46 protein-coding genes and 1 pseudogene (1 of these 47 running past the window's edge) are annotated in these 57,671 nt (G+C 57.0%); 19 read left to right on the top strand and 28 right to left on the bottom strand.

The window, feature by feature from the left end; all coding sequences use genetic code 11:
* From VK725_RS16555 to VK725_RS16540, 4 genes are all read right to left on the bottom strand, one after another.
* Window positions 1-518, bottom strand: partial view of a glycoside hydrolase family 27 protein gene (locus VK725_RS16555; RefSeq protein ID WP_325319160.1) — the beginning only. Its footprint begins 688 nt before the window's first position; 518 of the gene's 1,206 nt are visible here — the first part of the coding sequence; the start codon lies at window positions 516-518; its stop codon lies off the left edge, out of view.
* Window positions 519-623: 105 nt separating this feature from the next.
* Window positions 624-2,468, bottom strand: a complete 1,845-nt coding sequence (locus tag VK725_RS16550; protein WP_325319159.1) for a glycoside hydrolase family 35 protein — start codon at window positions 2,466-2,468, stop codon at window positions 624-626.
* A gap of 140 nt (window positions 2,469-2,608) precedes the next feature.
* Window positions 2,609-5,491, bottom strand: coding sequence for a TonB-dependent receptor (locus VK725_RS16545; RefSeq protein WP_325319158.1), 2,883 nt, complete (start codon window positions 5,489-5,491; stop codon window positions 2,609-2,611).
* 774 nt (window positions 5,492-6,265) lie between these two features.
* A complete protein-coding gene (locus VK725_RS16540; RefSeq protein WP_325319157.1) occupies window positions 6,266-6,775 on the bottom strand; it encodes a hypothetical protein in 510 nt (169 codons plus the stop codon).
* Between the two features lie 1,251 nt (window positions 6,776-8,026).
* Here VK725_RS16540 and VK725_RS16535 point away from each other — a divergent pair.
* Both VK725_RS16535 and VK725_RS16530 read left to right on the top strand, forming a co-directional pair.
* Entirely contained in the window at window positions 8,027-9,463 is a 1,437-nt protein-coding gene (locus VK725_RS16535; protein ID WP_325319156.1) for an aldehyde dehydrogenase family protein, read from the top strand.
* 1,352 nt (window positions 9,464-10,815) lie between these two features.
* Window positions 10,816-11,091, top strand: a complete 276-nt coding sequence (locus tag VK725_RS16530) for a hypothetical protein (protein ID WP_325319155.1) — start codon at window positions 10,816-10,818, stop codon at window positions 11,089-11,091.
* A 365-nt stretch (window positions 11,092-11,456) separates the two neighbouring features.
* On the opposite strand, the pseudogene VK725_RS16525 reads toward VK725_RS16530, so the two are convergent.
* From VK725_RS16525 to VK725_RS16500, 6 genes and pseudogenes are all read right to left on the bottom strand, one after another.
* A pseudogene (locus VK725_RS16525) lies at window positions 11,457-11,834 on the bottom strand (IS30 family transposase); the annotation flags it as partial.
* Window positions 11,835-12,436: 602 nt separating this feature from the next.
* On the bottom strand, window positions 12,437-13,231 hold the full coding sequence (locus VK725_RS16520) for a hypothetical protein (RefSeq protein ID WP_325319154.1): 795 nt from the start codon (window positions 13,229-13,231) through the stop codon (window positions 12,437-12,439).
* Between the two features lie 274 nt (window positions 13,232-13,505).
* A complete protein-coding gene (locus VK725_RS16515; RefSeq protein ID WP_325319153.1) occupies window positions 13,506-14,783 on the bottom strand; it encodes a divalent metal cation transporter in 1,278 nt (425 codons plus the stop codon).
* A gap of 149 nt (window positions 14,784-14,932) precedes the next feature.
* Window positions 14,933-15,145, bottom strand: coding sequence for a hypothetical protein (locus VK725_RS16510; RefSeq protein ID WP_325319152.1), 213 nt, complete (start codon window positions 15,143-15,145; stop codon window positions 14,933-14,935).
* A 42-nt stretch (window positions 15,146-15,187) separates the two neighbouring features.
* Window positions 15,188-15,427 (bottom strand): hypothetical protein, encoded by a 240-nt coding sequence (locus VK725_RS16505; protein WP_325319151.1) that lies wholly within the window; start codon window positions 15,425-15,427, stop codon window positions 15,188-15,190.
* 179 nt (window positions 15,428-15,606) lie between these two features.
* A complete protein-coding gene (locus VK725_RS16500) occupies window positions 15,607-15,879 on the bottom strand; it encodes an XAC0095 family protein (RefSeq protein ID WP_325319150.1) in 273 nt (90 codons plus the stop codon).
* Between the two features lie 716 nt (window positions 15,880-16,595).
* Between VK725_RS16500 and VK725_RS16495 the strand changes: the two genes are divergently transcribed.
* The 3 genes from VK725_RS16495 (at window position 16,596) to VK725_RS16485 (ending at window position 22,371) form a co-directional block, all read left to right on the top strand.
* Window positions 16,596-19,862 (top strand): protease pro-enzyme activation domain-containing protein, encoded by a 3,267-nt coding sequence (locus tag VK725_RS16495; protein WP_325319149.1) that lies wholly within the window; start codon window positions 16,596-16,598, stop codon window positions 19,860-19,862.
* Window positions 19,863-20,066: 204 nt separating this feature from the next.
* Window positions 20,067-21,470, top strand: a complete 1,404-nt coding sequence (locus tag VK725_RS16490) for a sensor histidine kinase (RefSeq protein WP_325319148.1) — start codon at window positions 20,067-20,069, stop codon at window positions 21,468-21,470.
* A 235-nt stretch (window positions 21,471-21,705) separates the two neighbouring features.
* Window positions 21,706-22,371 carry a response regulator transcription factor gene (locus tag VK725_RS16485; RefSeq protein ID WP_325319147.1) on the top strand — a complete coding sequence of 222 codons (666 nt, stop codon included), beginning with the start codon at window positions 21,706-21,708 and terminating at the stop codon, window positions 22,369-22,371.
* 74 nt (window positions 22,372-22,445) lie between these two features.
* Here the strand turns inward: VK725_RS16485 and VK725_RS16480 are convergent, their stop codons facing one another.
* Both VK725_RS16480 and VK725_RS16475 read right to left on the bottom strand, forming a co-directional pair.
* Window positions 22,446-23,255 (bottom strand): methyltransferase, encoded by an 810-nt coding sequence (locus VK725_RS16480; protein ID WP_325319146.1) that lies wholly within the window; start codon window positions 23,253-23,255, stop codon window positions 22,446-22,448.
* 59 nt (window positions 23,256-23,314) lie between these two features.
* Window positions 23,315-23,920, bottom strand: coding sequence for a lipocalin-like domain-containing protein (locus VK725_RS16475; protein WP_325319145.1), 606 nt, complete (start codon window positions 23,918-23,920; stop codon window positions 23,315-23,317).
* 205 nt (window positions 23,921-24,125) lie between these two features.
* Here VK725_RS16475 and VK725_RS16470 point away from each other — a divergent pair, with 205 nt between their 5' ends.
* Both VK725_RS16470 and VK725_RS16465 read left to right on the top strand, forming a co-directional pair.
* Complete coding sequence (locus VK725_RS16470; protein WP_325319144.1) at window positions 24,126-25,223, top strand: sensor histidine kinase; 1,098 nt, start codon at window positions 24,126-24,128, stop codon at window positions 25,221-25,223.
* Complete coding sequence (locus VK725_RS16465) at window positions 25,224-25,979, top strand: LytR/AlgR family response regulator transcription factor (RefSeq protein WP_325319143.1); 756 nt, start codon at window positions 25,224-25,226, stop codon at window positions 25,977-25,979.
* Window positions 25,980-26,080: 101 nt separating this feature from the next.
* On the opposite strand, the gene VK725_RS16460 is transcribed toward VK725_RS16465, so the two are convergent.
* A complete protein-coding gene (locus VK725_RS16460; RefSeq protein ID WP_325319142.1) occupies window positions 26,081-26,377 on the bottom strand; it encodes a pentapeptide MXKDX repeat protein in 297 nt (98 codons plus the stop codon).
* An 82-nt stretch (window positions 26,378-26,459) separates the two neighbouring features.
* Complete coding sequence (locus VK725_RS16455) at window positions 26,460-28,424, bottom strand: TonB-dependent receptor domain-containing protein (protein ID WP_325319141.1); 1,965 nt, start codon at window positions 28,422-28,424, stop codon at window positions 26,460-26,462.
* Window positions 28,425-29,021: 597 nt separating this feature from the next.
* Between VK725_RS16455 and VK725_RS16450 the strand changes: the two genes are divergently transcribed.
* The 6 genes from VK725_RS16450 to VK725_RS16425 all read left to right on the top strand — a co-directional run bounded on the left by VK725_RS16450 (window position 29,022) and on the right by VK725_RS16425 (window position 33,923).
* Window positions 29,022-29,567, top strand: a complete 546-nt coding sequence (locus VK725_RS16450; protein WP_325319140.1) for a hypothetical protein — start codon at window positions 29,022-29,024, stop codon at window positions 29,565-29,567.
* A 402-nt stretch (window positions 29,568-29,969) separates the two neighbouring features.
* Window positions 29,970-31,394 carry a serine hydrolase domain-containing protein gene (locus VK725_RS16445; RefSeq protein ID WP_325319139.1) on the top strand — a complete coding sequence of 475 codons (1,425 nt, stop codon included), beginning with the start codon at window positions 29,970-29,972 and terminating at the stop codon, window positions 31,392-31,394.
* Window positions 31,395-31,473: 79 nt separating this feature from the next.
* Entirely contained in the window at window positions 31,474-31,842 is a 369-nt protein-coding gene (locus VK725_RS16440) for a DUF6249 domain-containing protein (RefSeq protein ID WP_325319138.1), read from the top strand.
* Window positions 31,835-32,404 (top strand): RNA polymerase sigma factor, encoded by a 570-nt coding sequence (locus VK725_RS16435; RefSeq protein WP_325319137.1) that lies wholly within the window; start codon window positions 31,835-31,837, stop codon window positions 32,402-32,404. Before VK725_RS16440 ends, VK725_RS16435 begins: the two co-directional genes overlap by 8 nt.
* Window positions 32,401-32,724 carry a hypothetical protein gene (locus VK725_RS16430; protein ID WP_325319136.1) on the top strand — a complete coding sequence of 108 codons (324 nt, stop codon included), beginning with the start codon at window positions 32,401-32,403 and terminating at the stop codon, window positions 32,722-32,724. Before VK725_RS16435 ends, VK725_RS16430 begins: the two co-directional genes overlap by 4 nt.
* A 302-nt stretch (window positions 32,725-33,026) precedes the next feature.
* The gene (locus VK725_RS16425; RefSeq protein WP_325319135.1) at window positions 33,027-33,923 is read left to right on the top strand and encodes an alpha/beta hydrolase family protein; all 897 of its coding nucleotides are present in this window, start codon (window positions 33,027-33,029) and stop codon (window positions 33,921-33,923) included.
* 709 nt (window positions 33,924-34,632) lie between these two features.
* Here the strand turns inward: VK725_RS16425 and VK725_RS16420 are convergent.
* A complete protein-coding gene (locus VK725_RS16420) occupies window positions 34,633-36,366 on the bottom strand; it encodes a S53 family peptidase (protein ID WP_325319134.1) in 1,734 nt (577 codons plus the stop codon).
* 578 nt (window positions 36,367-36,944) lie between these two features.
* Here VK725_RS16420 and VK725_RS16415 point away from each other — a divergent pair.
* From VK725_RS16415 to VK725_RS16400, 4 genes are all read left to right on the top strand, one after another.
* Window positions 36,945-38,165, top strand: coding sequence for a DUF418 domain-containing protein (locus VK725_RS16415; RefSeq protein WP_325319133.1), 1,221 nt, complete (start codon window positions 36,945-36,947; stop codon window positions 38,163-38,165).
* Between the two features lie 149 nt (window positions 38,166-38,314).
* On the top strand, window positions 38,315-39,262 hold the full coding sequence (locus VK725_RS16410) for a M14 family metallocarboxypeptidase (RefSeq protein WP_325319132.1): 948 nt from the start codon (window positions 38,315-38,317) through the stop codon (window positions 39,260-39,262).
* Between the two features lie 178 nt (window positions 39,263-39,440).
* Window positions 39,441-41,024: a Na+/H+ antiporter gene (locus tag VK725_RS16405; protein ID WP_325319131.1), complete on the top strand. Its 1,584-nt coding sequence runs from the start codon at window positions 39,441-39,443 to the stop codon at window positions 41,022-41,024.
* Window positions 41,025-41,303: 279 nt separating this feature from the next.
* A complete protein-coding gene (locus VK725_RS16400) occupies window positions 41,304-42,035 on the top strand; it encodes a DUF4124 domain-containing protein (RefSeq protein WP_325319130.1) in 732 nt (243 codons plus the stop codon).
* Between the two features lie 273 nt (window positions 42,036-42,308).
* Here VK725_RS16400 and VK725_RS16395 read toward each other — a convergent pair whose 3' ends face one another.
* The 6 genes from VK725_RS16395 to VK725_RS16370 form a co-directional block, all read right to left on the bottom strand.
* Window positions 42,309-43,331 carry an amidohydrolase family protein gene (locus tag VK725_RS16395; RefSeq protein ID WP_325319129.1) on the bottom strand — a complete coding sequence of 341 codons (1,023 nt, stop codon included), beginning with the start codon at window positions 43,329-43,331 and terminating at the stop codon, window positions 42,309-42,311.
* 81 nt (window positions 43,332-43,412) lie between these two features.
* Window positions 43,413-44,084 carry a 4-carboxy-4-hydroxy-2-oxoadipate aldolase/oxaloacetate decarboxylase gene (locus VK725_RS16390; RefSeq protein WP_325319128.1) on the bottom strand — a complete coding sequence of 224 codons (672 nt, stop codon included), beginning with the start codon at window positions 44,082-44,084 and terminating at the stop codon, window positions 43,413-43,415.
* A 20-nt stretch (window positions 44,085-44,104) separates the two neighbouring features.
* Complete coding sequence (locus VK725_RS16385) at window positions 44,105-45,586, bottom strand: carbohydrate porin (protein WP_325319127.1); 1,482 nt, start codon at window positions 45,584-45,586, stop codon at window positions 44,105-44,107.
* Window positions 45,587-45,679: 93 nt separating this feature from the next.
* Entirely contained in the window at window positions 45,680-46,948 is a 1,269-nt protein-coding gene (gene dctA / locus VK725_RS16380) for a C4-dicarboxylate transporter DctA (protein ID WP_325319126.1), read from the bottom strand.
* A gap of 84 nt (window positions 46,949-47,032) precedes the next feature.
* On the bottom strand, window positions 47,033-47,932 hold the full coding sequence (locus tag VK725_RS16375; protein WP_325319125.1) for a hypothetical protein: 900 nt from the start codon (window positions 47,930-47,932) through the stop codon (window positions 47,033-47,035).
* The gene (locus VK725_RS16370) at window positions 47,929-48,786 is read right to left on the bottom strand and encodes an amidohydrolase family protein (protein ID WP_325319124.1); all 858 of its coding nucleotides are present in this window, start codon (window positions 48,784-48,786) and stop codon (window positions 47,929-47,931) included. Before VK725_RS16370 ends, VK725_RS16375 begins: the two co-directional genes overlap by 4 nt.
* 256 nt (window positions 48,787-49,042) lie before the next feature.
* On the opposite strand from VK725_RS16370, the gene VK725_RS16365 reads away from it, so the two are divergent.
* Window positions 49,043-50,266: a LysR family transcriptional regulator gene (locus VK725_RS16365; RefSeq protein WP_325319123.1), complete on the top strand. Its 1,224-nt coding sequence runs from the start codon at window positions 49,043-49,045 to the stop codon at window positions 50,264-50,266.
* Window positions 50,267-50,441: 175 nt separating this feature from the next.
* Here the strand turns inward: VK725_RS16365 and VK725_RS16360 are convergent, their stop codons facing one another.
* The 5 genes from VK725_RS16360 to VK725_RS16340 form a co-directional block, all read right to left on the bottom strand.
* A complete protein-coding gene (locus tag VK725_RS16360) occupies window positions 50,442-51,035 on the bottom strand; it encodes a PqiC family protein (protein WP_325319122.1) in 594 nt (197 codons plus the stop codon).
* On the bottom strand, window positions 51,032-52,690 hold the full coding sequence (locus tag VK725_RS16355; RefSeq protein ID WP_325319121.1) for an intermembrane transport protein PqiB: 1,659 nt from the start codon (window positions 52,688-52,690) through the stop codon (window positions 51,032-51,034). Before VK725_RS16355 ends, VK725_RS16360 begins: the two co-directional genes overlap by 4 nt.
* A complete protein-coding gene (locus VK725_RS16350; protein WP_325319120.1) occupies window positions 52,683-53,315 on the bottom strand; it encodes a paraquat-inducible protein A in 633 nt (210 codons plus the stop codon). The genes VK725_RS16355 and VK725_RS16350 overlap by 8 nt, the downstream gene beginning before the upstream one ends.
* Window positions 53,312-53,929, bottom strand: a complete 618-nt coding sequence (locus VK725_RS16345; protein ID WP_325319119.1) for a paraquat-inducible protein A — start codon at window positions 53,927-53,929, stop codon at window positions 53,312-53,314. The genes VK725_RS16350 and VK725_RS16345 overlap by 4 nt, the downstream gene beginning before the upstream one ends.
* Window positions 53,930-54,148: 219 nt before the next feature.
* The gene (locus tag VK725_RS16340; protein WP_325319118.1) at window positions 54,149-54,598 is read right to left on the bottom strand and encodes a hypothetical protein; all 450 of its coding nucleotides are present in this window, start codon (window positions 54,596-54,598) and stop codon (window positions 54,149-54,151) included.
* Window positions 54,599-55,061: 463 nt separating this feature from the next.
* On the opposite strand from VK725_RS16340, the gene VK725_RS16335 reads away from it, so the two are divergent.
* Window positions 55,062-55,553 (top strand): YfbM family protein, encoded by a 492-nt coding sequence (locus VK725_RS16335; protein ID WP_325319117.1) that lies wholly within the window; start codon window positions 55,062-55,064, stop codon window positions 55,551-55,553.
* A 192-nt stretch (window positions 55,554-55,745) separates the two neighbouring features.
* Here the strand turns inward: VK725_RS16335 and folE2 are convergent, their stop codons facing one another.
* Both folE2 and VK725_RS16325 read right to left on the bottom strand, forming a co-directional pair.
* A complete protein-coding gene (gene folE2, locus VK725_RS16330) occupies window positions 55,746-56,678 on the bottom strand; it encodes a GTP cyclohydrolase FolE2 (RefSeq protein ID WP_325319116.1) in 933 nt (310 codons plus the stop codon).
* Window positions 56,679-56,785: 107 nt separating this feature from the next.
* Window positions 56,786-57,667 (bottom strand): squalene/phytoene synthase family protein, encoded by an 882-nt coding sequence (locus tag VK725_RS16325; protein WP_325319170.1) that lies wholly within the window; start codon window positions 57,665-57,667, stop codon window positions 56,786-56,788.
* Window positions 57,668-57,671 lie beyond the last annotated feature (4 nt).

Here is a 57,671-nt window from a genome sequence, read left to right as displayed (position 1 = left end):
ACCTTCTGGTTATTGCAGTTGTCGTACTTCAGATAGTCCACGCCCCACGATGCAAACGTTGCCGCATCCTGTTTCTCGTGGCCGAGGCCGCCGGGAAAGCCGCGGTTTTCCTGCAACGGCTCGCAGGTGGATGTTCCCGCACTGGAGTACAGGCCGAACTTGAGACCATGTTGGTGGATGTAGTCGGCCAGCGCCTTCATGCCACTTGGAAAGCGCTTGGGATTGGCTTGCAGCTGGCCATTCTTATCGCGCTGCCAGTTGGCCCAGCAGTCATCGACGTTGACGTAGCGATAGCCCGCGTCGCGCAAGCCCAGGCTGATGAACTTGTCGGCAATGCCGCGGATCATCGCTTCGTTGAATTCCTCGCGGCAGTGCGTGGAATTCCAGTTGTTGAAGCCCATCTGCGGCAATGTCGGCGTTGTCTGATCCGCGCGAGCTGCGGAGGAACTGGCCGCGATGGCAAGAACGAGTGCGAATGGCGCCGCGGTGCGCAGCACATGTGCAAGAGAACGGTTCATCGATTTTTCTCCACTAGCGTGAAACGAGATCGGGTGGGTATCGGAGCTGGTTGCACCGTTCGTCAACGATGCGTCATGCGTTAAAGCGATCGCTGCGGCCATGCTTCAAGGTGCCGGCACGGTGGTCGTGCCCAGTACGGGATGCTTCAACGTATTCAGCACGGGCTGGCCTTCCACCAGCAAGTCCAGGACAACCAGCTGATTGCCGCGCGGCTTCAACCACGCTCCTGGCACGTACAAGGTTCGCTGCGGACCGATGCTCCAGGTGCGACCCAGCGGATGCCCGTTGAGCCAGACAAAACCTTTGCCCAGGCCAGCCGTGTCAAGGAATGTGTCTGCTGCTGCATTGCCCGAGACCGGTGCGTCGAACGTACCGCGAAAGAAACAAGGTGCATGCTGGCACGTCACCCGTGTGTAATGCAGCGAATCGCTGTTGTTGAACGGCAACGAATAAATTTGCCAATCGAGCAACGGGTGACCCTGCAGGGTGACACTGTCCAGGATGCCCTTGCGCTCAGTGACCATCTGCTGGCCGAAGTTAATACGGCCGTCGTTTTGTACCAGCAGATCCAGCGTGTCGCCCTTGGCCAGTTTCAGCGTCAACCGATCCTGCTTCAGGCGACGATCGAGCGTACCGACGCGCTTGCCGTCGATGTAAACCTGGGCATAGTCGTGCAGTCCGTCGATACGCAACTCGCCCGCGAAATCAGCGGTGATGCGTTTGCGATAGAGGATGTCGCCGTACGCCTGTCCCAGCGCCTCCATGGTCTGGAGTTCATGCGATGCCGTTGGTGTCGGCAACACGTCCCATAGCGACACCGACTCATCCAGCTTGATACCACGGATGGCCTGTGTTGCTGGCGTCGCCGGCACCGGCGGTGGGGTGACTCCCGTCGCCTGCATGATCACTTTGCGTAATGCGTCGTACTTCGGCGTGGGCCTTCCGCTTTCGTCGAGCGGGCTGTCGTAGTCGTAGCTGTTCACGTCCGGCTGATAACTGTCGTCGTCCCAATTGGCACCGTTCATCCAGCCAAACGACGTGCCGCCATGGAACATGTAGAAATTGACCGAATAGCCTTGCTGAAGTATCCACGTCAGCTCAGTGGCGACTTGTTTGGCGCCGATCACGTGATGGGGTGCGCCCCAGTGGTCGAACCAGCCGACCCAATATTCGCCGGCCATATAGGGACCGCCCGGCTGCCACGTGTGCAGCTGCGCGAATTTTTCGTGCGCGTGGCCGACGCCGAAGTTGATCACCTTGAGCAGATCCGGCAGAGAGCCCGGTTGCTCGGCACTATCGGAGGTGTAAAACAGCGATGCGTTGAAACCGCTGTCGATCAGGTCCTGACGGATCTGTTCCAGATAGAGGTTGTCATGACCAAAACTGCCGTACTCGTTTTCCACCTGCACAGCGACGATGTTGCCGCCGCGGCTGTACTGCAACGGTGCGAGTTCTTCACCCAGGCGATGCAACCAACGTTGGGCCGGCTGCATGAACTTCGGATCGGTGCTGCGCACCTGCGTGTCCTTATCTTTCAGCAGCCATGCCGGCAAGCCGCCGAATTCCCATTCCGAGCATACGTAGGGGCCGGGGCGAAGGATCACGTACAGACCTTCTTGCTGCGCCTCGCGGATGAACTCGGCGACGTCATTCTGCCCACTGAAATCGTAGTGACCTGGCTGCGCCTCGTGCGCGTTCCAGAACACATAGGTGGTGATGGTGTTCAAGCCCATCGCCTTCGCCATTTTCAGGCGCGCGCGCCAATACTCGCGTGGAATGCGCGGATAGTGCATTTCGCCAGCGATGATGCGAAAAGGCTTGCCGTCGAGCATGAAATGGCCCTGCTCGACTGTAAGACTGCGCGTCGTGGCGTTCGTCGCCGCAGAGACGTTGCCGGCTAACAAAACGCCGAGTCCGACGCCCATCGAAATACTTTTCAATACATTCATCGAAACCTCTCGCCTCGAACTGCCGACGTGCCCGCTTTTGGCCAACACATCGCTCAACATGCCAAAAACCTACCGAAGTCGTGGCATGGACGTCCGTTCCAAAGTCATGCGTGGAACCGATCGCCATGCCACGACATGTTTCAGAAGGTGCCGCGAACACCCACGGTATACACGGTGCCATCTGCCTCGGCATAGAGGAACCGATTGGGATAGACCGAGTAGTCGTAAAGATGCGACTGGGTCAAATTGGTGCCGGTAACGAACAGCGAAAGATGGTTGTTGAGCTTGTAGCTTGCGCTCAAGTCCAGCTCGCCGTACGACGTGCGGTTCTCAGGCTGAGCCCCCGATCCGTAGGCAATGCTCTCCAGATATTTTCCACGCCAGTTGTAGGCGAGACGTACCTGCCAGCGTCCTTTTTCATAGTAGCCGCTGAGGTTGGCCGAATCGCCAATGCCCGGCACGGCAAATTTGCCGGAGGTGCTGATCGTGCCTGGACTGAGCGTCGCGCTGCTGTTGACGTGTGTGTAATTGAAAGCCATGCCCAGGCCGTCAAAAGGCGCAGGCAGGAGATGCGCAAACTGATAGTTGAACGTCAGTTCTTCTCCGTAAATATTCGCCGAGTTCAAATTAATCGGCTCGCTCAACGACCAGGTCTGACCGAGGAACTCCACGGGCGTGCTGACGATCGTGCTGAAGTTGCTGACCTTCTTGTAAAAGCCTTCAAGGGCAAGATAGCTGACGTCGTTCATGTACCACTCCAGGCCCATGTCATAGTTTCTCGACGTGTAGGGCTGAAGTTCGGGGTTGCCTTGGCTGATCGTCAGCGATTCGGGTCGCGTGCCGAAACTTTGGTTGTAGTACAGATTGTTTAGCTCAGGCGGCGTCAGCGTTTTGGAAAGCGCAAAACGATAAATCAAGTTGTCGGTCAGATTGAGCTTGAAATTAAGCGCCGGCAGCCATTTGTGGTATCCACCCATCGCTTCCTGCGGCTGCAGCGGTCCGTATGTAACCTGACCTGCACTGCTATCGGTTGGGCTTATGTAGTAACTGGTGGGTTCTTGGAAAATAGCCTGAGACTCCGAATCTACGTGCAGATAGCGCACACCGACGTCGAGAGTCCACGACTTATCCCACAGCGTGCCATCGAAAAGCGCCTTGGCGAAGGCCGCTTTGTTGTTTTCCTCCACCTCGTTGAAGCTGCCGGGATCGGGTTGCGGCCCAAAGCTGTGGTACTGAGCCAGCGCCGCGAGCAAGGCTGTGCGTTTGGCGGGCGTCAATTGATTGTAGGCCGCCGGCGTGGTCAACCAATTGATATACGCAAGCGCGTTGTATTGAATCCATTGCCTCGGCAGCCCGGGTTGCGAAACACCGTTGATCGGAGCAGGCGGCGTGTAGATGTAGGCACCGACAACGCTGGCCGGCACCGACACGGCATAGCCGCAGTACGCGTTGCAGAGGATGCCATCGGGCGTCGTCAGGTCCACCGATTTGTTGTATTCGCGATTTTCCTGGATGCCGAATTCGAGATTGGACAAGACACCGCTATCGAAACTCTTGTTTAGATTCAGCTGATACTCGGTGATACCTTCGGTGACGTTGTTCGACTGGCCGCCCGCATTGCAGCAGTGCGCATACAGGTCGTTGAGGTTGGTGGTGGAGATGATATTGGTATAACTCGGCGGTTCGTTGTCGCCATTGTTGGTCCAGGTCGGATTGACGCCAACATTGCGCGCACCGATCACGGTGAAAAAGCCGTCCGCACTTTCCTTGTTCCACGCTTTGGAGTTGGATACGTCCAAAGTGAGCACGGTCGACGGATCGAAGTCGAAAGCCACGTTCAACCCGTTTTGGTTCATGATTTCGTTGCTTGGATTGTAGGCAACGACATAGTCGTTCGACATGACGCCGGTGTTTTTTCGCACATAGCTCAGTACGGTGTTATTGGCATCGGTGGTGAGCGATTGGAAGTCGCCGCTGTTTCCGTATTCGCCAAATTCGTGCTCCAGCGGGTCGACCCGGTAGCCCGCATACAAGGTGTCGAACTTGAAGGTCAGGCGGTCGATCGGGCGCCAATCAATCGCACCGGTGAAACTCTTGCGCGTGCGCTCTTCGACTACGACGTTGTTGGCCAACGTTTCAGGTATGGCGACGTTCGTGTACTTGGGATTGCTCAAGCCGGAAAGCTGGGAAATATTCTGGTTGACGTACCAGGAGTTTGCCTGCGTATTGATCTGGGTATCGTCGCGCTTGTAGTACTGCACGGAGGCCAGCCAACCGAAGGTGTGGTCCGAATTTGTCCAGCCAGTCAGGCCGGAGACCTTGGGCGTGGTCTTGCCGGACCAACTGCCGCTCAGGTTGCTATTGACTCCAGCTGCGGTACCCGTCGCGTGGAACCCATTAAAATCCAGTGGACGCGCGGTTTGAATATCGACGACGCCACCGATATCCACTTCGGGAATATCCGCCGATGAGGTTTTGTTGACTTGGGCGACGCTGATGATGTCTGAGGGCAGCACGTCGAAATCGAAAGCGCGCGTGCCGGACGCGGTGGCCATCTGGCGGCCATTGATCGTTACGGCAACGAAATCGGGACCAAAGCCGCGTATGGCAATCTGATCGGATTCGCCGCCACTTCGATCCACCGACACGCCAGGCACACGCTGCAAGGCATCGGCGACATTGGGATCGGGGAATTTACCCGCCTCTTCCGCAGAAATCGAATCGACCGTGTTGACCGAATTCTGTTTGATCGACTGAGCACGGCGGATCGCATCCAGCTGACCGCTGACAGTCACCACACTCAAGTCGGTCACTTTCTTGTCGCTGGCTTTTTTCTTGTCATCCGCTGTGCCGGTGCCTCCAGCAGAACTGTCCTGGGCCGTTGGCGCAGATGCAGGTGTGCTGGTCGCCGGCGCCGGAGTGCTTGTTTGTGCGTGCGCTTGCGTGCCATAACCAACCACACAAGCGCCAGTCATTATCGCCAGCGCCTGACACACCGAGAACGTCAATTTGGTTCGTTGCATGGATTGCCCCTTAAATTACGTAAACATGTACGCAACGGAGGGCATGACTTCATGCCCCCGTTAAGCCGGTCTGCTCTGATTGATGCCGCACTACCCCGTCGGCCACGTCACCCAAGCGCCGCCCCCGCTCGTTGGCGATTCGTGAACCATGTCGTAAAGCAACCTGAGGGATCAGCCGGATAGCCGGGCCAATCGCTTCGGATTTTTGTCGCCGCCGCCTGCGCGTCTCCAATAGTATTATTTTAGGATAATAATATTCCCGTAACGAGCGACAAGCTGCAGCGCAGCATTCCCGAAAGGCGACATCACCTATCGGGCCGCGCAGAAAGAATGCTGGCGTTGGACTGGCACGCAGATGGAAAGCGGGATTGGTTCAAGCAGAGAACGCTGGAGCTTTATGGCGGCATCCCAATGGGGCACTGCATCGTTGCTCGCTGTCCTACGTTGCTTATCGTAATGGGCTATCTAGCAGACATCGCTGCTTCGAACGGATTGACGTAAGAGAGCTGCGTATCGATTTGACGTTTGAACATATCGCTCGCGGAAAAGTGGAACGCCCTTTCCATCTAGCGAAGGAGAGACACTTTTCGAGCGCCAATGAAGCGCACAGCGTTTCGAAGGCCAATTCCCCTGTTCGACCCCGAGCAGACATAACCGGTCAATGACGGCCCGCTGGCGTCGACGCAATGCAGCGGGCCGTTGTGATTCTGTTTCGGAAATGATGAAGAGATCGGATCGTACTTTATCGCCTGAGCTGATCGATGATGGCTTAAGTTAGTGAGGGTTGGAGCAACTCAGAACGAAGGACGAAGCAGCCGCGTCATAGGGCGGCGCGGTGGATTGAACATCGACTGTAGCGCCCGTTGTCGAAACGCTAGACACTTCGGATTGAAAGTCGGTTGAATTTGCGCCGACGAGCACCGCTTGGCAGGTGGGGACAGATGCGAATGCCGACGTAAAGGTGATGGTGTAAACCCCGTCGATGGAGTCGAAGTTCGCATTGCCGCTTAAGGCGGAGGAGCCCGCCAACGTTCCATCTGCATTGAAGGCCGCGGTAAATACCGTCTGACTTGGTTGACCTACCTGGGTCGTTCCAAGCAGCGGAGGAACGCAAGGCAACGAGGTAACCCACCTTACGGACTGAATGCCTGCAACGTTGTCTACGCATGCATAAACCGGTGGATTGGCTGGTCCTTCTGTTGTTTGGGCATGCGCGGGATTGATACACGCCACTCCAACAAGCATCCCGGCAAAAACGGCTAATTGCGCGAAGATACGTTTCATGTAAGTGCTCCTGAAGGTAGACGAGCCAGCAACTGGCTGGCGACAGATGGGCACAGGCAAGCGCCGAATCCACTGCGCAAGGCTATGGTCGGTATAGAAACCTTTTGTTTAGGGCGCACCGTCTAGACGCAAACGGAAATGGAACCGTTCCGGACGGTACGGACGAAAAGAAACTGCTCACGCTATCCCCACGCGCAATCTAGACAGTTTTTCCTTAATGAGACGTCTATTTGCGTGCTGATGGGTGTTAACTGCATGCGCGCCGTCACAGAAGCCGATCAAAGCACTGCGCGAAAAGAAAAGGTATAAAGCGAGATCAGGGTGAGTTTTTATTAGTGAACCTGACTACTCATGCTTTGCTAGGGTTCTTGCGACAAAGGCCCGTTTTCGACGCAAATCGGACATTAAAATCGCGAACCCAGTTGTTTGGCATTCCCCGAATGCGCAAGTGCTGAGCCGGCTGAACGAGCGCTGGGTGCCTGCAAATGATTTACAAATAACGGGGACAGGTACGTTCATAACTGCGCTGTCCAAGCACCGATCTATTTTCAATACAGCGCAGAACTTCAAAATGTCGAGCCTGGATAACCAGCACACAAAACCCAGCAGCTAGTGCAATAAGAAAGACGCTTACAAGCAAGAGGAGTCCATGCTCATGGGAATGCGTACCGCTAACGTCATTCGCCGGCTTTGATTTGGATTTCGTTTGTTAGCGAGATTGGGGTTTGTCCTGATACCGACATCATGCGCAACGTATCGGTACATTCCACCCACAACCGAAGCCGGCCTTCGGTGTGTGACAACTTGTGAGGTTGGGCATCAGTCCTGCGTTGCCAACGTTCAACAAGACGCGAACGCACGAGCAGATCGATGTGACATCGATCGATCCATCAAACTAAAGGAATGTCTCGCTCGTGCAACTTCAGACTCCGATGCACAAACCTGTAACAACACCGCCAACGCTAATTACTGCGGTGCCTCGGCGTACACACTTACATGCGACTCTCACTATCGACAATGCTACAGCGCCTGTGGTGGAACGGTTATAAGCGAGCACTAGCAGGTGCACTACTTCTGTCGTCAAGGCCCGCTTTCCACGCAAAGCGGAGATGGCTTTTCCGCCGGCCGAGCGAGAACTTCGACGACTAAGACTCAAAAGATCGATGCGTGAATCATATAGACGACAGATTTGTGGCCTGCAAAGGGGCGTTACACTGTTAGCCTGGACCTCAGGCCGGGCGGATCGTCGTCATGAAACAACTTCACTTCAAAAGCATGGTTTGCGAGGCGAGCGACAAGGACCCGACGCTCGAGGTCAAATCGCCTTTCGATGGTGCGGTGGTGGGCACAGTCAGCGTCTCCGCTGCAGAGGACATCGAGCGCGCGCTCGCGACCGCCCATCGCTTATTCAAGAACCGTCGTGGCTGGCTCGCCGCGGCGGATCGCGAAGCCATTTTGAGGCGCGCCGCGCAAAACATGATCGACGTAGCCGAAGATCTGGCCATGCTGATCGCGCAAGAGGGAGGCAAGCCTCTGGTCGACGCGCGTGCGGAAACCGTTCGCGCCATCGATGGCATCCTGTCATGCGCGGAAGCCATCCGTGGCAACGGCGGGCATGTCATTCCGATGAACATCAATGCGAGTTCGGCTCATCGGATGGCCTTTACACAACGGGAACCCATCGGGGTGGTGGTGGCGGTCAGTGCCTTCAACCACCCCCTCAACTTGATCGTTCATCAGGTGGGTCCCGCGGTAGCCGCCGGATGCCCCTTCATCGTCAAACCCGCGACCGATACGCCCCTTAGCTGCCTGACGCTGATCGATATCCTGCGCAAGGCAGGGCTTCCGGAAGCTTGGGGACAAGCCATCGTGTTGGAAAGCAATGAGCTTGCGTCGCGCCTCGTCATGGACGCGCGAGTTGGATTCTTCAGCTTCATTGGAAGCGCCGCCGTTGGCTGGAAGCTGCGTTCGCAGCTCGCCCCGGGCGTTCGCTGTGCGCTCGAACACGGCGGCGCGGCGCCGGTGATCGTAGCTGCCGATGCGGACCTCGACAAAGCCATACCCAAACTGATCAAGGGCGGCTTTTATCACGCGGGTCAGGTTTGCGTGTCCGTGCAGCGTGTTTACGCACATCAGTCCATCGCCCGAAACACGGCTGACCGCCTGGCACGCGCCGCAGAGTCTCTCGTCGTCGGCGACCCCACCAAGGCAGACACCCATGTGGGCCCGCTGATTCGCCCAAAAGAGTTGGACCGCGTGGACAGCTGGGTGCAGAACGCCGTGGCGGCTGGTGCGGAACTTCTTACCGGTGGCAAGCGAGTGGGAAAGACGTGTTATGCACCGACGGTGCTATTTGCGCCCCCGGCCGATTGCGAGATCAGTCAGAAGGAGGTTTTTGGACCGGTCGTCTGCGTCTATCCGTATGACGATATCGAGCAAGCGTTCCATGCGGCGAATTCGCTGCAGGTCGCCTTCCAGGCGGCTGTATTCACGCGGGACTTCGACACGGCGATACGCGCCTACCATGAGCTGGATGCATCGGCGGTGATGGTCAACGAGCACACAGCCTTCCGTGTCGACTGGATGCCGTTTGCGGGCTTACGTGAATCGGGCCTAGGAGTCGGCGGCATTCCCTACACCTTCCATGACATGCAGATCGAAAAGATGTTTGTTGGCGTGAGCCCGTAAGCGGCATTGTTTGGGCGTTACCCAAGACCGATGCAACCGCTTGTGCAATTCAAAACCGATTCGAACCCGCATGGGTTTTCGATGTCTTTCGACTAGCGGTACACAAAGGTCTTTGCATCTAGCGGTTCGATCCCAACGCGTGAATCAACTGCCCGCTTTCGACTGTGAGCTCAATGGGTCAATGCAACACCCGATACTGAGTTATAAACAAGCACGCCACTACGCCATCCGCCGCCCTGATGAGTTACGTGAATCGTCAATCTCCCAGACACCTTAAATGTAGGGATAAATGCGCGAGGGGTGCGGCGCGATAGCTTAAAGCGGTCTTCAAGGAACGGGGGCTCTCAACACCCCCAAGCCGTTTGGCCAATGTGTTGCATTCACCGGTTGAAACGGCAACTCAAAGCGGACATGTTCAAAGTCTGGTTTGCTCCGGATTGTTAGCCGGACGTGGGGCGGGTAAAGTTTCCAAAAGTCAGTGCATTAAGGGATGCGTTCAGCGAGTGAGCGCAGATGTATAACCGGACGTGCACATCCGTCCATTAGGTAGTTAGGCGACACAGCAACCAGCGCACACTCCGATGAGCCAAGAACAGCATCCACCATCGCTACATGGTTCCTGTCATTGCGGCTTAGTGCGACTCACGCTGCCGGCAGCACCCGACACGGCAACTAGTTGCAACTGTTCGCTATGTCGGCGCACCGGAGGAATATGGGCCTACTACGAAATTGGCGCGGTCTCTATCCAAGGCCATCCCGAGAATACGGAAAGCTACGTGTGGGGCGATCGAACCTTGAGGAATGTTCGGTGCAAGAACTGCGGTATCGTCACCCATTGGGAGCCAATTGAACCCGCATCCTCCGCTCGCCACGGAGTCAACCTGCGGAATTTTGAACCCGCGCTCTTGGAGTCGGTCGTCATTAAGCGCTTCGATGGGGCAGACACTTGGAAATTCTTAGATTGAGCGCTTGCCGCCTTTCGCCTCAGGCGCTCAGAATTTCACAGGTGCCCCCTACAATTCATTCAAGGTCGACGGCTTCGCCGCCGCTTAACTCAAGCGCTAGATTGCTTGGAAATATAGTGCGTACTTGGATACTACTAACGGCCTTATTTTTTCCACTCGCCTGTTCTGCGCAGAATTTTTGTGCCTACCAGAACGCGAATCAGTGAGTGAGGGATAAGGGCTTTCAGCAGCATGTAAAACAGTTCTTCGGCCTTGCAAGGGAAGGCCTCTATTGGAAAAATGGCTTGCTTTCAGATCAAGCCATCAAAGGGCTTGGCGCCCCCCGATAACATTAGGCAGTTGGGCCCGAAGCTAATTATGGCTTCTGCATGCCGTGCTCATAGCTGTATGGAGAAGGCTGTTGCGATTGTTGCCTGTCCATCTACGATTCTGGCCGTTGGGATTCTGCATTTTAGTTGTTCTCGCAGTTGTAGCAACGACGCCACGGTTACTCTCTTCTTCAACGACAAAAACAAGGCTCTTCAAGGTCAGCCAGAGTTAGAAGCGTGGGGCAAAGAAGCTGCTGAATCTGAAAACAAAGGCTTTACGTACCAATTCCGTACGCAATCGAACAAACCGCTCCAGCCGACCGGCCAGCAGCCACCGCGGCCGGTCGGTGGCTGAGCTTTAGCGTTGGGCTTATATGGCAAAGATTGCAGCGATAGCAAAAAAAACCTGGAACCTAAGTATCCACCAGAGGCTATTTGTACTGTTGTGCTTTTGTGCTTACCTCATAGCGTATTGCCCGTGGAGTGAACCAAACACGTCAATAGCTGTAGACGTATATGCTGGCTCTGCCGCGATGATCGTGGTGGCAGTTCTACCCAATAAAACACGACTTATCTACGCATTTGTCATTGCACTTTGCGTGGCTTTTTTAGTTTTAGCAATTGGGCAAGCAGCGCATCGCCTGCGCACCTAACATTTCGATCAAGCGGATGCGCGCACCGCTTAACCCAGATGTTGAGTGTCCGCTTTCGATGGCGGCCTCAACCGGTCAATGCAACAGCTTGTTGAAAACGTTCGGCCGGTGTTTCGAAGCCTAATGTTTCTCGCGGTCGTTCGTTCAACTCTCTTGCGATGGCATTGAGCTTAGCTTGTGTGATGCCCGATACATCCATGCCCTTGGGTAAGTACTGTCTAAGCAGTCCATGGGTGTTCTCATTGGAGCCGCGTTGCCAGGGATGGTACGAGTAACCCTGGATGTCGGTAGCCAAAGTAAAGCGACGATGATCCGCCATCTCCGATCCGCGATCCCACGTGAGTGATTTATAAAGCTCCCAAAGTAGCTTATGCGCGTGCTTGATCAGTGCATGGATGACCGTCTGGGTATCGCGTCGATCAACCTTGCCCAGCATTACGTCCCGAAACTCTTACGCATGAGGGTCAAAATTCCCCCGTCGTACCAATTCATGATCAACGTATCGTGATTGACTGATTTAATCGTTGTGTCGAAACCTGACGAATCATTGCTGCACTTGATTGCATAGAAGCCGGGTGTGTCCGAAGAAATAGAATAGTGTGGGTTTTTGCAAGTATCGTACGTCCCTTTACCGTTTGTTTTGGAGCTATCCCACGTAATGGCGTCACCTGTAAAAGTAACCATGGCGCCAAAGTAGGCGGGGTCGTTATCCAGCAAGGCGGCTACTTTTGCACTCGGGTCAGTGCTGACCTTTGTGACGGTCCAGACTCCCCTAACTCGGGCAGCTACGGCGGGTGTGCTTTGAGCGCTGTTCGCAGCGAGAAGAATAGGTGCTCCGCTTAACGCTGTGAAGCTGATTGGAAGTAGGACGAGTAAAGACGCAACGGATCGTTTCATAGCAGCGATTCCAATTTTCAAAGTTACGCGCATGAAAACATGGGTCGGAGCGAATTTTCACCGCATGACATCAGAGGAAATGGTGAGTAAATGATTAAAGTTGGATTTGAAAATCCAACCCGCCCCAGTTCGGGTGCACGCGTCCTTCAATCAGGATGACGGAAACGAGCAAGTTAAGGTGAAGTCCTCCGCCGCTGGAATAGCTGCGCCTCCTGACACGTTTGCTTGGGGAGCATATCGGACCATGACAGAGGTTCCGTCGCTTCCATCGAACAACCCAGGCGTAAACGTATAGCCATTTATTGTTGCTACGGCTGGACTAACTTGGCAGTTGGCTGCACCGGGCGATTTTCCGGCGAACTCTACGACGTAAGCATTGGGTGGATAACCGGTGGAACCTACATAGGTGACGCTTCTGATCCAACCATTGTTGTTGCTGATTGCCGCTGTGCTGCTGATGGATGCTGTTTGAACGCCTTGTGGCATCGGCGTCGTGGTCGACGTTGTCTGGGTTGTCGTTGTGGTTGTTGTGGTGATCGGGGTCGTGCCAGGGGCTGATGATGCGACAGGGCACGTCAGAGTGAAGTCCGTGGCGCCGCCGATGGTGCCCGCATTCGGTGCCGTTGGAGTAAATGAAACCACCAGCACGTTAGGCATGTTTACGGGATTGGTCATGCGCGAGTCCAGGCCCGACATCGCTGGTGCTACGTTGCATGACAGCGCGCCTGGAGCCGCTCCGGTAAAGTTCACGACGTACGTAGTGCCACCGCTAGTTGAACTGGCGTTGTTGTTTACGGTGACGGAACTTATCCAACCGTTGTTGTTGGTAACCGCACCTGTAGCGCTAATATTTACCGTCTGTGCATTTGACTGCGCATATACCCCAGAGAAAACCACACCACCGATCACAAATAGCGCTGACGTTGTCATCGTTTTAGCTTTCATGGGTGCCTCCACTAATGGATGAGCAACTGGTTTGATAAGCAACTGGCCGTTTCACAGACGAACACGCAGCCGAATCTGCTACCGAAGGCGTGATCCAGACGTGAGCCTTAAGTGAGCTAACACTGTGTGAACGAAGCGACAAATTCGCGCCGACGCTGGATGGTCAGAGTCAGTAGCGCTCAACAAGACAATGCCCAAGAACACGCGGCCTCGCTTCTTTTATCGGTCCGTAACGCAATCAGATGCTGTATGCCGTCATGTGCGACAAATGCCGTCATTTTCCCCACGTTACGAACATGACTATGGCGGCGAGCGCCATGACTGCCGTAGCGATCCAACCCACTATCCAGAGCCAAGGCTCGACAGTAAATTCGCCCATCACTTCCCGCCTTCTACTCATAAGCATCACCATCACCATCATGGGTGCAGCCGTGACACCATTGATCACAGCGCTCCAATACAGCGCCTTGATCGGGTTGATGGGAGTGAGGTTGAGCGCAATGCCGGCGATGCTCGCGAAAATCAGAACGCCATAGAAAAGCTTTGCCTGATGCGGCTTGTTCTCTAAACCATATTTTTCGCCCAGTACGCCCGCAGCGGCGTATGCGGTGGAGCCCGCCAAAACAGGAACGGCTAGCAGCCCCGTCCCGACGATACCGGCAGCAAATAGCCAAAACACAAATCGACCCGCGATGGGCTTCAGCGCTTGAGCGGCGTCGGAAGCCGACTGAATATCCGTTTTTCCGTGTGCGTGTAACGTAACGGCTGCGGTGAGGATGATGAAACCCGCGACGATGTTCGAAAAAAACATACCGACTGCCGTATCGATGCCGATACGCTCGAGCGCATCGGGACCTTGCGAAGGTGCTCGTTTCAACGATCGCCTGGGTCCGGGAGCACGAATTTCTTCGACCTCTTGAGCGGCTTGCCACACGAAAAGGTATGGGCTGATAGTCGTGCCCAAAACGGCCACGATGGCAACAGCGTATTTTGCGTCGAACTTCGCCTTGGGAAGAATGATGCCTTTTACGACATCCACCCAGGGAACATGCACGACAAAAACGGTGCCGACGTATGCAAATAACGTCAGCGTCAATATCTTCAAATAGGGCGAGTACCGTGAAAACGGTACATACATCTGCAGCCCCAGCGAGATAAGTGCAAACAGTGCCGCGTATAAAGTCGGCGGGCCGCCTACTAGCAGTTCGGTTGCTGCACCCATCGCGCCAATATCGGCAGCCAGATTGATGATATTGGCAACCAAAATGGACGACACGAGAACGTACACCAGCCAGCGGGGATAATGCCTACGCATGTTTTCCCCGAGACCTTTGCCGGAAGCACAGCCGATGCGTGCACTGATCGCCTGGATGGCAATCATCAAAGGCATCGCCAGTATCAAGCTCCACGCAGTGGCGTACCCATACGCAGCGCCCACTTGCGAGTAGGTGGCGATACCACTGGGGTCATCGTCGGCGGCTCCGGTGACTAAGCCTGCACTGAGCTTTTGCCACAAGGACCATGCAGGGTTGGCGATCTTTTTCGTGGCCACTCGATACCCTTCACAGCCGATCCATCACCAGCAGAGGGACGTCCGGAGCTACGTGGACGGGCCATTGCCGCACCCGTTTCAGTGGCCAGTTGGGTCGATGTTGTGCTTAAGGGTGGAAAATTTGTGTTCGCGCATGCTTTGCTGGTCATTCAATCGATCACGCGGAATGGAAATCCTTTGCTTGAGAGAAAAGCAGGAAGTCCTTCCGGCACCACCATATCGAGATTTTCAGGGGAGCCGGGTTCCCGGGTCTTGTGAATGTGCGAAAGCCGCACCTCGCCGAACTCTGCCTCGTATAACCCGGCAAGCTCGGAAAATTCGTGGCGTAAGTTGGCAGTAAAGCTAATGCATATTCCGGCCATAGCGTTGTCCTGCGCGGTTACTTTTCTGGAGGCGAGCGTGTGTTAACGAGCGGCTTTGATGCTCGGAATGCTCAAGGGATTCGTTGAAACATCGGCTTCCCCTGGCGGCGGCTCCTCGGGCGACACGCGCCCCAGCGTGATGTTTTTGGAGGCGCGGACTTCACGGTTGGAGAATGTCCAGATTTCTCCGGATTTCGTAATGATCACCGTCCAATACAGATCGGATTCCGGACCATAATCGATCAAGACGTGCGCGAAGCCCTCGCCTTTCGGTGTATTCATGGGCAAAGGCGGATTTAGCTGGAGCATGATTAGTCCCTCAATGTGAGACTAGGGATACATGTGCGCGAGTGATGCACTTGTGCATGGAAAGTGAGGCCGCCGCGTTAGGAGCGGCGTTTATTCATGCTCGCCCAAACAGAAGCATTTCTGTACAAGCCGGCCCTAGGAACTTCTGCTGATCATTGCCACATACGGCTTTGACTGCCGATACCGTTTTCTTTGCTTAGCCGATCCAGTGTATTCCCAATCTGTGCCCTGAGTTCCTCAATGGAGTAATGAAGGTCGAAACGAGGAATCACCAGCATGGCATTGCCGTTCGTGTTGTCGTCATTGCTATAAGCGATTTTCGCCATCAGTGACAGCATGGCCTGGATATTTCGAAGGTCTTCGTAGCCTTCTTCGGACAATAGGTATAGTTGCGGTCCCTGCGGGCCGCTGTGCATATCTTCCATGAGTTCTCCACTTGTTTAGATCACGCCGCGTATTGCGCACGGCGTGAAGGGCTACAGGAAAAATCCAGCTCGTTTTGACGGAATCAGCTGCTTCCGTTTTGACGAATGCCCACTGTGGCTCGACGTCGCGCCGTCGGCTCGGCGGTGAAGTAAGGGAAATGCACCCGTGGTGAGGGCACGTAGACATGCGGGTGCCGTATGATCGAACGTAACCATGATCAACTCTCTCGTTAGTTGGTGGTGGCCAGTGGATCGTTTGGGTCGCCACCCATTGGATCCGCGCTGCTTCACATCATGTCGGGCGTGTCGAACTCATCACTGTCGGATGGACACGCCCGACAACAGCACCATCGCATAAGTGCAACGCGATCATCAGTCAGGGGACGCGGATTGGTGCTGACGGTAAGCTGATGTTTTCGCGATGCCTTTCCGAGCTCGCCAATCGACGCTGCAACGGCGTCGATGTGAACTGGTTCTCCATTCTTTACGACGACGCATCGGCGGTGAGAATTCGGAGAGAAATGCACCACTAATGGGTGCGTGACCGGTGCGGCCTTTAGGGCTAGCCTCGAAAGAATCACGAGGGAAAGCCAGCTTCGAAAGTACGCAAGTACTGGGGCGACTATGCTTTTCGTTGTGATTGTCCGTGGGGAATGGGCCTATCAGGGGAAGGCACAGAACTTCAACTTGATCACGCACCAAGTGCGGGGGTGAGTATGTCATGCAACATATCAGGTAGGCCTTGGCTTGTAGGTCTGGCGTTACTGCTTGCGTGGGGGCCGGCGCAGCAAGCATGCGCCAGCAGTGACGCAAACAGCACGCCACTTATTAACGCATCGAAGATCGACAACAGTCAGTTATCCACGCTTAGCGGCACGGTGCCTTTGCCAGTCAGCAAAAGCAAAGATGCGGGCGCGATGGCACAAACCGAGGTCATTTCATCGATGACGCTGGTGCTGAAGCGCAGCACGCAGCAGCAGAGTCTGTTCAACGCATACGTCATGTCGCTCAGCGATCCGGCGTCGCCAAATTTCCATAAGTGGCTTACCGCGACGCAGATTGGTGAGCAGTTCGGTCCCAATGCCGACGACGTAACGACTGTAAAGAAGTGGCTCGCTTCACGGGGACTCGGTGTGAAGAGTGTGTCGCCCGATCGCATGCGGATCCGTTTTTCCGGTTCGGTTGCGGCAGTGGAGCGTGCGTTCGGCACCTCCATGCATCGCTACACCTCGGAGGGTCGCACGCATTTTGCCAACGCTTCGGAACAACATCTGCCAAGCGCACTGACATCTGTGGTCGCCGGTGTTGCCTCGCTGAACGACTTCTTCCCGAAGCCGCTGGTCGAGAACGTGCAGACCGTGAAGCGCGATACCAAGGGGCATTGGGTTTCTGCCGGTGGCAAGTCCGACTTCAATTTCGTGTTCAACAACGACGTGTTCTATGACGTCGTACCGGCGGACTTCAACACGATTTACAACGTGACGCCGCTTTGGAGCCAGAACACGCCGATTCGCGGTGCAGGACAAACCGTCGCGGTACTGGAACACACGGACGTGCTCGATGCGGATGTGTCGACGTTCCGGCAGACGTTCATGCCGACCGATGCAGCCGGTGTGTTCGCGCAAGTGCATCCGCTGGCTTTTACCGGCGACACCAGCTGTGCCGACCCCGGTACCACTGGCGATGAAGGCGAAGCTGCGCTGGATGCCGAATGGGCAGGCGCTGCCGCTCCGGATGCGAACGTCACACTCGCTTCCTGCGCCGATACCGGCGCGGATTTTGGCGCCTTTATCGCAGCGGACAATCTGCTTCAACAAAGCAGCCCGCCCGCGGTCATGAGCCTTAGCTACGGCGAATGCGAACTCATGAGTGCGGCCGTTGGCGATCTCGACGAAGCCGCATCGCTCTGGGCGCAGGCTGCTGCCGAAGGCGTTACAGTCTTCGTTTCTTCGGGCGATGCAGGTTCGGCAGCGTGCGATCAGGACGAAAGCGCGGCGAGCTTCGGCATTGCGATTAATGGTCTTGGCAGCTCGTGGTTCGACGTCTCGGTGGGTGGTACGGATTTCAACGACATCACCGATGCGAGTAAGTACTGGCTGCCGGGCAATGGTTATCTGGGCCAGAGTGCCATCGGCTACATCCCCGAGCAGACGTGGAATAGCTCGTGTGCGAGCAAGGTACTTTCCAAGCTGATCGGATATTCGAGCCCGCTGGCCGCGTGCAATAGCGATGGCGAGGGTTCTGAATTCCTGAATACGGCTGCCGGAGGCGGTGGTCCGAGTTATTACTGGCAGCAGCCATTGTGGCAAACGGGTATCGCAGGCATGCCACAGACGAATACGCGCGCCATCCCTGACGTTGCGCTGTTCGCTGCCAACGGCGTGTATGGCCATGCATTGATCTATTGCATGTCCGACGCTTCCGAAGGTGGTACGCCTTGCAATTATCTCAATCCGACGGATGCGGTCTACAACAGTGCCGGCGGTACGTCGTTCGCGGCTCCAGCGATGGCTGGCGTGCAGGCGCTAATCAACCAGGCCACGGGCGCTAATCACGGCAACATCGGTCCGACGCTCTATGGTCTTGCGCGCGTGCAGTACGGCACAGTGGCATCGCCCAATTCGGGCTGCAGCGCAACCGCTACCAGCGCCCAGTGCATTTTCCATGACGTTGCAACGGGCGACATCGACGTACCGTGTTTCGCTGGAACAGGCGACTGCTACACCAAGAAAGACGATAGCTTCGGTATCGTGAGCAACGGTGGTCAGGCGTCGATGGTGACGGCATGGAAGGCAGGCACAGGTTACGACTATGCAACGGGTCTTGGCTCTGTCAACGTCAACAATCTCGTCAACGCAATCACGACACAGGAAGCACGCAAGAACATTCCGCGCACGTGGGATGTCTTCGGTACCGGCGAGCTAAGCAACGGCGGCAATCCCGGCTACGGTTTGAACGCGCAATTGGACGGCCATAGCACGTTGCTGTTGATCGGTAACACCACCGGCGACACCATCATGATTCATATGAATGGCGGCACCACGCTGGAGACCATGTCCACCGTTCCGATCACGACACCGGAAGGCGTGCTCGATGGCTTTCAGCCGGGTGATCAGGTTCATTCTGTGCCGTTCGATCTCTTCACGGGCCAGGTGAGCGGTCAGGAAGTGATGGAGAGCGACAATCCGACCACCAACACGACCAACCTCGGGGTCTATAGCTACGGCTGGATCAACTTCCGCTTTCCGTATCCGGCCGGCTGGACGCTGCTGGGTGCCGGCATCGTGGATCAAACAGGTCTATCGAAAGAGATCTGGTTCAACACATCGACGGGCCAACTCAGTTACTGGAGCATGAGTTGCACCGGCTCAATCCTGTTCGGTCAATTCAACCAGATGGATTGCGAACGAGCGATCGGCAACAGCTTCGACGGAATGGCCGGTTATACGCCGCGTCTGGCCGATCTCAATGGCGATGGTTACATCGACATCGTGTGGACGGGTCCGAAGAATGAGATCGACTACTGGATCAACGATGGCCAGGGCAATTTCACCAAGACCGATGGCGGCAAGTTCACCGCGGGCTGGACGCTGGAAGGCGCCGGCGAAATCGCAGGCAGCGGCGAGACCGATCTGATCTGGTCCAACGCTTCGACCGGCCAGATGCAGTGGTGGGTGATGAATGGCACCACGGTCGTCAGTAAAAAGTCGCACAGCGTACCGTCGGGTTACAGCTTGGCGAGCATCGAGGACTTCAACGGCGATGGCTTGGCCGATCTGCTATGGACCAATGCGAAGGGCGATGCCTATGTCTGGCAAGGCACCGGTGGCGATTTCGTCACACAGCGCGTGGCCGACGGCAATGGCACCGCATACGTCATACCGGCTGGTTACACCGTGCAGAAAAATCGTCTACAAGGCGTGACGCAGCTTCCTACAGCACCCAGTACAAGTGCGCAGGTGGCGTTGGGAACTACGCACTGATGCGAAGGACCGCTTAGCATTGGGCGGACAGGAAACTGTCCGCCCTTTTTTCACATTGCGCATCACGACGTCGTATGGCGTTCTTTTTGGCGGCATACTTGAGCGATGGCCACTTCAACCCGGATGAAGCGTTTGTGCCGCGCCTGAGGTAAGGATGTTCGTGCGCGCGGCAGTCCACGGACAAGCGAGCAGATGAGGGTGAGCATGTGGGGACGAATCAAGTCGTGGGTTGAACGCATCCCGATAGAGGACCCTGTCGACCGTCGCAGCGCCATCTTCATGCAATGGCTGCTGCTGTTCGAGGGTTTTCGCATACCGCTCAACAAGATCTACTTGGTGTCGTTTCACTGGGCTTATCTGGAAGAGCACTTTTACGCAAAAGCGCGTTCCGGCGCACCGGCCGCGATCGCCATCGATTTCGGCACCGACGTAGCCATGACGTTGTCGGCGTGGTTCGGGATTTACCTGATACGCATCGGTAAATTCAAACTTGCCGTATCGATCTACCTCGCCTCGGTTTTGTGCTCGGGCGCCATTGCGTACACCGCATTCGGTTATCAGGCGACCGATGGAAATTTGACCTTCATCATGATCCTGGCGCTTGCCGGGATGATGCTCGGTAGAAAGGCCTTATGGCTCGTGTACGCGGGCGAGGCCATTACCCTGATTCTTAGCGTAGCGCCGATAAAGGTTTCCAATTCGTTCAATTTGCCGCCAGTGGTGATGGACGCCTACAACCTGCTGCCGATGCGTGCATTGATAAGCTTTCTGATCATCACCGTCATCTTCGATCGAAGCATCAATGCTTTGAGACAAAGCTTCGACGAAGTCAATGAGCAGCGGCAGCAACTAAGCCAGGAGATCGCCGCGCGCGAGCGCGCGCAAGAGCAGCTTCTGCATTCGCAAAAGATGGACGCCATGGGAAAAATTGCCAGCGGCATCGCGCACGACATGAACAACATCTTCGGCATCATCATTGGCTTCTCTACCGAACGAGATAGACTGGTCGTCGATGACGATGCCGTCGACACCGATGTGGCGGCGGTCGCCGAGGCGATGGAAGGTATTGAGACCGCTGCGCGCCGCGGTACATCGGTGTGTCGCAAGCTGCTGACATTCAGCCGCCAGGATGCGACAGAGCCGGAGATCTTCGACATGGTTGCCGCCCTGCTCGGCATCGTGCCGCTTATTCGGAAAGTTCTCCCGTCGACGGTGGAACTGCAGTGGCATGTGCCCGACGCTGAAATTTACGTTCTCTTCGATCGCAGTCAATTCGAGCTTGCGACCATCAACCTGGTTTCCAACGCGCGCGATGCGATGCCAAATGGCGGTATCTGCAAGGTATCCATCGAGCGACGCCACGGGTATGCCGTGTTATCGGTCGAAGACACGGGCGTGGGGATGTCGGAAGTCGTCAAAAAGAGAATTTTCGAGCCGTTCTTTACGACGAAGGCCGCGGGTAATGGCACGGGTCTGGGACTTAGCGTCGTCGATGGCCTTGTCCGTCACTTGGGTGGAGGCACCGAGGTTGAAAGCGAACTGGGCAAAGGCTCCGCCATTCGCATTAAGCTTCCCGTTACGCAATACGGCAGTTTGCTTGCCCGATGAAGCGCTAAGGGTTTCGACGAGGCTAGCGTCGACCGTGTCCCAGTTCCGGCGAAAAGGACCGCATCCGTCGGCATACTTCTGCGTATGCCGGCGCGAAAGGTTACGTTAGGCATCGCTCGCGTGGTGTTTCGGCGACGCTCCTATTACTTTTATATCGGCGCATGATTTGTGGAAACGTGTCGTGACATCTCCGCCCTGCCCGCCCGATTCAACCGATAACTCGAGGCCGCTGTGCGTGCTCCTTCTGGAGGACGACGCACTGCTCCGCGACAGAATACTCGTCCCCAAACTTCGGCAATTCGGCTTCGACGTCATAGCAGCCGGACGCGAAGCGGAAATGCAGGAGGCACTGGGACAACGATCGCCAGATATCGTGCTGCTTGACGTTGGGCTTCCCGACAGCAATGGCTTTGAGGTGGCTAGGAAGCTACGACTGGAGCGCCCCGGCATCGGCATTGTGATGCTGACGGGGCGCTCGGCGAGTGCGGACCTGGTGCGTGGACTTACCGAAGGCGCAGATGCCTATCTCTCCAAGCCCGTAGAGATAGACGTGCTGGTGGCGACGCTCTACAGCGTAGCGCGACGATTGAAACCCTCCTCGCACGATGATGGCGGAAAATGGCGTTTGAGCCCGGATGCATGGTTTCTGTTGTCGCCGGCCAATGGCAGAGTTCAATTGAGCAAGGCCGAACGGCGTCTCCTTGAAACATTGATGCGACAACCGAATGAAGTTTTCCTGCGCGAAGACCTGATTGCCGCATTGACGGACGATGTGAACGCTTTTGATCCACATCGACTCGATTCACTCATTCATCGTCTCCGACGAAAAGTACTCACGACGCTAGGCGAACCGCTTCCGCTGGATGCAGTACATGGCACGGGATATGTACTTGCGATCTGAGTCACCGCACCTAGCTGGGGAGTAAACACTAAGGCGCACAGTTATCGGTCGACGCGGTACACACCCTGGCTCGATCACGGCTCGGTTTTCGATCCAACTGTGGGCTTGCGGAACTTCAATACGAACTTGTCCGTGTGACCTTTGATTTCCGGAGCGAACACCAATTTGTCGTGTCCATCCTGCGGGTTGCTCAGCACGTCGCTGGTTCCCTCCAGTTCGAAACCTGCTGCCTTCGCTTGAGCGATGACCGTCGCCGGATCGATGCGATGCAGCGTGGATGCATCCCTGCCGCCGGAGCCGGGTGCAGCCGCATGATCGACCACGATAAAAACACCACCTGGCTTTAACGCTTTGAACGCGGCAGCATCGAGTTTGGCTGCCTGCTCGGGGCCAGTGCTTCCGCTAACGCTGAAAACAGGCACGGCGCCATAGACGTCGTGGTAATTCTGGGATGTCCAAACGACATCCAACGGCGCGCCGACATCGAGTCGGTCATAGGGCCGAATCTCAATACTGGTGTTACCGCTGTAGGCGGGATCGGCAACCAGCGCATGGATCGGCTTGAACTTTTCCGGCGGCGCCTTGGTGGCCAGGCTCTCCGGGATGACGGCGTAGACATGACCTTTTGCACCGACCACCTTGCTGAAGATGCGAGTGAAGTAGCCGCCACCCGGCATCACGTCAGCGACGTTGTCGCCCGGTTTGATGCCGGCGAATGTGACCAGCGCAGCCGGCTTGCGATTGTTGTCGACTTGCCTATCGGCGGCCGGACGCGCGGCATCGGCGACTGCATCGGTTACATAGGCCGGCGGAGATAGTGTTTGGGCATGCAACAGGGTTGCACTGCCGAGGAATAGGAGGACGATCGCTGAATTCGTTTTCATACAGTGTGATGACTCCAGGAAATGGGCCGCATTTATGCATGTAACTTCGATGCATGTTGTTAGGAGTGAACGCGCCGCCATACGACTTCGCCATGGGCGCCTTCGGCCGCACCGCTCGACGGCTTAGCCACGCGGTAGGTCAACTCGTCGCCGTTGATCGTGTAACCGGAGTCTCCGTTCTTGCCATCCCAATTCGGAAACGATGCATGCACGATCTGAGTGTGTATGGCACTCGCATTGGCACCGATGTAACCATAGTGAGCATTGCTATCCATGGAGGCGGCGCGGTACTCGTCTGGCGTTCCCTTGGATTTGTCGTTCACCGCAAATGGCATCCGCTTCGCCCGCACAATCTGCATCATGTAATCGCCCTGGGCATCGATAAGCCACATGCCCTCCGGATTAGGACCGTATAGCTCCACACGGTGACCATCGGGGTAAACGTTGTCGCAGCGGACAAGCGTCCAAGCGCCAATCAGTTCCTTCGGCACCATGGCATGACCGCTGGCGCTTTGGCTGTGTTTCCTCGCCATATCCTGAGCAGTGGCTGGACGCGCAGTATCGGCAACTGCATTGGTCATATAAGCCGGGGGAGATAATGTCTGGGCATGCAACAGCGTTGCAGTGCCAAGGAATAAGAGGGCGACCGCTGAATTCGTTTTCATACAGTGTGATGACTCCTGGAAATGCGAATGCATGAGTGCTCGTGTCAACCGTGTCATTTGCAGATATGGCTACGATGAATGTCGCTACATTCGTCGCCTAGTCTGGCCAAAGCGCTATCCATCTCGCCAGACCACTCGCTGCACCGAACAGGCCGTTTGCTGCAGCCCGGGATTTTCGCGATGACTTTGGTGTAGCGTGATGGTCATGACCGACGCTCGCCCGAATACACGCTCGACCCGCTGGACTTGGATCGCCGCCATCTGGTGTGCGGGCGCGCTGTTCGATGCGAGTCAGACCATCTTCACCATGCGCGCCATGGGCGCGCGAGGATCGTGGCTTTCTCCATTCGTTATCGTGTTCGTGTCCTGGCTGCCTTGGATGTTGGCGACACCACTCATCGTCGAACTGGCACGAAGGCGGCCGATCGTTCGCGGGGCGGTTCTGAAGGCGGGAATCGCGCATCTGATGGCCTTCGCCATCGTCAGCATGGTCGCTGAGGCGTGGTCGGCCATGCTTCGGGTCATCTCCAATCCGTGGCACCACAACCCGCCACCCGACTTCGTCGACACGTGGTACTCGTTGCTCACTGACCAGATCGTGACATTCGTGATCGCTTATGCGCTGATCCTGACTGTCACCTATGTCGTGGAATCGCGCGAAAAGGTGCAGTGGCAGATGAGCGAGACCGCACGGCTCAACGGCGAGCTGTCTCGCGCCCAACTTGCCGCACTGCGAAGCCAGATGGATCCACACTTCATGTTCAACACGCTCAATTCAATCGTTGGCCTTGTACGAGACCAACGCAACGATGCAGCGATCGGAATGATCGTGGGCTTGAGCGAGTTTCTGCGTCGCGCGTCGGAAGACTCCCACCGGGCACAGGTGACTCTGACGGAGGAAGTTGAATACCTGCAGCGCTATATCGATATCCAGAAGGTCCGGTTCGGGGACCGCCTTCGCGTGAGTCTGGACATCCCCGTCGAACTCGGAGATGCACAGGTCCCGAATCTCCTGCTGCAGCCGCTGGTCGAGAACGCTATCAAACACGGCGTCTCCAAGCGCGTCGCCGGCGGTGAGATCCGTGTCGCAGGTGCGCGCTACGATGACACGCTTCGTCTGACGGTCTACAACGACGGCCCTTGGGTCCGGGAGGATCTGGAAACGACGTCCGATGGCGTAGGCTTGGGCAATCTGCGCACCCGTTTGCAAATTCTGCACGGCGACCGATCCGAGCTGCTGTTGAGGCCAGTCGACACGGGCGGCGTGGAGGTTGTTGTGACCTTGCCGTTCCTGGAGACGTAAATGGCATCGTCTGAGGAAAATTCCCAGTCGATCCACGTCCTGGTTGTCGATGACGAGGCCTTGGCGCGGCGCAATCTCACACTCCTGTTGCGTAACGATCCTGATATCGCATCGGTGATCGAATGCGGGTCAGGACTGGAGGCGATCAACGAGGTCAGACGGTCCAGGCCAGACCTCGTGTTCCTGGATGTCCAAATGCCCGAATGCGATGGCTTCGATGTGCTCGAGTTGCTTGGTGCGGACATGCCCGAGACTGTCATCTTCGTGACGGCCTACGACGTGTATGCGCTGCGCGCCTTCGAGGCGGGCGCGTTGGACTACCTCTTGAAGCCCTTCGACGATGCTCGCTTCCATCGCGCCCTCGCGCGCGCGAAGGAAAAGCTCGCGCGTTATGCGCCAACGCAACACCGTTCGATCAGCAGGATCGCGGTCAAGAGCCGAGGCCAGACCTTGTTCATTAACGTCGCAGACATCGATTGGATCGAAGCGGCGAGTTACTACGCCTGCATCCATGTGGGCGCGGCCACACATATCCTGCGCCGCACGTTGCAAGAGCTGGAACAAGATCTGGACGCACGAATGTTCGCGCGTATCCATCGCTCGATCATCGTCAACCTCAACCGGGTTAGGGGGCTGGAACTGCAGGAGGGTGGCGAATACGAGGTCGTGCTGAATTCCACGGATCGCCTCCGTTTGAGCCGCCGCTATCGTAAGCACATTCAGGACCGTCTGGCAGAGCTGTCAAACAGCCGCTGATACCGCAGCTGTACCGTCGCCAAGCGACTTCGACTTTCGGCAAAAGCAAAAAAGCTGCCCATGCCAGCTGGGATGACATGGGCAGAGGACACCAACGACTTTTAATGCTGCGAGCTGTTATTTCCCGTGGTGTCGTGACTCATGTTGTCCTTCATCGCATCGCTGCTCTGGGAGTTCTTGGACATGGCATCTTTCGCCATACTGCCCTTGGACATCGTGTCTTTCTTCATCGCGTCGTGTCCCATAGCGTCCTTCTTCATGCCATCGTGATCCTTGCTGGTTTGGGTCATGTCGTCATGGCTCATCGAATCCTTCGCCATCCCACTGTCTTGGGCAAAAGCGCTGCCGGCACCGAGCGCCAGACACATGGCAAACACTACGGAATTTACGTTTTTCATGGGTAACTCCTAGCTATGAGTGGGGGAGAAAATGCACAGGGTTGGTCCTGTGCAGGGTGGGCACTAAACAGACAGACCGACGTCACAGAAGATCGGTGGTGATGTAGGCAAAGACAGTCCGCGGTGGCGGCCATTGAAAAAAACCGGGCGTGTATTGGGTCGTCCATTTCTTGGTCGCCAAAAGGTTCTGGATTTGTAGGCGAAGGCTGCTTTTCTTGCCGAAGGCAGTGAACTGATACCGCCCCCCGAGATTTACCAGCGTGACCGCAGGCGAATAAACACCGTTGTCGATGCTTGCTGGCGCAGTACCAAAATGTGTGGCTGATACATCCATCGATGCGGCTGGCAACCACGGAAGGTCATAGTTGATGTTGGCCACATACGTCAGCAGCGGTTGGCCGACGGCGACGAAGCCGACCTTCTCGGCGGCCAGGTTCGACCCAACAATGCTGACCTTGCCATCGAGCACACCGATATTGACGTGCAGGTACTTGGCCAGCTCACCCGCAATAGAGAGCTCGACACCTTTGGCTCGCTGCACGCCGAGCTCCCGATCGATGTTGTCCGTATCCAGATTGAAGTAGGGCTTCTGTAGCTCGAAGACGCCCGCAATAATCTTGAACTTGGGCGTCACGACATAACGTATGCCCGAATCGATTTGCCAAGTTTTGGATGCCGGAAGAACAGCGCCGCTGTTCTTGGCGGAATTGGGCGCGGCTCCGGAATTTTCGAGCCCCTGGGTGTAGCCGGCATAAAGCGTCCATTGAGGAGCGAGCGCAAAGGCTGCGTTGCTATAAGCGCGAGGAAGGTGCGCCGACATACCGGAGTCGGGTATCCCCGGAGCGACGACGGTCTCGCGATAATTTTCGTCCTGAATACCTATTTCGAATTCGGCGCGTTTTCGCCAATCAAGGTGATACGCCGAGCCCACGCTCCACAGTTGGGTGTGATCATTCGTGGGCGCCGAATAGATGAAGTCCGGCTCCGGTAACTCAACGAGCGTACCGATGACGGCCGGCCCCTCGTCGACAACATCCTCGCCGCCGTAACGTGCGTTGGTGTCCCGGCCGCGAGCCATGAAGATGAGTTGCTGGCCCCAGTCACCTCCTAGGAAGGCGCCCGTCAGGCGTACCTCACCGGAGTTGGAAGACGTGTCCTGATCCGGATATCCCACGACCAGATGCTCGGACTGGCCGTTCGGTTGGATGTTCGTGTACTGATCTGCAAAGCTGACGGGATAGTCGTTTGTCGAGCGAAAAACACCGGCCTTTAGCAACCATATCTTGGTCAACTGCGCAGACACGATGCCGCCTAGATTCATCGTCACATTGCGGCCTTCCGCCCAGTTCTGGCCAAGATAGCCTTTAGAAATGGACGGCGGCAGGAAATCGCCAGCCGTGAAGTACAGCGGAAATGTTTTTGCGTTACTGGTTTGCTGCCAGTCGACAATCGCGCGCACAGTGATCTTGTCGTTCGGCGACCATCGGGGCGTCGCGCCTATGCTCGTGACGTTCGACGTGTATCCGGGATAGGGACCGTAAGACGGCGTCTGCGTGCTGACTTGCGTACTTACTCCGATCGGCAGAACGAGTTCGCTACCGATCACGGGTAAGCTGCCGTCGATACTGACGCCGCGGCTTTCATCGGGACCGACATTTGCAATGATCGTTGCACTAGGCACGTCGCCGCCGGCGTGGCGGAGGTCGTAATCCACGATGCCGGTAGGTGCCGGAAAGGCATAACCGATTTCGCTCACACCTACCTTGATGGTCGAGTCCTCGATGACACGATTGGACAACGCACCTTGTTGATCGAAGTAAAGACCGTCGATCCGCACATTGCCGGCTGCTTGCGGATTGAATCCGCGCACCAGCCCCGGGCTATACAGGCCCACCGACTCCAATCCGAGCGTCAATCCATAGGCGTCATCGGCGGCGGAGATGGGATTGTCGGCGGCGTGTTGCGCGTTGACCGCGGTCGCCTGAAAGATGACAGCAGCGGCGATTACGACAGAGAACGTCCGACTCTTCGTAGATGTGACGCGCATAATGTCCCGCTTCAGATTCAGGCATCGAACTTGCGTGATGTCGCGAAGACAAGTGTAGGTGTGCGGTGCGGACCGACACACACCGCTCGCTGCAGCAAAACGACCGCCCACTGCAAGAACGTGCAGGCAAGCCTGCCTATGGAACGGTTCGACGGTTCCTAAAACAAACGGCTTACGGGCAACTCACGAGTGCTTCGCGCCTTGAACGGATAGACGAAGCATTTTCACGGTGTGTTTGAGCACTTCCGAATGACCATCGACTGTAAGACGAAGACTGGCCGGCCGCGATGTGTATTCACCTGCTCGGTTGCTAGCAGCCATCCCTCTCCGGAAGAATGAGCGCGAACGAGATAAGGTTCGCCATCTTGCAGAAGCATCGAGTTATGTCCGCTTTCGACAGTGATTTCGGCCGATTCAGATAGTGACTTGGCATCAGGCAGCATCGGCCTTTTACTTGGTGCTGCCCTTTTGACGACAACTTCCGTGCCCGCTTTCGACCCCAGGCGGACATGTACAAGCGGAACTTGCGATCGCTCAGTCGGTCACTGAATCTGATTCGGCCTCGGCTTGGGGCTGAGTAACGATAAAGGGGATCGCATGAAGCTCGTCGCACTCTTCACTCTCGTGTTAGCCGCAACAAGTGTGCAAGCGCAGCAAACCAGTCAGCCCGATGTGCATCAGCCTGCCGAATCAGCGAAAGGGGTTAATGCCCAAACACACGATGTGGGACCTCCAGATGCCATCGCACAGCTGAGGAAATTGGCAGCTTCTTATAATTTAGCCATGGCGAAAAAAGACACGTCTGCTCTATTGGATTTCTACTACGACGAAAACGTTCCTGTGATCGGATCGGTAGGGCTTCCCTCGTTCGCCCGGATGACGGTGGCGAGCAATGGGAAAGCACCAAAGCTATACCCATCCAATGCGAAAGATCAGTCCGTTGCCGATACGTCAGCCAAAGCGACGGCGGAGAAAATGTCCAACTTAAGGATTCATACCGATGGCACCGTGGCCAGCCTCGAATATGACTATGAGATTCCCCAGGGTTATGGGCACACATTTTGGACGCTCGTCGATACCAAGGATGCGTGGAAAATCACTTCTATCGTGTATTCAATAAACATCAGGCCGACTGCCAAGTAAGCCGACTCATTGCGGTGAGGTGCCTGGATCGATATGGAAATGTCCGCTTCAACCCAAAGCGGACATTTTCGGTTCGCGATAAAACTTCCTTATCGCGATTAGGGAGAGAGATTTTATTCGGCACAGTCGTCCTGCTTGATGAGGGGAAGGGGCCGTTGATCTACTGCACGGCCGCCTCGCCAGATGAAAGGGCCAGCGTTACTTTTCTCTGAAGCCAACTCAGCTGAATCCAATCCGGGGGCTTGCTGCATCTAAGGGATTAAGACCGCCATGTCGGCCGGTAACCCGCAGAGAGCAACCTTCATGATCGACCGCGCCTTTATCGTTCGGGTCAAGACTCACGCGCTCCGGCTCGTGCCCTTGTGCGCATCCATTTCGCTGTGTTGCACCGCGACTCCTTGCATGGGCGCTGCGTCTGCAAACACACAGCTGCCCAATACGCCGGTAGGCCACCTCGCGGGCGAGCTGATCCACCACGCCAATAACGACGGTCCTGCACAGATCACGCAGTGGGTGCCGCATGTTCTATCGGCATCCATGGCCCCCGACGACAAAGCGGCGTTTGTCACGGACTTGGCTTCGGCGGCTCGCGATAGCGGCGGCCTGGATGTATTCGATGTACGCACCGATCCGCATCAGCCCGGACTGCTCGAAGTTGCCGTGAAGGGACGTCGTAGCGCGCAGGCGGCCCTGTTCTGGCTGACCGCCGACCCGGCACATACGGATCGACTCGCGCAGGCGGTGCTAGTCGATATGGATAATCCATTTTTTGTCGGCTGGCCCAAGGGGCCGGTGTCGCACGCTGAGTTGGGAAAACAGATACACGCCGTACTGGACAAACTGGTACGTGTGTCCGATTTCTCCGGCTGCGTAACTGTGTCCGATGGCGGCGAGACCGTGTTCGACGAATGCCGTGGCCTGGCCGAACGTAGCTTCAACGTGCCGATCGATCATCAGACGAAATTCCACATCGGCTCGATCGGCAAGATGTTCACTGCGGTTGCCATTGCGCAACTGGTCGAGGCCGGCAAGTTGTCGTGGAACGACACGCTCGCGAAACGGGTTCCGGAATATCCCGACCAGGCGACGGCGAAGAAGATCACGGTGTGGGAACTCCTGCACCATACCGCAGGCCTGGGCGATTTCATGGTGCCGGACTATTTCGAGCACGCCGCGCGCTTCGTCAACCCAGCGGACTATCTAGGGCTGATCGCCCGCCAGCCCAAGGTGGGCGAGCCAGGCAACGGGTTGAGCTACAGCAACGCCGGCTACGTATTGCTCGGTCGCATCATCGAGAACGTATCCGGGGAAAGCTACTTCGACTACATCCAGCATCACGTCTTCGAACCCGCGCAGATGACATCCAGCGGTTTCGACAGCGAGGATGAGATCGTGCCCGGGCTTGCAGTCGGCTACTTTCACGACGATGGAGTGTTCTCCCGAACGTGGATGGCAAACTGGGTGCAGGGCATCTACAAGGGCAGTCCCGCAGGTGGCGCTTATTCCACCAATGCCGATCTGCTGCGGTTCGCCAACGCCTTGCACGAAGGCAAGCTGGTCAAGTCCGCAACGATCGCAACGATGTTCGACGGCGAAGTGCCGAACGACGGCCCCGGTGCCATTGGGGCCGGAATCGACGAACGACTCTCGCACGGGCGTCACATCCGCGGCCATCAGGGGGGCATCGAGGGCACTACGGCAAACCTGGAGATGGTTTGGGAAACCGGTGCGGCCGTGGCTCTGACCAGTAATGAAGGGCCGTCGCAACACTGGTTGCTGGCCGAGGAGATTGCCGATTTGCTTGCCGCCGAAGGCACAAAAAACTGAGTCCGGGAAACGGGAAGCGCGTCGCCCCATCATCTGTTACTAAAGCCTTTCGGCTCGATACACCATCTGGAGCAAGACCATGGATTACTTTTTGATTCCCCTCGTCGTGATGTCGGCCCCTGTTCTCATCATCCTGATCGTGCTGCGCTACAGCTACAGGCGGACACAGGCGCGTTACAACACCCTGCTGCAACTGGCCGACAAAGGCGTAAACCTGACACCAGAACTGTTGCTGGAACCGCGCGTGGTTTATTGCGAGCGGCGTAGGGCGCTGGTGCTGATCGGTGTTGGCGTGGGACTGATAGCAATGTTCCTGGCATTGCCAGGCCAGCTTGATGACGGTCTGGGTATCGATCGTCTATGGGGTATCGGTCTGTTGCCGTTGATGACGGGTTTGGGTTACCTCGCCAGTTGGTGGTTGAACCGGCGAGGAGACGTGCGTGACTGACAGCGCCGCCGAGGCGCGCATCGATCAGGCCCTGGTAACACGCGTACAACTGGACGGTGACCGTCGTGCATTCGAACAACTGGTCCGCCGACATCAAGGCATGGTGCGTGCACAACTACGTCGGCTGCTACACGGTGATGACGCTGCGGCCGACGACATGGCGCAGGAAACCTTTATGCTGGCCTGGCGGAACCTCAACCAGTTCCGTGGCGAGGCACGGTTTTCCAGTTGGCTGTATCGCATCGCCTATACCTGCTTCCTGCAGGCGCGTCGAACTCCCGTGCGACACGATGGCGTCGACGATGAAGTGTTGCAACAGTTAGAAGGTCCGAAGCACGCGATGGATCTGCAGCTCGACCTGAAGCATGCCATGCAGCGGTTGTCCGCAGCCGAACAGGCCGTACTACTGCATTGCACGCAGATGGGCCTCAGCCACGAAGAGGCCGCCTATGTGCTGGCGATGCCGCTGGGCACTGTGAAGACTCACGCAACGCGCGGCAAGGCAAAATTAAAGACGTGGCTGGCGGACTGGCGCGATGCGAGTACGGAGGAAATATCATGAATGAATCGCACGACGACACCATCGAAGCGCTGTTGCGGCATCAGTTTGACGGCCCCGTTGCCGATGACGGTTTCAGCGATCACGTCATGCAGCATCTGCCAGCGCGTCGCCGCGGCGCCAGGTGGCCATTGTGGATGGGTATGCTGATCGGGACAGCAGCATGCTGGATCTGCATAGACAGTGTGCCGCTGCTTCATACCGGCTGGCGAGACTGGCTGGCTGGGGAACCATCCATGTCAGCCATCGGCATGTGGGTGATGATGGCTGCTATGTTGCTGCTGGCGCTGGTGTGGAGCTTGGCAGAAAGCAGTCATCGCTGAAGCCCAAAACGCGGGGCAGCATGATTGGAAGGAGTTATCGCAGTGAACGGTAGATTCCTGCAAATGTCCGCGTTCGACTGCGGATTCAACCGCCGCGGTGAGTGCGCCCTTCCCGGCCGGCTTTGTTGATCGTTGACTGGCTAGCCCAGACCTGGATACAAGCGGCGAAGTCACACAAGCGCATCGTGTGCCCGGAAAGGGAGGTGGCCTTTCCAGGTTGGCGCAATTGCAAATCGTGAACTGTCCGCGGGATGATGCGACGGCGATGGCCACCGTCATGATGATCGGGGAAAGACTTAGCAATGAAGAAGAAGTTCCTGATTACGATACTCATGTTTTGTTCTCTCCCATTTTTGGCGAGGGCGGAAAACTCAGCCATTACGACCGATCCTCCCGCAGACAAAACGAACCCTGCCAGCACGGAGGGTTTTACGCTGCCGTCGCACGGCTCGCAGATCAATGTGCTCGCATATGTCGCTTCAGGCGCGGGACCGCATCCGGTGGTCGTGATGCTGCATGGCTTTCCCGGTATCGAACGGAACATCGATATCGCGCAGGCGATGCGCCGTGCGGGATACACTGTGCTGGTTTCCAGTTACCGTGGCGCATCGAACTCTCAAGGTGCGTTTTCGTTTGCGCATGCACTCGAAGACTCGCAAGCGGCAGTTGATTATCTGCGTGTTCCGGCCAATGCCAGGCGTCTGCGCGTAGCTCCAGACAAAATTGTACTGCTGGGCCACAGTATGGGCGGATGGATGGCGCTTGCGACGGGGGCCTCGGATGCGAATGTGCGCGGAGTGATTGCGATCTCCGCGGCAGACATGCCGGATCAGGCGGGCGACGGCCTAGCTAAGTATGGCTCGGCCAAAGTCATAAGAGTGTGCGTCCCGATGGTGAGCGAGGCGTTTTATGCGCTAGCCGGCGACACCCCCGAGGCGGCTTGCAGGGAGTTGGTGAACCATGCCGAGCAGTGGAGCCTTTCCAATGACGTGAAGGGACTTGCCACGCGGCCTGTATTTCTCATCACCTCCGACGATGGCTATGAACTCTCTGCTGAGTCATTTGCCAAAGCACTTCGTGCAGCGGGAAGCAAGCAAGTGCATGAGGCCCATCTAACAACAGACCACTCCTACTCGGACAAACGGATCGCGCTCACGCAGGTCGTGTTGGACGACCTCGACATACTCAAACTTCAGTAGCCATCCAGCAGCGATTTGGCTCAATCCAAACCATCGGCATGGCAACGCAACTGACAGTAAGCGTCCGCTCTTCGCGCTGCGTTATCCGCGCCACCTTACATACAATTCCAATGTCCGCCACCCAAAGCAGACCTTTGGGCACGGCAATCGAATCAGCGGCTCGGCGTTAGCGCATATGACAGCGGCAACCCATGATTGAGGAAGGGATCACACTTTCTCCTTGGCGACGTCACACGGCATAGACGGGTTTAACAGGCAAACTTTCCCGGTGCCTCCAAGCTGGCACGCACTGCATCAATCGGCTTCCCCCTTGTTGATGCGGATCGACACGTCGGGATGACGTCGAGAAGGACCTAAACGTAAGGGCGCCGCCGGGGCGCCCCTTTTTTTGCCTCCGTTCTCCGTCTACGCCAACCGTGCATCCAAATGAATGAGCGTCAGCACGCACCGATCTAAAGGGGAAGGCTCGAGCAAACATGCCGCGCAACCCATGTTTGACCAGCATCGGTAGATGTCAAAAAAAGGGGCGCGGTCTTCCGCGCCCCTTGATTTACTCAAAGCCCTCACCGACCACCCTTGATGGCGTTTTATTGGACGTCGTGATGTTCATGAACAGCCACGTCACGAGGGCCTATCTCTATCAGTACTCAGCGAAAAGTCGCGTGTAAATCCATCATCGCGTTTACGCTGAATCCTCGTACAAAAAACATCACTGAGCCAGGTTGTTGATCAGCGCAGCTTGCGGACTGCCCCAACCAGTGACGAGGTCATACCCTTTTTCGGTCGAGAACTTTTCGTTCTTGCCACTTGTGATGTCGTGGAAGGTCGTCGTGTAGGTTGTTCCGCCCGGTGCGTTGTTGGCATAGACCGTTGGGTTCAAGAAACCCACATAGGCAGTGCTGCCGTTATTGGCAATCTGTTGATCGGCCAACGCAACAAACGCGGCCCACATGGGTGCTGCAAAGCTCGTACCGCCGTACTCATTTGCCTGGCAGCTACCGTCGGCGCAGGTATAAAAGGTGAAGTTTGCATTGGCCGAAATGTCTGGACCGTTGCGATATTTCGTTGAGCCCTTATTGGTTGAGGTGATGACGCCGGAGAGCTGCTGCCACGTGGGAATGGCGATGTCGTTGGGTGAAATGCCACCCGAGGAATCGCTCCACGCTGTTTCCGACTTCCAAGGACCTGCGGCGCTCGATGTGACCAGATCGGTTCCACCGACGCTAATGATGTGAGCATCGTCACCGGGCCACGACTCCGCGTTGCCGCTCTTTGTCCACTCACCCGAATCGCCGGATGCGACGAAGAAGCTCTGGCCTTGCGCGGCCATCTTTTCAAAATAGGGATCGAGTGTGGTGGCGTCTTCCGGAGTCCAACCCCACGAACAGCTGAGGGTCAGTGGCAGCACTCCATTGGAATCGGTCGTCGTTGTCATGGCGCTAATGATGGCGGTGTCGGTAGAGCCGACATACATGACGACGCCGGAGAGCCCTGGTGCCATGCCTTGTGCTTGCGTCACGTCGAGCGCCTGTTCGCCGTCGTCACAGCTACCGGTGCAGCTCGTAGAAGTGCCATCGGTGGAAACAACGGTGAGGTTATTCGGATTGGTTTGCTTGGCGTTTTTGTAGTACAGGGTGATGTCCGCGGTATTGATGCCATAGTATTCAAATAGGCCCAATGTCTGACCCGCGCCAGTAAGAGAACCGTTACCGTAATAAGCCGCGCGCATATCGCTGCCCAGGAACGAGGAAGACGGGCCCGAGCCTGTGGTGGCGTGCGACACCACGGCGTCTGGCGAAATGCCATGCGCAGCAGCGTAGTCGCTCTTCTTCACATACTGCGGATGCGGAATGGAATAGTTGTCCAAACCCGATACATGCCACAGCGGAATGGTCAGCGAGGTCGTCGGCTCACGATCCGGAGCGTAGAACACGCGATTTTCGGTGGGATGCTGATAGGTGCGCATCTTGACGTTGAAGGCCGTTTCCACTGCAGAAACCGGGCCCACAGCTTGCACATCCATACTGTCACGGGTTCCACCGGTAACAGTGAAACCATTTCTCGTCAGGTATTGAACGACGTTGTCATAGTCACTTTGCGACGGCCCAAATCGTTCGGTGAACTCTTGTGGCGTCACGTATTGCCGATACTGCAGGCTCGCCGGATTGCCGACCTCCGCCACGAACCGATCAAGACTGGCCTGATCACGCACGGGTAGCACAACATCAATGGCCATTAGCTTGCTGGAGGGAAGAGTGCCTACTTCTTGAGCTGTAGCCTGAGCTACTGCCTCTCTCACGTGATGCGTGTAGAACTGCGCTGCATTTGCAGCGCCGCTTGCGCCAACTGCCATCATGATCGCCAAGGGCAGCGCGCAGAGCTTGCCGCGCGAATTGAAAATCCCCTTTGTTGAAAACGATTTCATCAAATCTGTTCTATTCATTTAAACCTACTCCCAAGGTCAATAAGAAAGAAGAAAAGATTGTGAGGAAACTAAATTGATGCCCCCCTCCCCAGGGGTGCCAAGTGGCTGCGGGAGCGTAGGATGACGTTTGTGCTCACGCGGTGAAAATTTGTGACTCGAAGTCCATTGGCATACTCGGTTCTCGCCACTGCGCGAATGAGAAGCCAATCAGAATGAGTGAAGTTTTTCTATCAAGCCAACTGGATTGAAATTACCTGGCTACCCGGCAGCGTGACGTTTGTATTCCCTTCGCCGCATCGGTACCAGTTGATGCATGTGCTCAGCTCAGATCTGCAAGAGCATGAAATAGATACGCTAGATCGTATGCCAGACTCCAACGAGAGAGTGACTCGGTGGAAATCCATTGCATATCGCGACAGGTTGAAAACGTGACGTTGATCACGTGTGTGCTGCATTGATAGAAGCCTTCACGAGATTAGGGTGAGCTCATCTCAACGGGTGCTCCTATGTCGCCGCTCACGCAACAAGCCCCTCCCTCGGATAGGCGAGCATTTCCGCTTTGAGCCAAAATCACGAAAACGCGAGGTGACCGGCCCATGCAACCATTCACTGCTTTGACACGCGACTGGCCGGCTTCGGATCTTTCGGTCCCCGTAAGGCCAAAGGATCGAATCCAAGCCATCGATGTCCTCCGTGGGCTGGCTCTATTCGGCGTGCTGATGGTCAATCTCGTAACCGAATTTCGAGTCTCCGTCTTTCAGCAGTTTCTCCCACCAGCCGTAGCCGTTCCGTCGATCGATCGCATTACAGATACTTTCGTCAGCACCTTTCTGGAGCTGAAGGCGATTTCGCTATTTTCGCTTCTCTTTGGAATGGGACTAGCTATCCAGTTCGAGCACCTTGGCAATAGCGAATCTCGATTGCGCTTGCTAGTGCGTCGATTGATCGTGCTTCTTGTCTTCGGGCTGATCCACATGTGCTTGATATGGAACGGCGACATCCTGACCGAATACGCACTGATCGGTCTCGTGGCACTGCCGTTTCTTTATCTTCCGAATCGTACGCTCATTGCTGTTGCGCTGACGTTGTTTGCATTCTTCGCAAGTCTGGCATCGCTACTTCCGCCGAGCTTTTGGCCCACGCAGGCGTGGATGCAGCAGCAAGTAGTCGATGCGAATCACATTTATGCGAACGGCAGCTATCTGGACACTTTGAATTTTAGATTGCGGGAAATACGAATTATCTTGCCGCTACTTGTGTATATCTCACCCAGGACACTTGCACTGTTTCTAACGGGTATTGTCGTGTGGCGAAGTGGGATCTTTCGTAGCCCTGCCACACATAAGCACACGCTCAGCTGCGTAGCGATCTTGGGCCTATTCATGGGTGGGTGCTTAACGATCTTGGATAGGGCTGGGCCAGATTTTGTCTCGGGCGGATTTTTGCAATTTCTATCCCCGCTTCTTCCACTGGGGCCGGTTGCTTTGGCCTTTGGATATGCAAGCGTGCTGCTCTTGCTCATTGCATTCACCAGGGCACGTCACGCACTCGGTATTTTCGCACCGTTGGGCCGAATGGCCTTTACCAACTACATACTTCAATCCTTGATATTCAGTTGGATTTTCTACGGTCATGGATTGGGATATTTTGGCCGGCTTGGTACGGCCCAGACATTCATGTTGGGAATGACGGTCTATGCCGCACAGTTGATTGCTAGTGCGTGGTGGCTTCGCCGGTATCGATTCGGGCCTATCGAATGGCTTTGGCGAACAATGATGTACGGAGTTCGCCAGCCGATGATCCTTTCGAGGGATTGAACTGGTGAATTGGAGAATGTCCGCTTTCACCCAAAGCGGACACGTGCGCCGCTTGGTGATCGTGCGGGCAACTTATGCTTTAGCGAACACTGCAGAATGCACACAGTGCGAATGATAAAGTACGTCCTTCGCACCACGGCGACTTCATCATGAGCAATCAGGCTTTTTATCCTATTGGCGTACCGGGACAACCTTGGGGTGCGGCGGAGAAGGCTGCATGGCGTGCCCAGCAGGTTAAACAGCGTAGCTATGCGGATGACGTGCTCAATACCATAGAACCACTGCGCGATCGGTTTGACGTTGTCGAATACGGGTCGCTGGATTACGGCGTGGAGCACTATCCATTGGTAGTCATTCGGAGTCTGCACTGGCGAGATGAGCTACCGACTTTGCTGGTGACGGGAGGCGTGCATGGCTACGAAACCAGTGGCGTACACGGTGCGCTGCAGTTCGTGCAACAGCATGGCCGCGACTATGTCGGTCGAGCGAACTTGTTGGTGGTGCCCTGCGTCAGTCCATGGGCTTACGAGCGGATCCACCGCTGGAACCCAGACGCACTCGATCCCAATCGCAATTTCCGCAAGAACAGTCCCGCGGGTGAATCGGCCGCGCTGGTAAACCTGTTGGAACCGTTGCGCGATTCCGTACTGATGCATATCGACCTGCACGAGACCACCGATACGGACGAATCGGAGTTCCGTCCGGCGCTTGCGGCGCGTGATGGTAAAGACTTTGAACCCGGCGAGATACCCGATGGCTTTTATCTGGTCGACGATATCGAAACCCCCCAGCCCGAGTTTCAGCGAGCGGTGATCGATGCGGTGGCCAAGGTGACGCATATCGCCATCGCCGATGCCCATGGCGAGATCATCGGGTCGCCACTGCTGGTGCCGGGCGTCATCAAATTCCCTGTAAAGCAGTGGGGGTTGTGCGCAGGCATTACCAACGCACGTTACGCGACAACCACCGAGGTCTATCCTGACAGTCCACGCGCCACGCCGCAGCAGTGCAACGATGCCCAAGTAGCGGCAGTGCGCGCGGCGATCGATTACGCCCTGGCACGCGGCGATGACCCGCGTGATAGCGAACTGAAATAAGTTCTCGGTAAGGGCCCAGTTGTAGGCGGCATTGGAACGGTCCGCTATCAAAGCGGACATAGCCGTGACAGCGTGATCGTTAAGCTGCGCCGTTTGCGTTCTGGCGATCAAAGTCTGCTTCAAACGAGTCGAGCGATGCTGTATGTAGTAGCGATCCGGTGATTTTTGGGGCGAGCCAATGCATCCTGTCGAGATATTTGAACTCGTGCTGGTTTTGCTCGCCGTTGTTGTCGCACTGCATTGGGTGGCGCGACGCCTACGTCTCCCACCGGCCACCGCATTGCTCGTCGGTGGTGGCGCTCTTGCGTTTGTGCCCAGACTACCGCCGTTCGCGATCGATCCTTCACTGATCCTGGTACTTTTCCTCCCACCATTGTTGATGGATGGGGCGTATTTCACCGCTTTCGGCCGCTTCCGGCGACACCTGCCAGGCATATTGTCGCTCGCCGTCGGCGCGGTTGTGTTCACCACGTTGTCGGTAGGCGTAGTAATCCATTGGCTCGTCCCCAGCCTCCCATGGGCTGCCTGTTTTGCACTCGGGGCCATCGTCTCGCCACCGGATGCCGTGTCGGCTCGCGCGGTGCTTCAGCGAGTGAAGCTTCCCCGACGGCTTTCGGCGCTCTTGGAAGGGGAAAGCCTGCTCAATGACGCAACCGGTCTGGTGCTTTTTCGCTTCGCCGTCGCGGCGACGCTGAGCGGCGCGTTTGATGCCGGCGCAGCCATTTCGAACTTCGTCTTGCTCGCTCTTGGTGGAATCGTTGCCGGCCTCACCGTTTCGGCGATCTGGATCTTCGTCGTTCGGCGTCTGGGCGATCAAACACTGATCGTCATGGCCAGCACGCTTATGTGCTGGGTCGCCTATATCGTCGGCGAAGCAGCCCATGTCTCTGGCGTGATAGCGACGGTCGTGGCGGGGCTTGTGCTCGGCTGGTACCAGCATGTCATCTTCCCGGCGCAGGTTCGGCTTCGCGGCACTGCCTTCTGGGAGACGATGGTGTTTGTTCTGGAAGCCCTTGTCTTCATCCTTATCGGTTTCTCGCTGCGCGGCGTGCTTGATCGAGTCGGTGGGATCGAGGCTGTCTCCACCAAGATGGCTATTCCCGTTCTTGGTGTCGTACTGACCGTTACGGTGACGCGCTTTGTCTGGATCTTTGGCGTCGATGGCGTGCTCGCCGCACTCCGAAGCATGGGCTTGAAACGCGCGCGGCCGCTTGGACTACGGCAAGCGACAGTGCTGAGCTGGGCCGGCATGCGAGGGGTCGTGACGTTAGCCGTGGCGCTCACATTGCCCGCATCCATGCCCGGCAGGGATCTGATGCTTGTCACCGCTTTCGCTGTGATCTTCGCGACCGTTGTCATGCAAGGGACAAGCTTGGGTTGGCTCATCCATTGGGTTCGGCCCATTGATCACGATCCCTTGGCAAAAATGCACTTGGCCGCATCGGAGGCGGCCATTGCCCGTGCCATGGCCGCGGCTGTCGAATTGCATGCCTACGCGCCAGACGGAACATTAATCCATCCCCGCCTGTTGGAAGAGTATCGCAAGCGCTCGGAAGTCACGACGCGTTACGCCGCGGACGCGGACATGTTTATGGAAGGCGTTCGTGCGCATTTCGACGTCGTCCTGATTGCACTTGCCGCCGGACGCGCCGAGCTGATTCGCATTCACCGCGCTGGACTCATTGAAGACGAAGTCCTTCATGAGCTGGAGCGCGATCTGGACGTGGAAGAATTGCGAATCATCCTGCAGCGCGGCAATTAGTTGCCGTCCAGAAATTACACACCGTCCAGATGCTTTTGAGCGAAGCATTTTTGCCTCACGAAGGGATGGTGAGTGATTGATACGAATGCCCGTTGCCGGCAACGGGAAGCTTTAGCGAAAGATCTAATGTGCGCTTTCGACTGCCAAAGCGGACGTTCGCGCGCACAGATACGACGCCAGTTTTTTATGTAGTTACCTTCGCGCCTTTTCGGTGCACGCGTTGTCAGCACGCTATTCTTATCAGTAAAGTCAGGTTACGCAGAACTCGGGGGGTGGGATATGCGTTGGTATCTATTTGCGGTTTTGAGCTTGTTGACGGCCGCAGTTCACGGGCAATCCATTTACAAATGCAAGCAGCACGACGGGACCACCGCCTATCAGGACAGCCCATGCCCTGGTACGCCCAATGCCCCGCCCATGACGGTCGCCGGTCCGGACAGTGCCATGCCGACCGCTCACCCATACGGGGGTGGCCCAACCGGTGGTGCCGGGCTAAATCCGCAACAGGCCAGGGCTTTAATCGATCAATTAATGCGAGCGCATCAGTTCAACGCTGCGATGGCGGTGGCCAAGCAAAATGGGCAAATGGCATATCTTTCGCAACGTGATATCCAAGGCCCATCCGCACCACTCGGCCCAACTCAGTCACCGGGTGCGCCTCAGCCACAGGGCGACGACCTATCGCCCGAGCAACGCCAGCAACTAAAACAAAAGTTGGAGGCTCTACAAACCGTAATGCAGGGGCTTGCTGCGAAGAATGCCGCACCTGCACCACCAGGCGTGTCGCCTGATGCCCATCAATTGCCTTGGACAGTGGTGTTCGTGACCAATGCCGATGGATCATTCTCTCCGCGTGGTCCCATCCGTTATAACGGCGCCTCCTATAGCGGACCTGACGCGAAGTTCACGCATCAAGCCCTCTTCGCTGGTGTCGATCTCACTTCGATGCAGGGCCATAACGTCTGGGCGCACTTTGATGGTCGCATTCTCGTCATCGACAAGTTTCAATAACGGTTTCGAGTGAATGCGTACGAAGGCCCCGATGATCTCGGGGCCTTTTTCATTTCACAACGGGTGGCCGGCGACTTGCTCATGGTGCGCGGGCGAGAACAAAACGAGTGAGGACTACGTGCTGCTGCCCGCTCTTTGTGGAGCGCCCATCTGTCAGCGAAGTGCCGTTGAGACGAGTTATTTTGAGCGGACGGAAGGATCCGCTTTCGGCCCAAAGCGCATATCAGGCGCATAGGGCTATATCAACAGGATGCACAAGTTTGGTTACGCGACTTACTTGCCGCGCGCCTTCAGCTGCGCGTCCAAGCGTGAATAGACGCGACGCGCATTGCCTTCCAAAACCTTCTGCCTGTCTTCGACAGGGATATCCAGCGCGTCGATGTAGCGAAGGGTATCGTCGAAGTAGTTGCCGGTGGTCGGATCGATGCCACGCACGGCACCCACCATTTCCGAGCCGAACAGGATGTTGTCGATGTCGATGACCTTGAACAACAGATCGATACCCGGCTGATGGTATACACACGTATCGAAGTACACGTTCTTCATGACGTGCTCGCTCAGCGGCGGTTTCTTCAACATGTCGGCCAGACCGCGATAACGGCCCCAGTGGTACGGCACCGCGCCACCGCCGTGCGGGATGATGAAGCGCAAGCTTGGGAAATCCTTGAACAGATCGCCCTGCAGGAACTGCATGAACGCGGTGGTATCGGCGTTGATGTAGTGCGCGCCTGTCGCGTGAAAGTTGGCGTTGCAACTGCCGGATACGTGAATCATGGCCGGCACGTCCAGTTCCACCATCTTCTCGAAGAATGGATACCATGCGCGGTCGGTAAGCGGTGGGCCATCCCAATGGCCGCCCGACGGATCGGGATTGAGGTTGCAGCCAACGAAGCCCAGTTCGTTGACGCAGCGTTCCAATTCGGCAATCGAGTTCTTGATCGTCACCCCTGGCGACTGCGGCAATTGGCACACACCGATAAATGTTTCCGGGTAGAGCCCAACCACACGCGCGATCAGATCGTTGCAATGGCGCGTCCATATCTGGCTGACCGCTTCGTCACCTTGATGGTGCGCCATGGTGCTCGCACGCGGCGAAAAGATTGTCATGTCTGCACCGCGTTCACGAAGCAGGCGCAGTTGATTGGTTTCGATGCTTTCGCGGATGTCGTCGTCGGAAATGTCCGGATAGATCGGCGAAGGTTGTGATGGATCGTCGAAGTGATTCAGTTGCGCGTCGCGAAAAGCATCGTGTCCTTTCGGTGCGGTCGTGTAATGACCGTGGCAATCGATGATCATGCAGGGCTCGCTCCTTGGATGTGGAGAACGTCGGTACCATCATGCATCCACATCGCACGTACGCTTTCGAACGGGATCGCCTCAGACATATTTGAGGCCTTTCTGCGCCAGACGCTCGCGCATGTCGTAAATGTCCAGACCCAATTCGCCCGCGGCCAGGCGTTTGCGCTTTTCCTCTTCCCTGGCTTCGCGTTCGTTGGCTTTTTCCAACACCTGCGCAGCGCTGGCGCGCGGGACCACGCAAACGCCATCGTCATCGGCGATCACCACGTCACCTGGATTGACCAGAGCACCACCGCAAACTACCGGCACGTTGACCGAGCCGAGCGTTTCCTTGACCGTACCTTGCGAATAAATGGCACGACTCCAAACGGGAAAGCCCATCGCGGTGAGATCACGCACGTCGCGCACGCCCGCATCGATGATCAGACCACGGCAGCCGCGCGCTTTGGCCGACGTGGCCAGCAGGTCGCCGAAATAGCCGTCTTCGCAGGGGCTAGTGGGAACGGCGATAAGCAGATCGCCTTCGCGCAACTGCTCGATCGCCACATGCATCATCCAGTTGTCACCCGGCGGCATCAGCACGGTAACCGCTGAGCCGGCGATGCGCGCGCCGCTGTAGATCGGGCGCAGACTGGAATGCATCAAGCCAGTGCGGCCTTGCGCTTCATGCACGGTAGCGACGCCAGCATGAGCCAGGCCGTCGATCACATTGGTGTCGGCGCGTTCAATACGGGTTACTACGACTGACATATTCAATCCTCTTCGCAACATCAATCATTGGCGGCAGCAGGTCTGAAGCCCAACAGCACACCGATGTCCACGCGCAGGCTGATCGCATACACGAACAAGTTCTTCGGCAACACCGATGTTTTCGGAAGACTCGAATTGTCCGGATGCACGATGTACTGCAGGCTCGGCATCAGCTCGAGACCTTTGACAAGGTGAATGCTGTAGGTCAGGTCGTAGTCGGTTTGATGCAGCGCATTCACGCCGGTACCGCCTTCTTTTTTGCGTACTTCGGCAAGATAGGCTTGCTCTTCCGGCGTCAATTCGAACTCGGAGATATTCAGGCCGAGCGTGTCGTACGGGCGGAACGAGAACGGCCCGGTCATGACGAACCCGGTATAGATCTGCTGATGCATGATCTCCTGATCTTCCAGCTGCTGCACCCAGCCGCCGAAGACGTTGAAGCTACGCGGCGAATCCGGATCGGGGCGCCAAATCACTTTGTCGCCCATGACGTAGAAACCATCGCGGATGTGATGGTCGGTTGCTGCAGTGCCGCCGTCCATACCGAGCGGTTCGCCCTTGGTATTCAAATTAATGTCGGTAAGCGGAGCCGTGCTTTCATACACACCGCCCTTCAACTCAAACGGATATTGCACGGTCTTGGGGTCGTTCTGCGCCCAGCCGAATTCGATCGGCAACGTATAACCGGTCGAATGCTTGATTTCCCAATCCAAACCATTGCTGGGCTGCACATCTGGATTGACCTCGAATGCACCGACATCGACGTAAGTGTTCTGGGTCGTCTTGAATTTCACGTTGCCACCCCACGTCGCCGAAGGCAGCAGGCTGAGTCCGGTTTCGGACACCAGCATTCGCGGCTCGCCGCAGGTATTGGCCGAGACGAACTGGCAGTTGACCACCAGGTGGCCGAAGTAGGTGGTGCTGCCCAGGCGACCGATCTGGACATCCAAGCGATCGTCGAATGCCTTCTGCTCGTAAGAAAACAGGCCCAAATGCCAACGCGGAAAGGCGTTCTTATAGATGTACTGCTGTTTGTTGTAGGTGCCGGTGACGAGCGCGTTGAGGCTCAACCCGTAATCGCGATACGCGGTGAAATGAAAACTGGCGCCAGACCACCCGAAGATCTTGCCGAGATCGAAGTCCGCACCGATATAGAACTGGCCAACGTTATGGCTACCCTGCTTGACGCCGCCGGTGGTGTTCTTGGCGTACTGATCAATTTCGCTGGCGCGGATATTGACGCCATCGTCGAGCAACTTCTGCACGAGCTTCGAGCGCGGCAACGCCGGCTCCTTGGAAGCAGGTTGCGCACCCACCGGCCTGCTGGAAGGATCGACGGTGCCGTTGCCGATGTTCTGTTGCGGCCCGTTCTGCGCGAGCGTATAGGCATCGGCCCAATTCGCGTTCGGCCCGCTATTTTGTGCCGACTGTGTGTTTTGCGCATGCGCGGCAGGTGCCAGCAGCATGGCGATGAGACTCAGGTATATCGATTTACGTGCCATCAGCCTTCTCATTGACGCAATCCTCCCCATCGCGGTGCCGATAGGAACCGCGAGATGCATGTTGTTTTGAAGGCACGGTCGACGAACTGCCTGTTAACCTGCCTGTAGTTCTTGTTGAAGCTTGTTGCGGTCGACGGCTTTCTCCCAATAGCCAACCGCCACGGTCGCAACGCAATTGCCGACGATGTTCACGAACACGAACCCCGCCGACAAAATGCGATGCACACCGAGTATCAAAGCGACGCTGCTGACCGGAATAGTTTTGGTCGCCGCCAACGTCATGGTCAGCACCGCGATAGCCGAGCCGGAAACACCCGCGCCACCTTTGGATGTAACCAGCAAAATCAGCAACAGACCCAACTGGGCCTGCCAGCCGAGTGCGGTACCGGTGGCCTGCGCCAGGAACACCGCCACCGCTGCAAAATAAAGACAGGTGCCGTCGTGATTGAAGCTATAGGCAGTAGGCAACACCATGCCGACCACCGATTCGTCCACGCCAAGGCGGGTGAGTTTTTCGGTAAGCTGCGGAAACACACTCTCCGACGAACTGGTGCCGAGCACCAACACCAACTCTTCGCGGAAGTAACGCATCAGTTTGAACAAACTGAAACCGCATACGCGTGAAATCGGCGCAAGCACCAGCAGCAAGAACACCACGCACGTGAGCGCGAATTCGGCCACCAGTTTGGCTAGCGGCACCAGGCTGCTGAGGCCGAACTTGGCGGTGGTAAAGGCAATCGCGCCGAAAGCGGCGATGGGTGCGATCTTCATCACCACGCGGATGATCCAGAACAACGTCTGGCGAATGACATCGACGAGGCGCAGTACCGGTTGCGCGTTGTCACCGAGACTGGCCAAGCCGCAAGCAAACAACACCGAAAACAGCAGAATCTGCAGAATGTCGCCGTTGCTGAACGCTCCGATGGCCGATGTCGGCACGAGATTGGTGAGGAACTCGCCAAAACCATGCGAAGCCGGTGCCGCCTGATCGCCCGCGGCGATGCCTTGCTTGAGCGACGCCGGGTCGATATGCATGCCCACGCCAGGCTTGAGCACGTTGATGGCGACCAAGCCAATCACCAGCGCCACGCTGGTGACCAGTTCGAAATACACCATCGCCTTGAGTGCGATACGCCCGACCTTGCCCAGGTCGCGCACGCTGGCAATGCCGTGCGTGACGGTGCAGAAGATGATCAGTCCCACCACCATCTGGATCAGGCGGATGAAGATATCGCCCAGCGGCTTGAGTTGGGTGCCCACATCCGGCCACAGCACACCGACCAGCACACCCAGCGCCATGCCCACCACCACCTGGAAAGTCAGGTCGCGATAGAACGGACGCCGTTGCGTGATCAAGTGCATGTGTAGGTTTACCGGTCGGGTCATGGTGAAGCTGAACTCTTGGCAGGTACCGCGTCAACGCTTCGTGCGCTGGCGTAGGCAATGTCAGGCCATCTCGCCTTCCAGCAAGGCGCGCGCGGGTCCCAACACCTCCTCGAGGCTGAGCTTGCGCGGAAGCAGGGCCTGCTCCAAACAGGCATCGATGATCCATTCCAGCGGACCGCTTAAGGATTCAAACCCGGACAAAGTCTTGCGCGGACCGACCGAGGTTGCGACTTGCTGGTTCTCGGCTTTGGCCAGCAGATCATAGGCGGCGCGCACCGCAAGCGGCTCACGCTTGCAGATCTCTGCGCTGGCGACTACCACATGGTTAATCGGCACAAAGCCATGCTGCTGCGCCCAATTCAGGTCCTTGGCTTTGGCATCGGCGATCACTGGCACGTAGTCATCGCCCTCCGGTAAGTCGTTGCCGAAGATCGCCGCATCGATGTCGCCATCGTGCAGCATGTCCAGCAGGCTCTTGTCATGCGCCGGATGTTCGACGAACCGCGGATCCTGGTACTGCTCCACGTGCGCCAGATCATGGGTGATCCAGCGGATATCGGGCGTCGCCAAGCCGTAATCCTCCACCAGATGCGCGCGTACCCACATGCCGGTGGTCTGCGTGTATGAGCGCACGCCGATGCGTTTGCCACGCAGTTGTTCGGGTTTGACGTCACCATGCGGGCGATACGACACCAGGCAGCCGCGCTGGAAACGCGAGGCCACCACCACGGGCAGCAACACGATCGGTCGCTTGAAAGCAATCGCCTGCAGTGCAGTGACGATCGCCAATTCCGAGATATCGAATGTCGCGTCGCGCACCATCGGTGCAAAAGCTTTATGGATCGGGGTGATCTCGGTGAAGTCGAGCACCACCCGATCGCTCTTGAGCGCACCATTCTTCAGCGGTGTGCTCAACGCGGTGGTCTTCAACACGGTGTGCAGATGGATCGGCTGGCTCATGCCACCACACCCCGCAACGCCGGATAAATGCGTTCGACGGTGCCGCCGAAGATCATCGCCTGCTGTTCGCTGGGCAAGCTGGACAACACATCGCGTGCAGTCGTCAGCAGTTCATCGAGTGAACCTTCGGCCGCGGGAAAGTTGGAGCCCCACGCAATGCGTTCGGCACCGAAGATATTCACCAGCTTTTCCAGGAAAGCAGCCGGAGTGGAGCGGCCTTTGGCGGCTGCGGCCAACGTGCGATTGGTCAGCTTGAGGTGCACACCTTCGAACTGCGCCATATCGAACAGCGCCTGCGCAGCCTTGTACGGTGCGCCGTCATCCAAGTCCGGACGGGCGCAGTGATCGAGCAACACGCGCGACTTGGGAAAATGCTCAAGCAACGTGCGCAGCGTTGGCAGACCCTGCATGGTCATCTGCAGGCAGACGGGAATGCCCATCTTTTCGGCGTGGGCCCACGCCGGGTAGGAATCCTTGTGACCAAGCCAATCCGATTGGCCGGGCATCGTGGTGCCGGTGGTAAACAAGCGAAAGCCATGCAAGCCCCGCGCCTCCCAATGATCGATTCGCTGCACCGCATCGGGCGCCAGCGCATCGATCGAATACACACCGACCAGGCGATGTGGGTAGGCACGCACCGCATCGACCACATAGCTGTTGTCGTGCCCGTATACGGTCGAAGCCTGCACCACTACCGCCTTCGCAATACCGGCGTTATCCAGCGCCTTGATCACGCCTTCGGCATTGACCGGACGCTCTTGCGACCACGCGGATTGATGACCGCCGATTGGGTTCTTCGGATAGGTCATCGTGTCGGAAGCGATGGCGTGCAGATGGGAATCAATGATGTTCATCAGGGCGGTCAGTTCGTTATTGGCGTTGGTGTTTTTCTTGCGCCGCAACAATCGACATATTGAGGAAGGCCGTAAAACGGATGACTTTTGATGCTGCATCGCGCAAATCAAAGTCTCGCGCCGACTTTCGAGTTTGATATCGACTGTCACTGGGGCTTTTGACCCCTCGCATTTCGGAAACGAAATTTGCGCGAAAACACGCATGATGCCAAATTCGTTTTATTGTTCGTCCATAAGCAAATACTATTGATTGTGTATGGATCGAATTTATGCTCTGAACCTCCGCCACCTGGACGCCCTCAGCGTCATCGCGCGCGCCGGCAGCATGAGCGCTGCGGCCGAGCAGGTCAGTCTTTCGCAACCGGCGTTGGCTCAAGCGGTCGGCAAGCTCGAGCGCAATCTTGAAATTCGCCTGTTCGAACGCCGGTCCGCGGGCGTGCGCCCGACCGCAGTCGGGCTTGCCTGGATCATTCGAGCCGAGCGTGCCTTGCGCTATCTCACGCAGGGCGTGCGCTTGGTGCGGCGTTCGGCACGCCTGGCGCCACTGAACCATATCGAGCGACGCGTCAGCATGGTCCAGCTACGCGCCCTTGTGGCGGTTGAACACTGCAGCAGTTATGCCGCTGCCGCCGAACAAATCGGGCTATCGCAACCGGCCGTCTATCGCGCAGTGCAAGAACTGCAGGACGCCCTGGGTGCGGAATTGCTGGTGCGCGCGGGACGCGCAGTACGGCCCACCGATTTAGCCAGCCGCTTCGTGCGCTTCGTGCGTTTGATGTTGGCGGAGTTGCGCACGGGACTGGACGAAATCGCCGCAGGCAAACATGGCGTCGGGCGCATCAGCATCGGTACGCTGCCGATGGCGCGCACGGTGTTTCTGCCCGATTTGCTCGCGCGATTCGCGCAAGAACATCCAGGCGCATCGGTAGAAGTGCGTGAAGCGCCGTATGGCGAGTTGTTGATCGCACTGCGCCACGGCGATATCGACCTGATGATCGGTGGCGCCATACGCCATCCGGCACCCGCCAATGACGTGGAACAAGAAGCGCTGTTCGATGATGAGCTGTTCATCGTCGGCAACAGCGCTCATCCACTACGGCGCAACAGGGTCGTTACCATCCAGGACCTGTTCGCCTATCCATGGGCAGTGCCGGCACTGGGCGTACCGATGCGGCGCAATTGGGAGACGCTGTTCCGCAGTCACGGCGTTGAACCACCGACGCCGCGCATCGAATGCGGTTCGGTGCTGGTCGCGCGCGGACTCATGCTCAAGGGCGAATGGCTGACCCTGATGTCACTGGATCAGTTCCTGTTCGAGCGCCAGGTCGGTGCCCTGGCTGAAATTCCCATCGAGGGCGGCGTCCTGCGTCGGCGCATCGCCATGACCCGGCGCAGCGACTGGCGTCCCACTTCCATGCAGGAACGCCTTGCAGTCATGGCGCGCGAGATGGGCGCCGAGCGCACCCGTCTGTTGCCATGAGCGAAGCGAACGGGTCAATGCTTGCGCGTCTCCATACCGCATGCTTTTTGTTGATGCGTATGCCGGTCCCGGTGAGTTCGATCCTCAACGTTCGGATCAATGAGAATCCTCACTCCGTTCGAAGGCGTTGCACTCCCATTAGGCCGCCGCACGTGCGACTGGCAATGCATTCCCATCAATGTCCAGGACAAACCGGGACGTGCTGGTTACGCATCGCCCTAACCGACGCGGCCATATCGCCGGCGAGCGTGCGAAACACACGTTGCTGGGCGTCCACTACACCATCGATACCGCTTTGGGCCGGCTCGACGATCACTCGCTGACATGACCAGGTCTTTATCGTGGAACCCTCGCCAGTGGACACCCACCAATTGGCGATCAGCTCCACGTTTCCGCCTAAGGTCGCATCGAGCTTTTGCACTTGAACACCAACCTGCGGAATGGAACGCGAGCCGTCGCCGAGATTTTGAACATCCTCCAAGCCATCGTCGCGTTGCCATGCATCGTCCAACGCCCCGCGAATTTCATCGGTCAATGGCGCCGCCCATCTATCCGTGGGTTCTCGCACCAATGTGTTGTTGCTGGCGCGAACGACCAGTTGCTCCGTATCCACTTCTGCGGGAATTTGCACCGTGGTCAGGCGCACCTGATCGTGTGATGTCGATGTCGCGGACTGACCGGATGCCGGTTGCAAGGTGTGATAGCGAAACCCGGGTGAAGCGCATCCACTCAGAAGCGCAAGCCCGATCGCCAACGGATAACTTTTCATGGATGGCTGCCTTCTGGCGCCTGGGTGCCCGAGGCGGGTTGAGATGGTGACGCGTTTGAACGTCCTCGAATGAGCGATTCGGGATGCTCGTTCAAAAGATCGGACAGGTTTCGCAACGAGTAACTAAGTCGCGTGAGCTCAATGAGCATCTGATTGAGGTTTGTTTGAAGCGACGAGTTCGGTTGCAGCATGCCGTTGGCGGACTGGAAGGTCGTCGTCGCCTGCCCCAAGGTCGCATGTGCCGAAGGCAGCGTTTGCGTGTTGATAAGACGGAGCGTTGTGCCCAGCTCGGCGATATCGTTGTTAACGCCTCGTCCAATCGAATCGAATGGAACCTTATGGACCTTGGCCACGATGTCGGCCAGTTGTTCTTGCAGCTGGCTCAGACTTCCCGGCACCGTCGGAATGATGAGCGGCCGGCGCTGCTCATCGAATTCCACAGGCGGCGCATTGGGTACAAAATCCAGCGATATGTAGAGTTGCCCAGTGAGCAAGTTGCCGGTGCGCGCCTGCCCTCTCAACCCATCCTTGATCATCGAGTCCACAAAGGACGCCACCTGCGCTTCGTTCCCCTGACTGGAGGGGAATTTGGCCAGCACTGGCCCCAGTCGATGCTCGTAGACCGCAATGTCCACGACCACGCTGAACTTCCGCGTCGATGGGTCGTAATCCAAAACAACGTTGCGCACATCGCCGACGTCCACCCCAAAGAACTCAACCGATGCCCCTTTCTCTAAACCACGTAAGGCTTCTGAAAATCGTAGACGGAAGAAGAGCGGCGTGCCTTGCCGATCGGACATGGCTGTTTCTTGATCGGGCGCCAGCGGAAACGCGGTGTCCTGCGCAACCTCGGTCAGGTTCGTGACGTCGGGCGTATTGTCGAAGGCGACGCCCCCTGACACGATCGTTGCCAGCGATTGCGTTCGCATCTTCAAGCCGCCGGAAGTCAGCGAAACGTCTACGCCGCTGGCGTTCCAGAATCGAGTGGCGGCACTGACGAATTGATCGTAAGGCGCGCGCACAAAGATCCGGATCGATACCGTCTTTGTGGCTGCATCCATCGAATAATCGGACACCCGGCCGACATCGATGTGGCGAAAATACAAAGGCGATCCTACGTTGAGCGAATTGAGATCGTCGGTCCTCAAAACGAAGCTGCGTCCCTGCTCCCCAGTCGCCACCATCGGCCGATTGTCGAGCGCCACGTAGGACTTTTTCGCTTTCGTGGACGTGCCTGGATCCACCGCGATATAGGGGCCGGAGAGCAACGTATCGATGCCCGACACGCCGCCTGGACCGATTTGCGGGCGAACGATCCAAAAGCGCGTATCGGCGTGGAGCAAGCGTTGTGCATTTCGCTGAAATTGGACTGTAGCCAGGACGCGGTTATCGTCGTCGCTCAGATCCACCGCCGTGACGGTGCCGACGACGACCTCCTTGTATTTGACGAACGTTTTGCCGGCCTGCAAACCGGAGGCGGTATCGAACGAGATAACGATCGTGGGCCCTTGTTGAAGGCGCGCGTGGATCAGCATGCCCAGGCCGATGGCAATGGCAATGAGTGGCACCACCCAAACGATCGGTGTGCGATGCTTCTTGGGTTGCATACGCGGATCGCGAAAGGACCCCGACGCAGCACTCGTCGACTCAGCCATGATCCACCTTCCGATCCCAGGTTAGACGTCCATCGAAACTGAGTGCTGACAACATGGTAAGCACCACCACTGATCCAAAAAACACGATGCCCAAACGCGGCTCCGCTTCACCCAGCGCTTGAAATTGAATGAGCGCGGCCACAATGGCCACGACGAGCACATCGAGCATCGACCAATAACCAATCCCTTCAACAAACTTCAACAGCCGAGTCTTGCTGACCAGGGCGTGTTCAGAGGCGTTGCGGTTCCACAGCAGATAACCAAGGGCGATGAACTTGGTACAAGGCACCGCCACGCTCGCCAGAAAAATCAGCAGCGCGATATCCCACGACCCCGACTCCCAGAATTCCACAATGCCGCCAATGATCGTGCTATCGGCCTCATTGCCTAACATCTTCGTATACATCACCGGATACACATTGGCGGGGATGTACAACACCAGCGCAGCAATCAAATAAGCGGCCGATCGAGCATGCGAGTGGCGCTTTCGCACACTCAGCGCGCTGCCGCATCGCGGGCAATCGAGCCCGTGCGTTTCGCATTCGGACCGACCGTCGCACACCATGCCGCAAAGGCTGCATGCGACCAAATCCAACTCATTTGCCCGCTTGCCGCCGGACGTCATGCGGGTCCCTCATAGAGACGCCACAGTTCCTCGGTGTCGTGCTTGGTAATCACCACCATAAGTGGCGCGAGCAATGCGATGGAAACGACTCCTGCCCCAATCACGACATGCAGGTAACTGGACAGTTTGACGATGGCCACCAATACACCCAACAAAAAGACTTCGGTCATGCCCCAAGGCCGACTGAGATGGAGGCAACGCATGATGACCACGAAATACGGACACGGTTTGCCCAGCGCCGCGAATGACAACATCCAGAGCAACAGCGCGATCTGAAATCCAGGGATGCCGATGATGACGATGCCAGCGGCAATCGCCATGGGCGTGCCAGGGCCTTGCGCCAATGCCGAAATGGATTGCAGTACGGTCGCTTTGCTGTTCAACCCGTCCAAACTAATGACCGCCACCGGAAAAGTGTTGGCGAACACGAACAAGCAAGCCGACGTGATCGTCCAGGCCAACCACGCTTGGACGGACAAGATCGAACCCTTCGCAAGTCGCGAACCGCAACGACTGCAGTAATAACTGGCGCCAGGCACCATGAGAGTTCGATCGTAGATCTCTTCGCAATGCTCGCAGAGCATCAGATGGGGGTGCGCGCGCGCAACGCTCATGATGAGTGCACTGTGCAACACCCGCGGCGGAGTTGGTGCGCGATCCGAGTTTTACACTTTGCCATGGGATCCCATCTTATTCAGCGAAAGCACGGTTCATCGTTCATGATAGGGACGATTGGACCCCGAACATTGGCGGATTGAACAACGTCGTCTGTGATTACTTTCATCCAGTGTTGTGTCGACATGCCCAGTCGTCGGTGCGGCGTGGAAAAATCGCTATGGAGACAGTTTCCGCGTGCCCCATAGCTCCTCTCGGCAGGCGCTGCTGAAGCCACTGAGGGGATCCATGTTCTTGTCATCCATGAGCTCCGTGACGTCCTGAAAGGTTTTGTTGGGCGCCAGGTAGGTGTTGACGATCACGCGCACGACCAGGTCCGCGTGCTCGACGACGCTGGGTGCCGACAACACGCGCATCCGGCTGACCATCGCATATAGCCCCACCAGGTTCGTCACCTTGGGAGTGTCGTGCTCGTAAGCGTCGGCGTACCACTTGGAAGCTTCTTCGATGAAGTTTCGATACAGCTCCTGGCGCTGGGTCAGATGCGTCGCTCGTTCTTGTGCTCGGAATTGCGCCATCTGGGTGAGCCAGGATGCGCACAGGCTGGTAAGGCCGCCGATAGCGGACCCCGTCAATGCGGCAAGGGCGGGGACAATGGCGGTTTCCATGACATGGACTCCGGAGCAACAAGGTATGTGACATCAGAGCATTGTTTGATGACAGTTCCTCTTTGAAATCGCCATAAATTGCCCGTCGACAGCCTATTTTTGCTGTTATGGACCCTTCGCGATGTTTTCGCTGACCCGGACGTGAGGAGGCTCTTTCAACCAAAGCTAGCGCAGCGCGGCATTTCTCGCTTGTACGCGATTGACTGGATATGTATAAAAATTGAGCGAGTTAAAAGAGATTGAAGGAAGCCGTGGATTGCAGTCCCAGGGGCCACCCATCGCTAACGGCGGTGAGATAGGGAAATTGACGGGAAGGCGATAAGTTACGTAGACGAGGCCGAGCTATTTTGGAAGACGATGTCGAGCACTTGATTGCACTAGGCGAATGTCCACTTTCGACTGAAGCGGACATTGAGCTAACGATATAAGCACGATACGGTTTGACTAGCGCACAGGAGGCAGTATGTCGATGATAGGGAACTTCGTTGCCATTGATGGAGCCACATTGAACCGGCTCATGGGCAACCCAGGTGAAGTCGTTGACTTTCTTTATCCAGAGGGCGGTGATGGCCCTCCCAATGCGCTGGATGTAGAAAAGGCTTGGCACGCAATTCACTTCACGCTCAACGGCTCTCAGTGGGAGGGGCATGGAGCCTTGGGTATGGTTGTATTGGGAGGCACTGAGATTGGCGAAGACGCGGGTTATGGTCCTGCTCGTTATTTGTTGCAGGGCCAAGTAAAGGAAATTGCCGAGGCTCTATTGAAGATTTCGAAGGAAGAGTTCATCGAACGCTTCCATCTCGAGGCCATGGACGAACAAAAGATCTATCCGCAGATCTGGTCGCGGGACGGCGATTTCGGGCGGTCTTACGTCCTAGGTCACTTCGTCAACCTCGTCAATTTCTACCGAGGAGCGGCAGAAAGAAGTGATGCGATGCTGTTGTTCATCAACTGACGCAATGATCGGAATGCCCGCTTTCGACCCAAAGCCCCCTCTGCTGAGAAACGGGATCAGATGACTCTGACCCATTAGCTTCTCTATGAAATGAAAACCTTGATAGACCTCCGCTGCGAACTTCTCGTCGTCATTGCCGTGTTCGGCTTTGCCTAACGATCTAGTTCTCTTGTGCTTAGTCAATCCAAGACATCAGAGAACCGACGTATTTTTGTGCGCATGTGCGACAGCGTTATGAGCGTGCAGACTTTCCTGGTGTTCTAAGCGAACATGGAAATCGGCGATGTTCTTGTCGGCATCGAGTGCACGCTGAATGCGGCGTGCGGCATCTTCACAGAACATCAGATTGCCGCCGTTGGCGAGCGCGAAGGCCTGTTCGTCTTCGCGCTTGACCGCCGTTTGCACCGGCGTGCCCAGCGAATGCTCGACCGTGTCGAGCAGATCGATGAGCTTCAACGGCGCACCGTCGACGAAGCGCACCAGCAGGCGCGCAACGCTGCGCTGGGCATGCGGCGTCGCCACGATGCCTTTCTCGCTACCCAACCACGCCAACACAGCGGCGTGATCCAGCGATTTGCCCGCATCGAAGTCCTTGGCGAACTGCTCCTGGATCAATTGGCGAGAAAGCGCTGCCGAGGCCGGACAGGTGGAGGAGTACACCACTTCCGTGCCCAGCTCCATGCGAAAACCATCGGCGCACAGGCTCGCTTCGATGGAAACCGGATAGGCGCGCCAGCCACTGTTATCGCTGCGCAAGGCGGCACGACGCACGAGCTGGTCGAAACGGATGCTGATGCGCGCGCGGTCGGCCAGATCCTTGTGGGAGTCAAGAAACGCGCGCAACAAGGATTCGAGCATCGCTGCATCGACGGTCTTGCTGCTCAGATACTCATCGACCAGCAGATACAAACGCGACATGTGAATGCCGCGCTTGTCGGGCCGGGTGAGATTGACGAAGGCACCGACCTGCGCACTCGATCGCTGCACGTCGCCGTCGCCCGCGTCGAAGCGCACCGGCACTTCGATGCCATCCATGCCTACCCAGTCCAGCGCGCCAGCCAGATGCGGCTGCGCCTGCCCAGCGACATCGGGCATCAGACGAACGGTGTTTTCATGGCTATGCATGGGTATTTCCTGTAACCGTCAGCGATAGAGCGCCGCGAGGTTCACGTATTTTGGGGCAGCTTGTGGCGTTGCAACAGGCCCAGACAGGAAACAGTGAGTTTTCGCGGTCAGCCCGAAGCCTGCGTTTGCCAGCGCCGGGCCGCGTTCCAGGCGCGGAGCGTTGCCGTAAAACCACCATCTGGGCTGCCTTGCTGAAGCATCGCCAAGGGATCGTCCGCGCGCTCGGCCTTGCGGACTAGTTGCCCGCCCTGGGCGCCTTCCAGAGCCCTGAAGACGCTCACAGGGCCCTTGAGACGCCCCGCCTCATCCCATGCAGAGCGAAGATCACCCAGCTGTGCTTTGATGGCCTGGTCGCGCGCGTCGCCGCGATCCCGCAGGCTGGCGCGGCTTAGGCTGAAGCGGGCCAGGCGTGCCATGGGCAGCGGCAAGCGATCGCGTTCGGCATCGTCCTGCAGCCGGCGCAGGGCGAACAGCAGATGGCTCAACGTCGCAAGGCGCGCGGCGCGCGCAGGCGATGCTGCATCGCCATACCACCAGTTGGTTTCCAATTCGGCGAGCGCGCCGTGCAAGGCGGAGGCAGCGTTGAGCTGCGCGGTGAAATCGACCGCCGTACCCTCTTCCAGTTGCGCCATCGCTGCAAGCACGGGCGCGACCCACCGCTCCTTCGTGATGGCATGCGCGCGTTCGTCGTCGAACAGCACACGAGTCAATGGATGTCTTCCGCCGGTCTCGTGCGCATTGCTCAGTTCTTCCGCCCACCAGTTGAGTTTGGTGAGTGCGACTTGGGGTTCGCGAATGCCGTAGGCGGTGGAGAGTAATTCCTGCTCTAACGCAGCAAGCGCTACATGTCCTGGGTATTTGCCGGGATCGACAAAAACCAAAGCCACGCGCTGCTGGGGTTGCACGCTGAGCCACTTATCGATGTAGCTCTGCAACGCACCGTGCTGTGCAACATCAACGGTCACGCGGCAACCTTTAGCTTGAGCAATTGCG

Source organism: Dyella sp., assembly GCF_035486915.1.
GTDB lineage: Bacteria > Pseudomonadota > Gammaproteobacteria > Xanthomonadales > Rhodanobacteraceae > Dyella_B.
This window is presented reverse-complemented; position numbering and strand designations above follow the sequence as displayed.

What these genes read in the sequence shown, in the direction of transcription:
- VK725_RS16550 (WP_325319159.1), bottom strand. Translation starts at nt 2,468, where the DNA reads ATGAATGTATTGAAAAGTATTTCGATGGGCGTCGGACTCGGCGTTTTG.
- VK725_RS16545 (WP_325319158.1), bottom strand. Translation starts at nt 5,491, where the DNA reads ATGCAACGAACCAAATTGACGTTCTCGGTGTGTCAGGCGCTGGCGATA.
- VK725_RS16540 (WP_325319157.1), bottom strand. Translation starts at nt 6,775, where the DNA reads ATGAAACGTATCTTCGCGCAATTAGCCGTTTTTGCCGGGATGCTTGTT.
- VK725_RS16535 (WP_325319156.1), top strand. Translation starts at nt 8,027, where the DNA reads ATGAAACAACTTCACTTCAAAAGCATGGTTTGCGAGGCGAGCGACAAG.
- VK725_RS16530 (WP_325319155.1), top strand. Translation starts at nt 10,816, where the DNA reads ATGGAGAAGGCTGTTGCGATTGTTGCCTGTCCATCTACGATTCTGGCC.
- VK725_RS16520 (WP_325319154.1), bottom strand. Translation starts at nt 13,231, where the DNA reads ATGAAAGCTAAAACGATGACAACGTCAGCGCTATTTGTGATCGGTGGT.
- VK725_RS16510 (WP_325319152.1), bottom strand. Translation starts at nt 15,145, where the DNA reads ATGGCCGGAATATGCATTAGCTTTACTGCCAACTTACGCCACGAATTT.
- VK725_RS16505 (WP_325319151.1), bottom strand. Translation starts at nt 15,427, where the DNA reads ATGAATACACCGAAAGGCGAGGGCTTCGCGCACGTCTTGATCGATTAT.
- VK725_RS16500 (WP_325319150.1), bottom strand. Translation starts at nt 15,879, where the DNA reads ATGGAAGATATGCACAGCGGCCCGCAGGGACCGCAACTATACCTATTG.
- VK725_RS16495 (WP_325319149.1), top strand. Translation starts at nt 16,596, where the DNA reads ATGTCATGCAACATATCAGGTAGGCCTTGGCTTGTAGGTCTGGCGTTA.
- VK725_RS16490 (WP_325319148.1), top strand. Translation starts at nt 20,067, where the DNA reads ATGTGGGGACGAATCAAGTCGTGGGTTGAACGCATCCCGATAGAGGAC.
- VK725_RS16480 (WP_325319146.1), bottom strand. Translation starts at nt 23,255, where the DNA reads ATGAAAACGAATTCAGCGATCGTCCTCCTATTCCTCGGCAGTGCAACC.
- VK725_RS16475 (WP_325319145.1), bottom strand. Translation starts at nt 23,920, where the DNA reads ATGAAAACGAATTCAGCGGTCGCCCTCTTATTCCTTGGCACTGCAACG.
- VK725_RS16470 (WP_325319144.1), top strand. Translation starts at nt 24,126, where the DNA reads ATGACCGACGCTCGCCCGAATACACGCTCGACCCGCTGGACTTGGATC.
- VK725_RS16465 (WP_325319143.1), top strand. Translation starts at nt 25,224, where the DNA reads ATGGCATCGTCTGAGGAAAATTCCCAGTCGATCCACGTCCTGGTTGTC.
- VK725_RS16460 (WP_325319142.1), bottom strand. Translation starts at nt 26,377, where the DNA reads ATGAAAAACGTAAATTCCGTAGTGTTTGCCATGTGTCTGGCGCTCGGT.
- VK725_RS16455 (WP_325319141.1), bottom strand. Translation starts at nt 28,424, where the DNA reads ATGCGCGTCACATCTACGAAGAGTCGGACGTTCTCTGTCGTAATCGCC.
- VK725_RS16450 (WP_325319140.1), top strand. Translation starts at nt 29,022, where the DNA reads ATGAAGCTCGTCGCACTCTTCACTCTCGTGTTAGCCGCAACAAGTGTG.
- VK725_RS16445 (WP_325319139.1), top strand. Translation starts at nt 29,970, where the DNA reads ATGGGCGCTGCGTCTGCAAACACACAGCTGCCCAATACGCCGGTAGGC.
- VK725_RS16440 (WP_325319138.1), top strand. Translation starts at nt 31,474, where the DNA reads ATGGATTACTTTTTGATTCCCCTCGTCGTGATGTCGGCCCCTGTTCTC.
- VK725_RS16430 (WP_325319136.1), top strand. Translation starts at nt 32,401, where the DNA reads ATGAATGAATCGCACGACGACACCATCGAAGCGCTGTTGCGGCATCAG.
- VK725_RS16425 (WP_325319135.1), top strand. Translation starts at nt 33,027, where the DNA reads ATGAAGAAGAAGTTCCTGATTACGATACTCATGTTTTGTTCTCTCCCA.
- VK725_RS16420 (WP_325319134.1), bottom strand. Translation starts at nt 36,366, where the DNA reads ATGAATAGAACAGATTTGATGAAATCGTTTTCAACAAAGGGGATTTTC.
- VK725_RS16415 (WP_325319133.1), top strand. Translation starts at nt 36,945, where the DNA reads ATGCAACCATTCACTGCTTTGACACGCGACTGGCCGGCTTCGGATCTT.
- VK725_RS16410 (WP_325319132.1), top strand. Translation starts at nt 38,315, where the DNA reads ATGAGCAATCAGGCTTTTTATCCTATTGGCGTACCGGGACAACCTTGG.
- VK725_RS16405 (WP_325319131.1), top strand. Translation starts at nt 39,441, where the DNA reads ATGCATCCTGTCGAGATATTTGAACTCGTGCTGGTTTTGCTCGCCGTT.
- VK725_RS16400 (WP_325319130.1), top strand. Translation starts at nt 41,304, where the DNA reads ATGCGTTGGTATCTATTTGCGGTTTTGAGCTTGTTGACGGCCGCAGTT.
- VK725_RS16395 (WP_325319129.1), bottom strand. Translation starts at nt 43,331, where the DNA reads ATGATCATCGATTGCCACGGTCATTACACGACCGCACCGAAAGGACAC.
- VK725_RS16390 (WP_325319128.1), bottom strand. Translation starts at nt 44,084, where the DNA reads ATGTCAGTCGTAGTAACCCGTATTGAACGCGCCGACACCAATGTGATC.
- VK725_RS16385 (WP_325319127.1), bottom strand. Translation starts at nt 45,586, where the DNA reads ATGGCACGTAAATCGATATACCTGAGTCTCATCGCCATGCTGCTGGCA.
- dctA (WP_325319126.1), bottom strand. Translation starts at nt 46,948, where the DNA reads ATGCACTTGATCACGCAACGGCGTCCGTTCTATCGCGACCTGACTTTC.
- VK725_RS16375 (WP_325319125.1), bottom strand. Translation starts at nt 47,932, where the DNA reads ATGAGCCAGCCGATCCATCTGCACACCGTGTTGAAGACCACCGCGTTG.
- VK725_RS16370 (WP_325319124.1), bottom strand. Translation starts at nt 48,786, where the DNA reads ATGAACATCATTGATTCCCATCTGCACGCCATCGCTTCCGACACGATG.
- VK725_RS16365 (WP_325319123.1), top strand. Translation starts at nt 49,043, where the DNA reads ATGGATCGAATTTATGCTCTGAACCTCCGCCACCTGGACGCCCTCAGC.
- VK725_RS16360 (WP_325319122.1), bottom strand. Translation starts at nt 51,035, where the DNA reads ATGAAAAGTTATCCGTTGGCGATCGGGCTTGCGCTTCTGAGTGGATGC.
- VK725_RS16355 (WP_325319121.1), bottom strand. Translation starts at nt 52,690, where the DNA reads ATGGCTGAGTCGACGAGTGCTGCGTCGGGGTCCTTTCGCGATCCGCGT.
- VK725_RS16350 (WP_325319120.1), bottom strand. Translation starts at nt 53,315, where the DNA reads ATGACGTCCGGCGGCAAGCGGGCAAATGAGTTGGATTTGGTCGCATGC.
- VK725_RS16345 (WP_325319119.1), bottom strand. Translation starts at nt 53,929, where the DNA reads ATGAGCGTTGCGCGCGCGCACCCCCATCTGATGCTCTGCGAGCATTGC.
- VK725_RS16340 (WP_325319118.1), bottom strand. Translation starts at nt 54,598, where the DNA reads ATGGAAACCGCCATTGTCCCCGCCCTTGCCGCATTGACGGGGTCCGCT.
- VK725_RS16335 (WP_325319117.1), top strand. Translation starts at nt 55,062, where the DNA reads ATGTCGATGATAGGGAACTTCGTTGCCATTGATGGAGCCACATTGAAC.
- folE2 (WP_325319116.1), bottom strand. Translation starts at nt 56,678, where the DNA reads ATGCATAGCCATGAAAACACCGTTCGTCTGATGCCCGATGTCGCTGGG.